The 57671-nt window shown below is 57.4% G+C and carries 53 protein-coding genes and 1 pseudogene (1 of these 54 running past the window's edge); 25 read left to right on the top strand and 29 right to left on the bottom strand.

Translation table 11 applies throughout. From position 1 onward, the window contains the following. Positions 1–438, bottom strand: partial view of a DUF1499 domain-containing protein gene (locus COL8621_RS18455; protein WP_093968903.1) — the 5' portion only. It extends 282 nt beyond the left edge of the window; the window shows 438 of its 720 coding nt (coding positions 1–438); its start codon is at positions 436–438; its stop codon lies off the left edge, out of view. Positions 439–461: 23 nt separating this feature from the next. On the opposite strand from COL8621_RS18455, the gene COL8621_RS18450 reads away from it, so the two are divergent. From COL8621_RS18450 to COL8621_RS18440, 3 genes are all read left to right on the top strand, one after another. Further along, positions 462–1103, top strand: a complete 642-nt coding sequence (locus tag COL8621_RS18450; protein WP_093968902.1) for a TetR/AcrR family transcriptional regulator — start codon at positions 462–464, stop codon at positions 1101–1103. A gap of 124 nt (positions 1104–1227) precedes the next feature. Further along, the gene (locus COL8621_RS18445) at positions 1228–2355 is read left to right on the top strand and encodes an efflux RND transporter periplasmic adaptor subunit (RefSeq protein ID WP_093968901.1); all 1128 of its coding nucleotides are present in this window, start codon (positions 1228–1230) and stop codon (positions 2353–2355) included. Beyond that, on the top strand, positions 2352–5456 hold the full coding sequence (locus COL8621_RS18440) for an efflux RND transporter permease subunit (RefSeq protein WP_093968900.1): 3105 nt from the start codon (positions 2352–2354) through the stop codon (positions 5454–5456). The genes COL8621_RS18445 and COL8621_RS18440 overlap by 4 nt, the downstream gene beginning before the upstream one ends. An 86-nt stretch (positions 5457–5542) precedes the next feature. Here COL8621_RS18440 and COL8621_RS18435 read toward each other — a convergent pair. From COL8621_RS18435 to COL8621_RS18415, 5 genes and pseudogenes are all read right to left on the bottom strand, one after another. Further along, positions 5543–5800 (bottom strand): annotated as a pseudogene (locus COL8621_RS18435) (transposase); the annotation flags it as partial. 183 nt (positions 5801–5983) lie between these two features. Next, on the bottom strand, positions 5984–8473 hold the full coding sequence (locus COL8621_RS18430) for a TRAP transporter permease (protein ID WP_093968899.1): 2490 nt from the start codon (positions 8471–8473) through the stop codon (positions 5984–5986). 139 nt (positions 8474–8612) lie between these two features. Then, positions 8613–9590, bottom strand: coding sequence for a TAXI family TRAP transporter solute-binding subunit (locus tag COL8621_RS18425; RefSeq protein ID WP_093968898.1), 978 nt, complete (start codon positions 9588–9590; stop codon positions 8613–8615). Positions 9591–9793: 203 nt separating this feature from the next. Next, positions 9794–11107, bottom strand: coding sequence for a sigma-54-dependent transcriptional regulator (locus tag COL8621_RS18420; RefSeq protein WP_306345732.1), 1314 nt, complete (start codon positions 11105–11107; stop codon positions 9794–9796). A gap of 20 nt (positions 11108–11127) precedes the next feature. Then, the gene (locus tag COL8621_RS18415; protein ID WP_141137921.1) at positions 11128–13005 is read right to left on the bottom strand and encodes a sensor histidine kinase; all 1878 of its coding nucleotides are present in this window, start codon (positions 13003–13005) and stop codon (positions 11128–11130) included. A gap of 720 nt (positions 13006–13725) precedes the next feature. Between COL8621_RS18415 and asnB the strand changes: the two genes are divergently transcribed. The 6 genes from asnB to COL8621_RS18385 are packed head-to-tail and all read left to right on the top strand — an operon-like array spanning position 13726 to position 19974. Beyond that, a complete protein-coding gene (gene asnB / locus COL8621_RS18410) occupies positions 13726–15525 on the top strand; it encodes an asparagine synthase (glutamine-hydrolyzing) (protein WP_093968895.1) in 1800 nt (599 codons plus the stop codon). Next, positions 15494–16213: a dienelactone hydrolase family protein gene (locus tag COL8621_RS18405; protein WP_176438541.1), complete on the top strand. Its 720-nt coding sequence runs from the start codon at positions 15494–15496 to the stop codon at positions 16211–16213. The genes asnB and COL8621_RS18405 overlap by 32 nt, the downstream gene beginning before the upstream one ends. A 14-nt stretch (positions 16214–16227) precedes the next feature. Then, a complete protein-coding gene (locus tag COL8621_RS18400) occupies positions 16228–17154 on the top strand; it encodes a sulfotransferase family protein (protein WP_093968893.1) in 927 nt (308 codons plus the stop codon). Further along, positions 17147–18364 (top strand): MFS transporter, encoded by a 1218-nt coding sequence (locus tag COL8621_RS18395; protein ID WP_093968892.1) that lies wholly within the window; start codon positions 17147–17149, stop codon positions 18362–18364. Before COL8621_RS18400 ends, COL8621_RS18395 begins: the two co-directional genes overlap by 8 nt. Before the next feature lie 59 nt (positions 18365–18423). After that, positions 18424–18771 carry a Dabb family protein gene (locus tag COL8621_RS18390; RefSeq protein ID WP_093968891.1) on the top strand — a complete coding sequence of 116 codons (348 nt, stop codon included), beginning with the start codon at positions 18424–18426 and terminating at the stop codon, positions 18769–18771. 24 nt (positions 18772–18795) lie between these two features. Beyond that, positions 18796–19974, top strand: a complete 1179-nt coding sequence (locus tag COL8621_RS18385; RefSeq protein WP_093968890.1) for a 4-hydroxybenzoate 3-monooxygenase — start codon at positions 18796–18798, stop codon at positions 19972–19974. 7 nt (positions 19975–19981) lie between these two features. Here COL8621_RS18385 and COL8621_RS18380 read toward each other — a convergent pair whose 3' ends face one another. Both COL8621_RS18380 and COL8621_RS18375 read right to left on the bottom strand, forming a co-directional pair. After that, a complete protein-coding gene (locus COL8621_RS18380) occupies positions 19982–20926 on the bottom strand; it encodes a VOC family protein (protein WP_093968889.1) in 945 nt (314 codons plus the stop codon). A 30-nt stretch (positions 20927–20956) separates the two neighbouring features. Continuing rightward, the gene (locus COL8621_RS18375; protein WP_093968888.1) at positions 20957–21442 is read right to left on the bottom strand and encodes an ureidoglycolate lyase; all 486 of its coding nucleotides are present in this window, start codon (positions 21440–21442) and stop codon (positions 20957–20959) included. Positions 21443–22359: 917 nt separating this feature from the next. On the opposite strand from COL8621_RS18375, the gene COL8621_RS18360 reads away from it, so the two are divergent. Continuing rightward, a complete protein-coding gene (locus COL8621_RS18360) occupies positions 22360–23016 on the top strand; it encodes a GMC oxidoreductase (protein ID WP_093968886.1) in 657 nt (218 codons plus the stop codon). On the opposite strand, the gene COL8621_RS18355 is transcribed toward COL8621_RS18360, so the two are convergent. The 11 genes from COL8621_RS18355 to COL8621_RS18300 all read right to left on the bottom strand — a co-directional run bounded on the left by COL8621_RS18355 (position 22929) and on the right by COL8621_RS18300 (position 32094). After that, on the bottom strand, positions 22929–23138 hold the full coding sequence (locus tag COL8621_RS18355; protein WP_235823948.1) for a helix-turn-helix domain-containing protein: 210 nt from the start codon (positions 23136–23138) through the stop codon (positions 22929–22931). The two genes, COL8621_RS18360 and COL8621_RS18355, sit on opposite strands and share 88 nt — an antisense overlap. A gap of 393 nt (positions 23139–23531) precedes the next feature. Next, complete coding sequence (gene kce, locus COL8621_RS18345) at positions 23532–24464, bottom strand: 3,5-dioxohexanoate:acetyl-CoA acetone transferase (protein WP_093968883.1); 933 nt, start codon at positions 24462–24464, stop codon at positions 23532–23534. 3 nt (positions 24465–24467) lie between these two features. Beyond that, on the bottom strand, positions 24468–25487 hold the full coding sequence (locus COL8621_RS18340; protein ID WP_093968882.1) for a branched-chain amino acid ABC transporter permease: 1020 nt from the start codon (positions 25485–25487) through the stop codon (positions 24468–24470). Beyond that, positions 25487–26347 carry a branched-chain amino acid ABC transporter permease gene (locus tag COL8621_RS18335; RefSeq protein ID WP_093968881.1) on the bottom strand — a complete coding sequence of 287 codons (861 nt, stop codon included), beginning with the start codon at positions 26345–26347 and terminating at the stop codon, positions 25487–25489. Before COL8621_RS18335 ends, COL8621_RS18340 begins: the two co-directional genes overlap by 1 nt. A gap of 3 nt (positions 26348–26350) precedes the next feature. After that, entirely contained in the window at positions 26351–27055 is a 705-nt protein-coding gene (locus COL8621_RS18330) for an ABC transporter ATP-binding protein (protein ID WP_093968880.1), read from the bottom strand. Then, positions 27048–27776, bottom strand: coding sequence for an ABC transporter ATP-binding protein (locus COL8621_RS18325; RefSeq protein WP_093968879.1), 729 nt, complete (start codon positions 27774–27776; stop codon positions 27048–27050). Before COL8621_RS18325 ends, COL8621_RS18330 begins: the two co-directional genes overlap by 8 nt. Before the next feature lie 30 nt (positions 27777–27806). After that, a complete protein-coding gene (locus tag COL8621_RS18320) occupies positions 27807–29078 on the bottom strand; it encodes an ABC transporter substrate-binding protein (RefSeq protein ID WP_235823947.1) in 1272 nt (423 codons plus the stop codon). A 45-nt stretch (positions 29079–29123) separates the two neighbouring features. Beyond that, on the bottom strand, positions 29124–30050 hold the full coding sequence (locus COL8621_RS18315) for a 3-hydroxyacyl-CoA dehydrogenase family protein (protein ID WP_093968966.1): 927 nt from the start codon (positions 30048–30050) through the stop codon (positions 29124–29126). Between the two features lie 3 nt (positions 30051–30053). Continuing rightward, entirely contained in the window at positions 30054–30848 is a 795-nt protein-coding gene (locus COL8621_RS18310) for an SDR family NAD(P)-dependent oxidoreductase (RefSeq protein WP_093968877.1), read from the bottom strand. Beyond that, complete coding sequence (locus tag COL8621_RS18305) at positions 30848–31195, bottom strand: cupin domain-containing protein (RefSeq protein WP_093968876.1); 348 nt, start codon at positions 31193–31195, stop codon at positions 30848–30850. Before COL8621_RS18305 ends, COL8621_RS18310 begins: the two co-directional genes overlap by 1 nt. A 62-nt stretch (positions 31196–31257) precedes the next feature. Next, positions 31258–32094, bottom strand: a complete 837-nt coding sequence (locus COL8621_RS18300) for a cyclase family protein (RefSeq protein WP_207652102.1) — start codon at positions 32092–32094, stop codon at positions 31258–31260. A 227-nt stretch (positions 32095–32321) separates the two neighbouring features. Here COL8621_RS18300 and COL8621_RS18295 point away from each other — a divergent pair, with 227 nt between their 5' ends. Continuing rightward, positions 32322–33095: an IclR family transcriptional regulator gene (locus tag COL8621_RS18295; protein WP_093968875.1), complete on the top strand. Its 774-nt coding sequence runs from the start codon at positions 32322–32324 to the stop codon at positions 33093–33095. A gap of 5 nt (positions 33096–33100) precedes the next feature. Here the strand turns inward: COL8621_RS18295 and COL8621_RS18290 are convergent, their stop codons facing one another. From COL8621_RS18290 to hmgA, 5 genes are all read right to left on the bottom strand, one after another. Beyond that, positions 33101–33310, bottom strand: a complete 210-nt coding sequence (locus COL8621_RS18290; RefSeq protein ID WP_093968874.1) for a DUF2783 domain-containing protein — start codon at positions 33308–33310, stop codon at positions 33101–33103. Positions 33311–33314: 4 nt separating this feature from the next. Further along, complete coding sequence (locus COL8621_RS18285; protein WP_093968873.1) at positions 33315–34940, bottom strand: FAD-dependent oxidoreductase; 1626 nt, start codon at positions 34938–34940, stop codon at positions 33315–33317. A gap of 24 nt (positions 34941–34964) precedes the next feature. After that, complete coding sequence (locus tag COL8621_RS18280) at positions 34965–35915, bottom strand: MBL fold metallo-hydrolase (protein WP_093968872.1); 951 nt, start codon at positions 35913–35915, stop codon at positions 34965–34967. Between the two features lie 15 nt (positions 35916–35930). Continuing rightward, positions 35931–37169: a fumarylacetoacetase gene (gene fahA, locus COL8621_RS18275; protein WP_093968871.1), complete on the bottom strand. Its 1239-nt coding sequence runs from the start codon at positions 37167–37169 to the stop codon at positions 35931–35933. Positions 37170–37258: 89 nt separating this feature from the next. Further along, positions 37259–38614 (bottom strand): homogentisate 1,2-dioxygenase, encoded by a 1356-nt coding sequence (hmgA, locus tag COL8621_RS18270; protein WP_093968870.1) that lies wholly within the window; start codon positions 38612–38614, stop codon positions 37259–37261. Between the two features lie 152 nt (positions 38615–38766). Here hmgA and COL8621_RS18265 point away from each other — a divergent pair, with 152 nt between their 5' ends. From COL8621_RS18265 to tcuB, 4 genes are all read left to right on the top strand, one after another. Continuing rightward, the gene (locus tag COL8621_RS18265) at positions 38767–39207 is read left to right on the top strand and encodes a MarR family winged helix-turn-helix transcriptional regulator (RefSeq protein WP_093968869.1); all 441 of its coding nucleotides are present in this window, start codon (positions 38767–38769) and stop codon (positions 39205–39207) included. Next, the gene (maiA, locus tag COL8621_RS18260; RefSeq protein WP_093968868.1) at positions 39204–39830 is read left to right on the top strand and encodes a maleylacetoacetate isomerase; all 627 of its coding nucleotides are present in this window, start codon (positions 39204–39206) and stop codon (positions 39828–39830) included. The genes COL8621_RS18265 and maiA overlap by 4 nt, the downstream gene beginning before the upstream one ends. Positions 39831–40202: 372 nt before the next feature. Continuing rightward, positions 40203–41597 (top strand): FAD-dependent tricarballylate dehydrogenase TcuA, encoded by a 1395-nt coding sequence (tcuA, locus tag COL8621_RS18250; RefSeq protein WP_176438540.1) that lies wholly within the window; start codon positions 40203–40205, stop codon positions 41595–41597. Next, the gene (gene tcuB / locus COL8621_RS18245; RefSeq protein ID WP_093968866.1) at positions 41587–42651 is read left to right on the top strand and encodes a tricarballylate utilization 4Fe-4S protein TcuB; all 1065 of its coding nucleotides are present in this window, start codon (positions 41587–41589) and stop codon (positions 42649–42651) included. Before tcuA ends, tcuB begins: the two co-directional genes overlap by 11 nt. Before the next feature lie 28 nt (positions 42652–42679). Here tcuB and COL8621_RS18240 read toward each other — a convergent pair whose 3' ends face one another. Together COL8621_RS18240 and COL8621_RS18235 are read right to left on the bottom strand one after the other, a co-directional pair. After that, positions 42680–43750: a ParB/RepB/Spo0J family partition protein gene (locus COL8621_RS18240; protein ID WP_093968865.1), complete on the bottom strand. Its 1071-nt coding sequence runs from the start codon at positions 43748–43750 to the stop codon at positions 42680–42682. Next, positions 43747–45051, bottom strand: coding sequence for an AAA family ATPase (locus COL8621_RS18235; RefSeq protein ID WP_093968864.1), 1305 nt, complete (start codon positions 45049–45051; stop codon positions 43747–43749). Before COL8621_RS18235 ends, COL8621_RS18240 begins: the two co-directional genes overlap by 4 nt. A gap of 502 nt (positions 45052–45553) precedes the next feature. Here COL8621_RS18235 and COL8621_RS18230 point away from each other — a divergent pair. Both COL8621_RS18230 and COL8621_RS18225 read left to right on the top strand, forming a co-directional pair. Continuing rightward, on the top strand, positions 45554–46231 hold the full coding sequence (locus COL8621_RS18230; RefSeq protein WP_093968863.1) for a helix-turn-helix domain-containing protein: 678 nt from the start codon (positions 45554–45556) through the stop codon (positions 46229–46231). A gap of 68 nt (positions 46232–46299) precedes the next feature. Beyond that, a complete protein-coding gene (locus tag COL8621_RS18225; RefSeq protein WP_093968862.1) occupies positions 46300–47412 on the top strand; it encodes a Fic family protein in 1113 nt (370 codons plus the stop codon). Here the strand turns inward: COL8621_RS18225 and COL8621_RS18220 are convergent. After that, the gene (locus COL8621_RS18220) at positions 47397–48944 is read right to left on the bottom strand and encodes a XylR N-terminal domain-containing protein (RefSeq protein ID WP_093968861.1); all 1548 of its coding nucleotides are present in this window, start codon (positions 48942–48944) and stop codon (positions 47397–47399) included. The two genes, COL8621_RS18225 and COL8621_RS18220, sit on opposite strands and share 16 nt — an antisense overlap. A 237-nt stretch (positions 48945–49181) precedes the next feature. Here COL8621_RS18220 and COL8621_RS18215 point away from each other — a divergent pair, with 237 nt between their 5' ends. The 8 genes from COL8621_RS18215 (at position 49182) to COL8621_RS18180 (ending at position 56281) form a co-directional block, all read left to right on the top strand. After that, positions 49182–49697 (top strand): 2,4'-dihydroxyacetophenone dioxygenase family protein, encoded by a 516-nt coding sequence (locus COL8621_RS18215; protein ID WP_093968963.1) that lies wholly within the window; start codon positions 49182–49184, stop codon positions 49695–49697. Between the two features lie 35 nt (positions 49698–49732). Then, on the top strand, positions 49733–50560 hold the full coding sequence (locus COL8621_RS18210; RefSeq protein WP_093968860.1) for an SDR family NAD(P)-dependent oxidoreductase: 828 nt from the start codon (positions 49733–49735) through the stop codon (positions 50558–50560). Between the two features lie 87 nt (positions 50561–50647). After that, on the top strand, positions 50648–51940 hold the full coding sequence (locus COL8621_RS18205; RefSeq protein ID WP_093968859.1) for an ABC transporter substrate-binding protein: 1293 nt from the start codon (positions 50648–50650) through the stop codon (positions 51938–51940). A 9-nt stretch (positions 51941–51949) separates the two neighbouring features. Continuing rightward, positions 51950–52678 carry an ABC transporter ATP-binding protein gene (locus tag COL8621_RS18200; RefSeq protein ID WP_093968858.1) on the top strand — a complete coding sequence of 243 codons (729 nt, stop codon included), beginning with the start codon at positions 51950–51952 and terminating at the stop codon, positions 52676–52678. Next, entirely contained in the window at positions 52675–53406 is a 732-nt protein-coding gene (locus COL8621_RS18195; RefSeq protein WP_093968857.1) for an ABC transporter ATP-binding protein, read from the top strand. Before COL8621_RS18200 ends, COL8621_RS18195 begins: the two co-directional genes overlap by 4 nt. After that, positions 53393–54250, top strand: coding sequence for a branched-chain amino acid ABC transporter permease (locus COL8621_RS18190; RefSeq protein ID WP_093968856.1), 858 nt, complete (start codon positions 53393–53395; stop codon positions 54248–54250). Before COL8621_RS18195 ends, COL8621_RS18190 begins: the two co-directional genes overlap by 14 nt. Before the next feature lie 13 nt (positions 54251–54263). Then, the gene (locus COL8621_RS18185) at positions 54264–55274 is read left to right on the top strand and encodes a branched-chain amino acid ABC transporter permease (protein ID WP_093968855.1); all 1011 of its coding nucleotides are present in this window, start codon (positions 54264–54266) and stop codon (positions 55272–55274) included. After that, complete coding sequence (locus COL8621_RS18180) at positions 55271–56281, top strand: zinc-dependent alcohol dehydrogenase (RefSeq protein WP_093968854.1); 1011 nt, start codon at positions 55271–55273, stop codon at positions 56279–56281. Before COL8621_RS18185 ends, COL8621_RS18180 begins: the two co-directional genes overlap by 4 nt. Before the next feature lie 26 nt (positions 56282–56307). Here the strand turns inward: COL8621_RS18180 and COL8621_RS18175 are convergent, their stop codons facing one another. Both COL8621_RS18175 and COL8621_RS18170 read right to left on the bottom strand, forming a co-directional pair. Further along, complete coding sequence (locus tag COL8621_RS18175) at positions 56308–56631, bottom strand: 2Fe-2S iron-sulfur cluster-binding protein (protein ID WP_093968853.1); 324 nt, start codon at positions 56629–56631, stop codon at positions 56308–56310. A gap of 9 nt (positions 56632–56640) precedes the next feature. Beyond that, on the bottom strand, positions 56641–57671 hold a 1031-nt coding region (locus COL8621_RS18170), incomplete at its 5' end, for a cytochrome P450 (RefSeq protein ID WP_141137919.1).

Below are 57671 nucleotides of genomic sequence, written 5' to 3'. Positions count from 1 at the left end.
ATCGGGATAGGCGGCAGCTTGGGCCTCGGCAACCTTTGCACCCGCATAGACGAGCGAGGTGCGCGCGCCTGGCCGCGTGTCATCCAGAACCAGAAAGGCCGGCGGGTTGGCTGTGTCGGTTGTGATGTCGTTGATCGGCGCCGCCCGAACCGGCGGGTTGAGCGTTGAAGAGATCATCGGCACGAGCAGGGCGACGCCAACGAGGGCCGCAAGGCCGCCCAACACGGCTGCCGCCTTTTCCTTACGGATAAGATGGAGAACCAGCGCAAAAAGCCCCAGACCCGCGACAATCATCGCCAGCGGATTGAAATAGGAACGATAAAGCCCAAAGCCTGTTATCGGCTCCCAAAGCCCCAAACGTGCCCCGAAAATCATCAGCGCCGCGCCCCCGGCCCCGATCACGGCGACCAACAGGGCGATCTTTCCCAAATGTTTCATTTTCTCTCCAATCCTTGACTTGAATGCGCCTTTCCTGCTCGCTATGCAAAACTTGCAGACTGTGCAAGGTTTTTGAAATGACACTTCCGTTACGAGAAAGAAGGCGCCAAGAAACGGCGCTTCTAATCCAGAGGGCAACTTTGGAGCTGGCCATGCAGAACGGCCTTGAAAGCCTCACAACAGATGAGATCGCCGCAGCATCGGGCGTCAGCACGCGGACCTTCTTTAACTACTACCCAAACAAGGAGGCCGCCGCGATCGGGCATCCGCCAGAGTTCAGCGAAAGTGACAAAGAGGCGCTGCGCACTGGGACAGCGCCCCTGGCCGCGGACATTAAGCGGCTTCTGGGTCGGCACATCGAAACGCTGGCGAAGGATGAAGCCATCCTGCGGATGGTGGGGAAGATCCTAAGATGCAACGAGAAGGCGCGTGGCATCCTTGATGGGTTTCTCTCTGCGCAACGCGAAGACCTGACAGAGGTTTTTTGCAGCCGCATAGGCAACCGCCAAACCGCCGCCGCGCTTGCCCATAGCGCAACCAATGCAATCGGCGGAGCGATTTTCCTTTGGGAACATGAAGACGGCATCACCCTTAGCCAAGCTCTCGATCGTGTCTGGGAGGGGTTGATGGACGCCTCACGGCTACTCTCGTCAACTGGCGAATAGCCACATTGCCCCACTCGTCAAAGAAATAACGACGGAGCAGACCCCGTGCTGCGTATCACCCACCGCACGTCCGTCTAGGGGCGCGCGCCACCACCGTGCCAGAGGCTCGACGAAAGGCTCAAACATGAAAAAGCTACTCTATGTCATCGCGTCAATCGGCATCATTGCGGGCGCCTACGTCTGGTCGTTTGGGCTGCCCGGTGGGGCGCCAACGGGCGCTGACGGGCAAGCCCCTGTCACGCAGGGCCCGGGTGGGCCGGGTGGCAGACCGGGCGGCGGCGCGACGACCGTCGTGTTGACACCATTGGACATGCAGCCGTTCGAAGACACCTTCCGCGCCATCGGCAATTCGCAGGCCGTCAGCAGCGCGACAGTGACCTCGGATGTGTCCGGCCGAATTATCGAGCTTAACCTGACCCCGAACGCGCGGGTCTCGCAGGGGGATGTGTTGGTTCAGCTTGATGCCCGCGCCGCCACGCTGTCCCTTGAAACCGCCCAGAGTGAGCTGGAACAGGCCGACGCAACCGTGGCCCGCTACGAACGCCTGCAGCAATCGGGGAACCTGACGGTTACGGATGTAACACTCTCCGAGGCGCGGCTGGCGCAGCGCCTTGCTCAAGCCAATGTCGCACAGGCCGAGCTTGCCCTCGAAGACCTCACGATCCGCGCACCGATTTCCGGCAAAATCGGGTTGAGCGACGTGAACGTCGGCGATTTCCTCACCGCCAATACCCCGATCGTTACGATCGACAATGCCAGCGCCTTGCTGGTGGAATTCGAACTCCCCGAACGCTCTGTCGGCTTCCTCGCGATCGGGCGCGAAGTCACCCTCGAAACCCCTTCCCTGACGGGTCGCAATCTCCACGGCGAGATTGCGTCGTTTGACAGCCGGATCGACGATGTCACCCGCAGCGTTACGGTCAAGGCGCGGGTCGAGAACCCTGATGAAATCCTCTGGCCGGGAATGACGTTCACCGCGCGGCTCAGTGATTTGAGCGACCCTTTGCTGGTGGTGCCGACAACGGCCATCACATGGTCGCGCGACGGGGCGAGTATCTGGTTCGAGCAAGACGGCAAGGCGCAGAGCATCCCAGTCACGATCCTGCATCGCCGCGACGAAAATGTCTGGCTGGATGTCGACCTGCCTGCTGGCACCATGATTATCACCGAAGGTGCGCACAAGCTGCGGGGCGGCTCCCAAATCACCGATGCGAATGCCGCACCCCAACTGACTGATCGGGAACCGACATGAGCACGCCCACCATCCAGCGCGCGGCCTCTGGCTTGGCCGATCTCTTCGTCGCACGGCCCATCTTCGGCTTTGTCGTCAACCTCTTGATTCTGATTGCCGGTCTCGCCGCGCTCACTTCTGTTGATGTGCGCGAGATGCCCGATGTGGACCAGCCGGTGCTCTCGATCCGCACCCAATACGACGGCGCGACGCCCGCAACGGTCGATCAGGAAATCACCCAAGTGTTGGAAGATGCGCTAAGCGCGCTCGAAGGTCTGTCCTACATCGAGTCCAGTTCCTCCACAGGTACAAGCAGCATCACAATTGACCTGTCAGACGGCACAGATATCGACGTGGCCGCGAACGAGGCCCGCGAGATTGTGTCGGCCACCGTGCGCCAGCTTCCCGGTGATCTTGAGAATGATCCGACCGTTTCTAAATCTGACAGCAACGCAAGCGCGATCATTCGTTTGGCGGTGCTGGGGGATGTGCCACTGGACGAACTGACCGCCCTCGCCGAAGGCCCGATCTACAGCAGGCTGTCCCTCATTGATGGCATTGCCGAGGTCACAACCCGCGGGGACCGTTCAAACGAGTTCCGCGTCAGCCTTGATGACCGTCTTTTGCTCAGCCGCGGCTTGACTGTGTTCGACGTGACGACAGCCCTTGCGGACCTGCGCGACGATACTCCTCTGGGCGAGTTGGAAACGGATGCGCAAACCATTGCCCTGCAGGTCGGAAACGCCGGCGTGACCGTAGAGAGCATCGGCAATATCCTCATCGGCTCGAACACGCGGATTTCGGATGTGGCGCTGGTTCAGCTTCTGCCCGAAGACACCCAAGTCACCACCCGCGTGAACGGGCAAACCGCCATCGGGCTTGATATCACCCGCCAGTCAGAAGGCAACACGCTGGAAATATCGCTCGCCGTGCAGGAGGCCGTTGAAGAGCTGCGCAACGCGCTACCTGAGGGCGTCGAACTCATCATCTCGACCGATGACGGTATCTTCATCGAAGGGGCCTTGACCGAGGTCATCAAGTCCATTGGTTTGGCCACGGTGATTGTGATCCTTGTGATCTTCGCGTTCCTGCGGTCCTTGCGGGCAACGCTGATCCCCGCAATCACGATCCCGATCGCGCTGGTCGGCACTGTCGCCGCGATTTGGCTGACGGGGTTTTCGATCAATACAATCAGCCTCTTGGCCTTGGTTCTGGCCACAGGGATGGTGGTGGATGACGCCATCGTGGTGGTCGAAAACATCGTGCGCAAACGTAAAGAAGGCATGGGCGCATTTGCTGCCGCCGCCGCTGGCGCGAACGAGGTCTTCTTTGCCGTCATTTCAACCACCGCGACGCTTGCCGCCGTGTTCATCCCCATCTCGTTCCTGCCCGGTCAGGCGGGGGGCGTGTTCAGCGAATTCGGCTTTGTGCTGGCCTTTGCTGTCACACTGTCCTCCATCGCGGCGCTGACGCTGGGTCCGGTGTTGGCGGCGCTTCTGGATCCCGGCAAGCACAACGAAAAATCGCAACACGCCCCAACTGCGCCAAGCCGCCTGTCGCGCGGGTTTGACTGGGTGACGGATCGCGCCATCCGCGCCCCCCTAATGGTTCTGGCCATTGCGTTCGGCTTTGCCCTCATTGCGGCGGGTGCGGCAAGCACGCTCACATCAACAATCACGCCGACAGAGGATCGTGGGTTCTTTCTGGTTCAGGCCCGCGGCGCGTCCGACACGACGGCCGAGTATCTGGATACGCAAATCACCCAGATCGAAGCGATCCTCGCGCCGTTTCAGGAAAGCGGTCAGATCACATCGGTTCAAAGCATCATCGGGATCGGTGGCGGCACCACTGCCTTCGTTGTTGCACGTTTGCCTGATTGGGCAGATCGGGACTGGTCGCAGCAAGAGCTGATGGGGCCGATCAACGGCATGCTCTCGACCGTGCCCGGTGTGCAGGTCTTCGCGATTTCGCCGAACAGCCTTAACATTCGTGGTGGCGGGAACGGGCTGACCTTTGCTGTCAGCGGCACCAATGTTGACGAGATGACAGAGGCCGCCGACGCGCTTGTGGCCGTCATGGCCCAGGACGCCGCATTCTCTAACCCGCAGGTCTCAGGCGACAGCGTGCAGGCGCAATTCGAGATTACCGTCGATCAGGAAATGGCAGGAGTTTTCGGCCTGAGCGAAGCCGAGATCACCAGAACGATCAGTGCGCTGACCCAAGGCACCGTCGCGGTCAGCGTCTTTCTGGATGATACCGAAACCGACGTGCGCGTTGTGCCCGGTGGACCGCCCATCAACGACCCGAATGATCTTGAGGCCATCCAACTCCGCCTGCCAAGCGGCGAATATGTGCCCCTCTCCTCGACGGCGACACTGACCCCGGTGGTCAGCCAATCCTCTATCGAACGTCAGGGCGGCACTTTGGCTGTCTCGGTTCAGGCTAACCTTCCTGACGGTGTTGATCTGGGCACTGCCATGGCCCGCGTAGAGGAGCTTGCCGCCGAGAGCCTGCCCGATGGCATGGGCATCGTTTACACAGGCGAGGCTGCGTCGCTGGGCGATAGCCAGGCGGGCATGTATATGGTGTTTGGCGTGGCCGCGATTGTGGTGTTCCTTGTGCTGGCCGCACAATTTGAAAGCATCGCAAGTGCTGTCGTCATCATGCTGACTGTGCCCTTCGGCCTTGCCGCCGCGCTCTTTGCCATTTCGATCACGGGCGGATCGCTGAACTATTACAGCCAGATCGGGCTGGTCCTGTTGATCGGGGTCATGGCGAAAAACGGCATTCTGATTGTCGAATTTGCCAACCAGTTGCGTGAAGCAGGGCAAGACATCGACAGCGCCATTCGCGACGCCCTGCGCCTGCGCATCCGGCCTGTGATGATGACGATGGTGTCCACCGTCTTTGGCGGGCTGCCGCTTGTCCTGTCATCGGGCGCCGGTGCCGAGGCACGTATTGCGGTCGGTTGGGTCATCGTCGGAGGGCTGGGCTTTGCCACCGTCTTCACCCTCTTTCTGACGCCGGTGTTCTACCGCTGGATCACCGTCTGGGGCGCAGAGCCCGGCGTGTCCGCCCGCCGTTTGCAGCAGGAGCGAGCCATGTTGTCGGCTGCAGAGTAGGTTTGAAAGCCAATTTGCGCGGCAACAGGAAGGCCGCAGTCGCACCATGAAAGCCCGAGATCGGCCCATAGCCGACCATTCGCGCCGTCGCGGGTCGCCGCTCGTGCTGTGTCACCAGCCAAGCGCTTCTTCCCGGCCTCAAGGAAATCCTTGGACCAGCTGTAATGCAGGCTCTGGGAAATCCCCTTTCGGCAGCACAGCTCTGCAATGCGGTCTTCGCCTTTCAGACAGTCCAGCACGATCCTGATCTTCTCTTCTGCGGAATACTGCTTTCGCGTGGCCCGGCGGATGTCCTTGACGACTTTCTCGTCGTGGCTCTTACGCGTTCCGGGTTTCTGTCTCAGCTCCACTCCTTAGTGGTTACGATCTGTCAGAAACCCTCCCTTATCAAATCGCCCTAGACTGTCCCATCGGTGCTGACGTCAGACATCAACTGTCGCGGCATGGGAACTGTGCTGGAGTGGTCCTAGTTTTGCTGGGGCGTCCAGGCATTAGCCGAACGCCCCAGTCCAAAGTTTCCCGCCTCTTTAGTCAGCGCCGCGAACCGGAATTGCGCCATCGCCAGAGGGTTTCACTGTTTTTTGCACAAGATAAACCCCCACTGCGATACCGATGCCCAATGCGTCTGACAACAAACCGCCTTCGATCATCATGAGGGCCGCAAGGATCAAAGCTGCCCGCATGTACCAGACAGATCGGCTGCCCATGAACCAGCCCTGCACGCCAGCTGAAAGTAGGAATACCCCGATCACCGCTGTGATGCCTGCTCGGACTACTTCGAACAACGTCCCGTCCATCAAGATGGCGGAGTTGTAGAAGAACATGAAAGGCACGATGAAAGCAGCGATGCCCACTTTGAATGAAGCAACTGAGGTCTGCATTGGGTTGGCTCCCGAGATGCCAGCCGCCGCATAGCTGGCCAGCGCAACAGGAGGCGTAATCGCCGAAACAACCGCGAAGTAGAACACAAAGAAGTGCGCCGTGAGGGGTGGAATGCCAAGCTGCACCAGGCCCGGTGCAACAACCGAAGCCGCTACGGCGTAGGCCGCTGTTGTCGGCATGCCCATGCCAAGCAAGATCGCGATGCACATCGCAAAGAACAGGGCCAGCAATTGCGATGCCGCCGCCAGATCAAGCAGCACTGAAGAGAAACGTGCGCCAACGCCAGTCAACGAAATCACACCAACAATGATGCCAGCACAGGCGCAGACCGCGATGATCTGGATGGACATTACTCCGGCCAGTTCAAATCCTTTCAGGAAGCCGCGCATGCCAAGCCCTTGGTTTGCGTCTGTGATCTCTTGGAAGGTGACCCAAGCCAATGTGGTCAAAATCGCCAAAACCAGGACAGTAGACAGGACAGTCATAGCGAACGAGGTTTGGGTAAGGCCATTTTCGTCAACAGGGGCTGTAAAGTACAGGCCGGCCAAAACCACCGATAGTACCGTTGTGGCGACCATCAATATCCGCTGCAGACCCCACTTGCCGCCGCGCGCAAAATGTTCGGGCAAAGTCCAGCTGACAACGACGGCTGCAACCGTGGCCAAAGTGCCTGCCCGGATGACCGAGTAGCCCGCAAAGAGCGCCCAAATGAGGATCATGATCGGAACGAACAGATAGACCTGACGCAGCATCTTTTTCAGCTTTGGCAGCTCATCCTCGCGCATGCCGCGCATGCCCAGTTTGGCCGCTTCGAAATCCACCATAAAGTAGATAGATGCGAAGTAGAGGATCGCTGGAATGATCGCAGCAATCGCGATGTCTTGGTATGGAATACCCGTGATCTCTGCCATGATGAAAGCGCCTGCGCCCATGATCGGCGGCATGATTTGGCCACCTGTCGACGCTGCGGCCTCGATCGCACCAGAGGTCTTCTTGTCGTAGCCAACGCGTTTCATCAGCGGAATGGTGAGCGAGCCGGTCGCTACAACATTGCCCGCAGAAGTTCCGTTGATCATGCCCATCAAACCAGAGGCGAAGATCGCCACCTTTGCGGGGCCACCGCGCGCGCGACCTGCGGCTGCGAAAGCGAAGTTGACAAAATAGTCGCCCACTTTGGATGCCTGCAGAAATGCGGCAAAGATGATGAACAGGATGATGTAAGTAGAGGACACCGCTGTGGTTGGCCCAAGGATACCTGCGTCTGAGTAGACATGGCCAAAGAACCGCTGCCAGCTATAGGGGTTTTGAACCGCAAGTATGCCGGGCAGCAAATGCGCGGTGAATGTGTAAACAAGGAAAATACCCGTGATGACCACGAGGGCCAAACCCGCTACGCGGCGCGTGAGTTCGAGGATCATTGCCGCCCCGGCTGTCGCGGCGAATGCAACGCCGATGGGGACAAAAGGAGTACCAACGGCGTTGCGGGCAGCAGTGCCGTAGATCGACACGAGGTAAATCGCCACGACAATGCCGGACAGCGCAAGAATGATGTCAGAAGCAGCCACTTGGTGTTGCGCTCGGCGTTCAAACCACCCGATGATCATGGCCCCAAATGTGGCTATCAGGAGCGGGATGCCGAACCAATACACTTCTGAGGCAAAGGTCTCTGTCCCTGGGAAAGATGCCCATGTGGTCAGCCCGCCCATTTCGGGCAGTGTGCCAGATGCGATGGTGCTGGCAAAGCCAATGGCCGTTGCGCCAGAGATCAGAACAGGGACGATCAAGACCGCCGCAATCATAGTCAGGAGCTTGCTGCTGGAGGGGCGCTCTGTTTCGGTGAACGTATGAGACGAAAACATCAAGAAACCGACCGCTAGCGCACCGGCGATGTGGACGATCCGGAAATTCCAAGTTTCAATCGGGAGCGCAGGCAAGAAAGGAATTTCAACACCGGTTAACCCGGATATTGACACGCCGTTGAGCGCGATCATGTGAAAGGCTGCGTATAGTGTCGCAATCAGAGCGATTGTGATTTGCATTTTACCTGAAAACAGGCGCCGATTTGACTCTATCGGCTCTTCGTCTACGCCCTCGGCAACTACCTGATCGGACTGGTTCTCATGCGCGGTTGTCATGGCTCTCTCATATGTCTTGGATTTAGGGTAGCTCCGTGCCCTGTCGGAAAGTGCACCCTACCGTGGATCGGGGGTGCCGAAGGACGAGGCATCTGCCGAACCGTTGTTCGGCAGATGCCCATTGCGCTGGAGGAAACGCTTAGTTGCTGAAGATCTTATCAGCAGGGATGTCGGCGCCAGCGTTTTCGGTGAACCATTTCGCCGCGCCAGGATGCCACATCAGAACATTGTTCTTGTCCCAGTTTTCAGGCAGGGTTGAACGCGCTGCTTTGTGAATGCCCTTCATGCGCTCATTGTCAGACATGACAACATCAACAACGGCCTCAACGAAGCTTGTTGGTAGATCGCAATTCGCGATTGCAAAGTTCCACATGGAAACCGACTGAGCATCTTCTGTCATGGTTTCATATGTGTCAGCTGGGATCGTGAAAGGCGCAACTGGGAAAGACTCAAGGATCTTCGCCTGCTCTTCTTCAGAGAAAGTGATGAAGTTCACTTCTGTCTGAACTTCAAGTTGGCTCACAGCTGGTGTTGGAACACCTGCGGCAAACGCGATCACATCCAAAAGGCCGTCTTGCAACTGTGTACCCAGATCGTTCCAGCCACCGTTGCGGCGCTCAAACTCGATGCCAAGTGTCTCGATCATGCGTGGGAAATATGTGTCGGATGTGGAGCCCGCTGGGCCAAAGCCGATTTTCGCGCCGGCAGGAATGTCAGCGATGGATGCGATGCCAGAAGACTTGAGCGTCGTGATCGCGAATGGCGTTTGGTACATTGGGAACATCGCACAGGCGTTGGTCATTTGCAGACCAGGTGCGATCGGGTTCGTGCCGTTCAGAGATTCAGCTGCTGGCCCCATAGTGGTCATGCCAAACTGTGCGTCACCTGTGTGAACAAGCGCCATGTTTTGCATTGGGCCGCCTGTGACTTCGCCGCCGCCGGTGATGCCAAGTTCATCAGCAACAAGGTTCGCCCAGCCTGAGCCATAGGCAAAATAGGTGCCGCCCTGCGATGCAGTGCCAACGGTAAAGCTCTCAGGCCAGCCTGCGCGGTCTTCAGCAAAAGCAGGCACAGCGATAGCAGCCGCGACAACCGCGGCGATTGAAATGTTCTTCATGGTTTCCTCCCAGTCGGGTGGTGGCCGTTGGGGCCACCGTCATTAAGTCTGCGCCTTCTCCTCAGGCACGGAAGAAAAGCTCAACTGAAACCGTCGCAACAAAAAGCTGCTTTGCTGATAAACGAGGCGTTTAGTGAAGGCTTATTTTCTATCTGTGCGGATTTCGTGAAGGCGACGCATCACAATGTGTGGAATTCTGCGCATTAAGTATCTTCGACAAAGTCGGCCCGGCTTAGCCCGTGCTTTTGCATCTTATCATAAAGCGTTCGTCTCGACAGCCCCAGCGAATCGCAAGTCGCAGTGATCTGCCCATCGTTAGCAGCAATGGACGCCGCAATGATGGATTTTTCATACGCGCTGACTTGATCCGCAAGGATAGGCGAAGAACGAGGCGAAGCATCCTCTGTTTCAGATAGCCCTAGGACATATCGTTCCGCTGCGTTGCGCAGCTCGCGTACATTGCCGGGCCAAGATTTCCCGGCAAGCATGTTTAAAACGTCGACAGGGACCGTTTTAGCGGGCAAGCCATTCTGCTCGGCTGTTTGAGAGGCAAAAAGGGTGAAAAGACCAGGAATGTCTTCGCGTCGCTCATCAAGGTCGGGCATGTACAGCGAGGCCACATTCAGACGGTACAAAAGATCGGATCGAAATTTACCTGCCTCAACCGCGTCGCCCAAGTTTGATTTGGATAATGCAATCACCCGAAAATCTAGTGCGACGGCATCGTTAGAACCTAACCGAGTAACAGTTTTGTTGTGCAAAACGTCGAGCAGTTTGGCCTGCAAAGTCGGACGAAGCAAATCAATCTCATCAAGACACAAAACCCCACCCCGTGCGTGCTCTAGCTTGCCGAACCGAGCCCGCATTGCGCCGGGGAACGCACCGGCCTCATGGCCAAAAAGCTCGTTTTCGATCAACGCCTCAGGCAAGGCTGCGCAATTGATATGCACGAACGGGCCATCTCGGCGGCTGCTTTTGCGGTGCAAAAGACGTGCCGCGACTTCTTTGCCGGTTCCCGTGCTTCCTGAAATAAGGACATTTACATCCGTTTTTGCGATGGCCAGCAATGATTTGCGCAAGTGGCCCATTGCCGCGCTTCGTCCGTATAGATCGCGTTTCAAACCTTGATGAGACTTCACCTCAGTCCGAAGAGACCGGTTTTCAAGAACCAGACTTCGCCGTTCATATGCGCGCAAAACCGTTGCAATCAACCGTTCTGGCTCCCACGGTTTTTCGATGAAGTCATAGGCCCCTTTCTTAATGCACTCGACGGCCAAATCCACATCACCATGCCCGGTCACCAGAACGACAGGAATTTCCGGATCAATTTGCAAAGTCTTTTGCAACAAAGCCACGCCATCGATACCTGGCATCCGAATATCGGTAACCAAAACACCTGAAAAATCTGGCGTGATATGTTTGAGAGCCTCCGCCGCACTTTCGAAACACGTCACCGGAATGTCCGCCAATTCAAAAGTCTGCCGACCTACAATGCGCAGATGCTCTTCGTCATCCACAAACAACACAGAGAAGTCGGTCATGAATTTACGCCTTCTGACAGACGTTCATCATGCCGGTGCAGAGTGACTGTAAAAACGGCTCCTCCATTTGGGTGGTTTTCCACGCCCAATGAACCTCCAAAATCAGTTACGATATTCTGCGAGATGGACATGCCCAACCCCATGCCTGATCCGGCTTCCTTTGTTGTGTAAAACGCGTCAAAAACTTGCTCCAAATCTTCTTTCGGTACCCCCGGGCCGTGATCCCGAACCATAATCTTGACCACATCTTGTTCTAGCGCCAAATCACATTCTACCACTATATCGCTTTGCCCTAGCATCGCTTCCAGAGCATTGGTCATGATGTTTACCAGCACTTGTTGCAACCGCAACTTGCCGCCAAGTGCCCAAACAGGACCCTCGCGCGGCTCAAAGGTAATGCGCGCGTTTTGCGCGCGGAATTCTGGCCCGACCAACCCAATCGTCTCTTCGATGACATCAATAATGTTAACGGGTTTGACAGAGTCGCCAGGCTGGCGCGCGAAATTTCGCAAATGCCGCGAGATTTCGGTCATTCGGTCGCTCATCTTTGAAATGTTGTCGACGTTGAACTTGGCGTCTTCGAAGCGGGACCGGGCCAAAAAAGTAGATGCATTCACCGCATAACTTTTGATTGCGGTGAGCGGTTGGTTTATCTCGTGCGAAATCGCGGCTGACATTTTGCCAAGAGCCGCAAGTTTACCCGCTTGGATCAACTCTTTTTGGCTTTTCCTGAGTTGCTCCTCCGCATGGCGCCGCTCAGCCACCTCATCCCTCAGGCTGGCATTGGCCGCATCCAAATCTGCGGTGCGCTCGACGACGCGGGCTTCAAGCAAAGCGCGCTGTTCCTGTTCGAACCGGAACGTTCGAATGATGTTCGCGCGTCTTTGAAGGATGAGCATTGCAGCAAGACAGGTGGCTAATAGGGCAAGGAAAGCAACGGCCACCGTCCATGCTGCTTGGGTTCGTACTGGCCTTAATGGCGTAAAAGCAATGGCGTGCCATCCTGAAAGTTCGAGCGGCAAATTACTAGCAAGATACCGTTCCGAGCTGAGATCCTTCGACATCATGATCTCCACGGGTTCATTGCTGATAATGTCAGCAGAAAGCCCCATCGAAACAACACGCTTCATTGGGTATTGTTGAGTTTCAACGATTTCTTTGCGTGCTGAGGCCAAAAGGGGCGCAACGGTCCGAAAGGTAAAATCCTCTCGGCTTGAAAGGAAAACGACACGGTTCTGATCGGTCAGCAATATTTCATGATCCGTCCCGCGCCAGTCTTTTTCGATGTGGTCCACCGTGATTTTGACCGCAAGGACACCGATAATATCAATGCCATCTACGACAGGGGATGCAAAAAAGAACCCGCGCTCACCAGAGGTCGTGCCTAAGGCATGGAAGGAGGTATTCAGACCAGTGACTGCCTTTTTGAAGTAGGGGCGAAATGCGAAATTGCGTCCAAGGAAACTGTCATCATCCCTGTAGTTGCTTGCGGCGACGGTCAAACCTGTTGTGTCCATGACGTAGACCTCAGACGCATCTATCGAAATCGCAATCTGTCTTAGCTTCTCATTGACAAAGGGTTCGTAACCGCTCTCGGCTTCTCCTCTCAGAACTTGACGCAAGTTTTGATCGCGCGCGACCAGCTCAGGAATCGGAGCATATCGCCCAACCGCTTGATCAACGGACTCCGCAATCAAGTTCAGGGTCGACCGCGCAGAGACCTGTACCTTTTCAAGAAAGTAAGCGTTGGCCCAAGAATACAGCTGAACCAGCCCGATTAGAGCGAACAAAAATACCGTGGCCCACACAAAGCTAAATCTGCGATTCATCATTAAATCTGTGCCGTTTTGGTGAAGACTTTCAAGGGCTTTCAAGTTCCGCTGCGGGCCCAAAGAACAAACCGTCGCTCGGCAAAACCTTTTTCATGTCAACGCGAGTTATCCGAGGCCGTTTCGAATTCCACACATGGCATTAAGAGAGGCACAGGTCGATAGCAGTTCTGAACCAACCTTACAGAAACCAAAATATGCTGTCGCCCTTTCCGGACATCCACCTGTAATCGCGCCATCCCGCCTTAGCACTTGCGCAAACCATGAAACATCTAATGTGTTACACCGTTCTTGCGCAGCAAACATAGTCTTGGTCTCGCAAAGCCGCGAACAAAACGGTCTAATTCGCTGTTCCAATCTATGAAGCAGCGGTGCCAAATTGACTTTAGGGAAGACATAGCTGCAAACACGTCGCGAAGTTTCGGGCCGAAAGAGTCATTTTGGGCAGACATTGACACACAAACTTGGCCATCAGTCACCAAAGGCGCACATTCTGCTTCGTTTTTTCCAGAACTCTCAATGAAATTGATTTGTCCGGCTTGTCCTGTATTTGCCCTCTAATACGCTCCTCGCAGTGTACGGGAGAACACGTTGGGAGGGTGCGGTAGCGCCGCAATATGAGGGGGAAATCCGTTTAACAACGATTTGCCACGCGATTGTTTCGCGGTGCAATCCGGTGTGGGCCTTCATTTTGGGCCTGCACAACTTTGATCGGATTCCCTTTATTTTGCCGCGTTTGCCGAACCTGCGGAGGAGCAGAAAGCTATGTGCCGAATTTTTGGCGGCGTCAGTAAAGAAAGACTACCACGTTCCGATTTAAATCAAGCGGGACAAGCTATGTTCGAAGGCGGTCCTGATGAACAATGGATCGCTGCTGAAGCAAACTGGGCAGCAGGTACCAACCGACTGGCGATTCAGGGCGTTTCTGGTGGCAAACAACCGTTTCGGTTCAAGAATTTGGTCTGTGTTTTTAATGGCGAAATTTACAATCATAACGCGTTGAGACAGCACCTTGTTGCAAAGGGGCATAGTTTTGCCGACACCTGCGACGGCAATGTGCTTTTGCCTTTGTTCGACAGATACGGCAAAGACATGCTGCCCATGCTTGAGGGCATGTTTACCTTTGCGATCTTCACCTTAGATGAAGAAAAACGATGCGTATCTGTGTTTTTGGCCTGCGATCACGCGGCCATGAAGACAGTTTTTTACCGCGTTGACGAGACAGGGTTTTACTTTGCGTCGTCGCTGAAATCTTTGCGCCATTTGGTTCGGCACGATTTGGATCTGCGCGATGGGTTTGCGTTCGAATATGTGGCGCGAAAATCTGTATGGGGACCAAACACCGTTTATGATGGCGTCAACGTTCTGGGCGCGGGTGAGACGCTTACGTTTTCTTCCCAAGATGGCGCCTGCAAGAAAAACACGTATACGCATTCTTTTGATACGGTTGCGCCTAACTCTCTGAACGAAGCCGCCGAGCAGTTTGATCTCTTGATAGATCAAGAGATTGAGAAAATGGCTTCGATGGATGTGGACTTCTGTTCGATCCTCAGCGGTGGTCTGGATTCAAGCCTTGTCACCAGCTTGCTGCGGAAAAAAAACGGCCGGCTGGATGCATTTCACATTGGATACGATGGGCGATGGCCCGGGGATGAGTCACACTATGCGCAGATGGTTGCTGACGCTCAGGACATCAACTTACATAAGATCTCAGTTGATGTTCGAAACCTGCCACAGCTTGTAAAGTCCTACATCGCGCATTTGGATCAACCCAATTATGCCCCGCATTGCCTAAGTACCTACTATTTGTTCAAAGAGGTGCATGACAGAGGCTACAAAGTTACCTTTAGCGGGGAAGGTGCGGATGAGCTTTTTTGCGGCTACAGCCGCCTGATTGCGGCCGCCTCAAGCAAGCGCGACGATTGGTTCGAGACATTCTTTGCGGTTTACGGAATTTCAGCGTTCCAAGGGCGGAATTTGTTTCGGCAAGACTATCTGGACAGCTTAGACCAAGACAGCTTTGCGCCTACTTTTGACGGAACAGTCTATCCTAACCGGGCGCAGAACATTCTGCATTACGACAGCAAAAAGCGGTTTCCCTATTACATACTGCGAAGGGTCGATAGCCTCAGCATGGCCAGTTCAGTAGAAGTGCGCATGCCGTTTTTGCAGCCGCGGATAATTGATTTTGCGCGCAAGCTGCCAAGCGCGTTTTTGTACGCAAATGGGGTGGGCAAGCAGGCTGTTCTGAAAGCAGGCGCAAAGCACCTTCCCTCTGCCATCATTCACCGCAAAAAACAGCCCTTCACGTTCCCTATCGGAACGATGATTGCCGAGCTTAAGCCCATCCAAGACTACGTCTTTGACACGGTCTTCTCGCAAAACGCGATACTGTGGGACTACTTCGATCACGCGCAGATTCAGGCGCTTAAATCGACGCAAATAGACACGTCTGCAGCCTCGGTGCTGTGGGCGCTATTGGTGCTGCAAGAGTGGCACGATGCAAATGTTCAAGACAGAAAAGGAGCGACCAATGACCGTGTCAAAGAATCTGGTCTATTTTGACGGAGAGACCGAGTTAGAAGGGCTTGTGGTTACACCTGAAAATGCGGGCCAAGGCCCCTTACCGTTGGTGATCATTTCGCATCCTTGGCTTGGAATTGATGATTTCGTGCGTGATTTGGGCGATAAAATTGCGCAGATGGGATACATCGTTTTTGCCATCGACATCTACGGCAAAGGGGTGCGCGGCAAACAGCATTCGGACGGACACCGCCTTAAAGAGCCCTTTAAAAAAGACCCGTCGCTTCTGCTAAGGCGGCTTCAACTTGGCTACGACCAAGCCATGGCGACCCCGGGCATCGATCCAGACAAAGTTTTGGCAATTGGGCATTGTTTTGGCGGCATGTGCGTTTTGGAAATGGCCAAACTTGTCGGAAAGATTGAAGCGATCATCAGCGTCCATGGCGTTGTCAAAGAAGCGGTGAACGCGCCTGGGCCGTATAACTGCAAAAAAGCCTTCATTCTAAACGGCGCCGTCGACCCGCTGGTTGATCCTGGTGATTTGGCCGTCCTGCAAGACGAGTTGTCGAAAGACAATGTCGATTGGACGGTCATCAACTTTGGGCGTGGCGGGCATGGATTTACCAACCCGCATGCCAATGGCTCGGTCCCCGGAATTGAATTTGACACCGTATTAAACGCCCGCACTTGGGCCTTTATCACCAGCTGTCTTGAAGAAACTCTAGGTTGATAGGAACGCATTCCATGCAAGAAAAGAACGTCATTTTCCTGATCTGCAACCATCGTTCAGGCTCAACCATGCTCCAACAAATTTTGGGGTCACATTCGCAAATCGGTTTGCTCGCCTCGCCTTGGTTCTTGTTTTCCCTATCCTATGGCCTGCGCGACCTGGACCTTGATGATCTGGGCATCAGCGCCGAGTACAACACAGTTGTCGCAAACAAAAACCTGCACGCCTTTTTGGAAAACTTCGATGAGGGTGAAGAGCTTTACTTCGAAGCCGCCAACAAGTTTGCGATGCACCTTTATCAAAAGGCGATGGCCAAAACGGGGCGGGACCACTTCTTGGACAAGAACATCCGCTATCACATGATTTACGACCAAATGGTGCGCATTTTGCCAGAAGCGAAATACCTTTTGCTCGTGCGCAACCCGGCCGCGCAATTTGCTGGCATGCTCAAATGGTTTGGTGAAGATACGTCCGTACTAAAAGGGCGCCGGGCTGATCTTTTTGACGCTTATACCAATATTAAAAACCTCTATGCGGCGGATGACTTCAAAGGGTTGCGTATTCGTTATGAAGACTTTGTCGCCAGCCCCGAGACCAGCTTGAAAACCCTATACGACTATCTCGAACTGGATTTTGAAAACACGCTGACCTACGGCGACGCGATCAAGGAGAAGTCCGACACAGAAATTTCAGGGTTTGGCGATGTGACCTCGTTGCGTCAAAACAACAAGCCCAACACCGACTATATCTCAAAATGGGTCAAATATCTGGACACCGACAAGAAGAAATTCCTGATGCAGAAATGGCTCCGTTGGGCCGGGCCGGAATTGTTTGAACCGCTGGGCTATGACTACGAACAAACGCTAGCAGCGGCTCCGACAGATTTTGAGACACTCCCCGAGTTTGAAACGCAATGGCAGGAGCTGACCGGTAATGTCTGATCCCAACACCGCCCCCGCTCCTAATCGGATGATACCGCTGGTCCTGTTCAGCGCGTTTATGGTGATGCAGGCCAATTTCTTGGTGCTGCCATCCCTTGCTATCTTTATCTCGGATGATTTGGCGCTCTCGAATGCGCAGATTTCTAGCTTTCTTGCGACCTTTTCGATTGTGGTCTTGCTGTCAAACTTAGGTTGGAGCCGTGTCTTAGACCGCTTCAATCGCAAGAGCGTTCTTTTTACAGGAAGCGTATTGGTAGCCGCGATTTTCTTTTTGACAGCCTTTATGTCCAATTATGAAGGTCTTTTATTTGCACGGGTATTGATGGGCTTGGTGATGCCGATGATCGGCGCATCTGTTTTGCCTTTCATAGCCGATATCTATGCACCTCAAGAGCGTCCAAAGATCATGGGCTATGTGATGTCGGCCAGCTATATGGTCAGCCTTGCGGTCATTCCTTTGGTCATCATGGCGTCCGAACTCACGTCTTGGCGCTTTGCCGCCATTGGTATCGCAGCCTTTACGGCAGGGGTCGCCGCGTTCGCGTATTTCATATTGCCCCGGCCAGAGGGAGCCAAACCTAAAGCGGCCAAAGCCGGGCCAGGCTTCAACGCCTTTGCGCCTGAGAACCGAGACACCCTCTCGCGGCTGATCGGAAAATTTTTGCAGACAGCTGGGATTTTTACACTGTTTGCGGTCTATCCAACGTGGCTCGCCTCTGACGCCAGCGGCGGCAGTTTTTCAAGCGCGACGATGGCGCTGATCTTCTTTGTCGCGGGAGGCTGCGGCTTCCTTGGTTCGATTGCCTCGGGGCGCGCAAACGCGCAGGTTCAAAAAATCACCGATCGATTGGATCCTTTAATGATCCTTTCAGTGATCTGCGCCTTATTTTGCCTGCTGGTACCCATTTTCGGAAAAAGCGCAGTCGTGCTTCAGCATCTAAGCTATGCGCCAATGATCTTTTTCCAGTCGATTGCTGTGGTTTTGCTGATGAACACCTTGATCTCACCCGTGCCAGCAACGGCGCGTGGATACATCAACGCCATGAGCAACATTGTCTTTCAGGCAGGGATCGCCTTTGGCAGCTTTGTAGGATTCTTGCTGCACGATCACGTCTCGATGCTGGCCGTTGGGCTTGTGGCTGGCGTGCTGATCGCGGCCTCTGCATTGTCGTTTTTTTCCTCGGGTCGCGCTCGGGAAGAGACAGCCTGAGAGCGTCAGGCCTTGGGTCGTTCCCCGCTCAGCCGAACAGTTTATAAAGGACACTTTCTATGACCAATTTGGCATCTTCGCAGGACTTTATCCGCCATATCGTGTTTTTCAGCAGCAAAGACCCGGCGGACATCTCGCGTGTTTCCAATGGGCTTTCAATGTTGGCCAACATACCATCTGTGCGGCATTTTGAGGTGGGAACGAACCTCAACAAGGATAACTATGGGAATGAGGTGGACGTCATCGTGTACGCCGAATTCGAAGATGAAGCGGCTATGCAGGCCTACCGCAACCACCCCATCTATGAAGAATGCGTTCGGCTCGTGCGGCCATTGCGTGAGATGCGTTTCGCGGCGGACTTTAAATCGGCCCCTATAGAAGACCCTGCGTCGGTCACCCCAGCATAGCATGCGCAAAGCGGGTCTGATGACATGACGCTAACAGTAAAAACGGATGTGACCATTATTGGTGGCGGCCCCGCTGGCATGCTGCTGGCGCACATGCTGGATCAATCGGGCATTCGTTCCGTCGTGATCGAGCGTAAGACCCGAGAGTATGTCTTGGGGCGCATAAGGGCGGGCATGCTAGAGGCTGGCACGGTCGATATTTTTCGTCAGTTTGGTTTGGCTGAACGGCTGGACCGCGAGTGCATGATCCAAGAAAAAGTCCACTATGGATATGAAGGCAAGGATACGCTTGTCTTGGATCTTAAGGCGCATACGGGCAGATGGTTGACGGCCTATGGTCAAACGGCACTGACGGAAGAGCTTTATAAAGAACACGAACGGGCAGGCCGCCCGTTGTTCGATGCCGTTCAGGACGCACAGCCCGAGGGTTTCAAATCTTCGCCCGTCACCACCTTTACCAAAGAGGGGCAATCGTATCGGGTGGAAAGCCAGTATATCGTTGGCTGTGATGGCTCACATGGTGTGAGCCGGAACGCAATTCCCAAAGATATTCGCAAAGAATGGACCAGAGAGTATCCGTTTGGTTGGCTGGGGGTATTGGCCGAGGTTCCACCAATGCCCCAGCTGTTCTATGCACGCCACTCAGATGGGTTTGTGCTCGCCTCGAAGCGTACGCCAACGCTCAGCAGGTATTATGTTCAAGTCCCAACACTGGATACCACAAGGGATTGGTCGGACGATCGGTTTTGGGACGCGATCTACACGCGGCTGCCAGAATCTCACCACGGGCATGTGACACCCGGCCCCAGCATCGAAAAATCCATCGCGCCCCTGCGCAGTTTTGTCTCCGAGCCCATGCAATACGGCCGGTTGTTCCTTGCGGGCGACGCCGCCCATATTGTGCCGCCAACTGGCGCCAAAGGACTCAATCTTGCCGTGTCTGACGTGTACTATCTGCACCGCGCGTTGGACGCTGCTTTCAACCAAAACAATCAGCATATGCTGGAGAATTATGGCCAAACCGCACTGCGCCGTGTTTGGGCGGCCATCAATCTAAGCTGGCGATTAACCAAGCTAATGCATGTGTTCCCTGGCGAGGCGTCTTTTGAAGCAAAATTGCGCGACAGTGAATTTGATCTTTTGCTGCATAACCCTTGCATGCAGGCGGCTATTGCCCACGAAAAGGTGGGGCTAAAGATCTAAGAGACAATCATTTGGCAGGCGGGGTGCCATGCGTGTGGAAGCTTTCGATGGTTTTTAGCCCCCAAGCTTGTCCCTTTTTGCGCTCTTCCTCGGTCCAGACAACCGGCTCCCAATCTGGCGCCAGGATAAGCCGCGCGCCCGCGTTCGCCAGTTCAACCCGGTTGCCAGCGGGCTCCCAGACGTACAAGAAAAACGTGCCTTGGATCGCATGTTTATGAGGTCCGGTTTCAATATGAACGCCGGCCTCTAAGAACAGATCAGCAGCGCGCAAAATATCTTCGCGCTGGTCGGTCGCATAGGTAAGATGGTGCAGCCGACCTTGTCCTTTTCCGTGTTCTTCGGTGCAGGCCAGATCATAGCTTTTGTTGTTAACCGTGAACCAACAGCCCCCAAGTCGACCGTTATTTAACTTGATCATTTCGGTAACCCGAGAGCCCAAACAAATTTCCATAAAGCGCCGAAACTCGGCAACATCCGAGGACAAAAGGTTCACATGATCAATGCGCCGCGGCGGCACCCCGGTAAAACGACTGGCGGTGTTCTTTAACGCAGATGGGTCGTCTGAAGGCGCGCGATTAGTGTCCCAGTACAGCTCAAAAAGGTGGCCAAAAGGGCTTTCGAACCGAAAGGCAGACCCGTGGCTTTCATCTCCGTCATGCCATCCATGAACCTTGTAGCCCGCTGCATTTATGGCGGCGACCCTGCGATCCAAGGCCGCTTTTGATGCCACGCGATACCCAATGTGGCCCACACCCGTTTGGGGGGAAGATGTCAATTTGAGCGTGCAAAACTCATAGTCATCCCACGCCCGAAGATAGGCGCTGCTCCCATCCAAAGCGGATAATTTAAGCCCATAGACTTGCGTGAAAAAAGCAAGGCTTGCTTCAAACTGGTCCGTCAGAAGTTCAACATGCCCTAAATGCGCAACATCATTGCCAAGTTCGACAGTCATGTGCCCCTCATCGTTGGAGAGTTTAGGTAGCTATCCAATGACGACCGGTTGGTCCAAGGAAACTTCCACCACATTGGCCTCGACACCCTTGCGATCAACAATCAAAAAGTCGGTTTCGGTGTCGATGGGCGTCAACATGCTGTGCCAAGTGTTTCGGTGATAATTCACTCCTTGCCCAGGCTCTGTCATGAAGGCTTTTGGATTGGCGGGGGCACCATCTTTGTCTTCAGCGACCACAACAAGAAAAGGATCTTTTGACAGCGGAATAAAGGCCTGCGAGCCATAGGGGTGGCGTTCCATTACGGTCAGTGTCAATGGCAATGTATAGGGGCGCGCGCGCATCAGGCTGATGACGGATCTGGCGTCTGTTCCGATGGCCTCGGGCGTGGCAAGCGCATTATAGCGATCACAATTGCCTTTGTTGATTTGATAGTCATAAGCGCGATCAAAATCAATGAGATCTCCGAAGGGCGCAAAGTCTTTTTCGCTCATGGGTATAATTTTTAACGTATTCATAATTTGGCTACCTCCTCAGTGCCAAACCTTCGTGCCGCCTTTATGCGCGTCAAGGTATAGGCCGCTCGAAAGTGTCTAAAGCTGCAGCCCCGATTCAACAAATGATCGCTAACTTTTTTGCTCGGACCCAGAATTTTCTCCGGCTTTGTAAGTGAACCCACCCAAAAGAAGCATTTTTTGTCACCAATATCACCCATTGGATAAGCTGGCCAAAGGGGTATTGGGCGGACAAAGCTCAGCTTGAGGCTCGACTTCGTTCCAATGTTCGTTTGGTGAAAGTGACTGCGCTCGCTGAGAGGCTTGATCATAACAAACAGGTTTTAAGTCCCAAAGATCTACACCGACATTCACTGAGTTTCGGGAACCTAGCTAGTTGTTGTGCACGTGTCCAAAAAACTGAAGTGCGCCGCGGCGCGCATGATTCCACGTGATCATAGGATAGTGACATAGCGTGTTGAGCTGTTTTTGCGGACCGTCGCGCAACTTGAAAAGTGGCTCGTCGAGTCTCACGGAAGATCAAGCGTCGGCTGGTGATCATGATTGCCAACAACCAGATGCCGTTCAGCTCCCGGCAACTGACGACGATATTATCAAGGTAAGCGCTGTCTTTCGCTTTGCGGCCAAAAGCGAAATCTCCAAAGATCCACAATTGATCCTCAGTCCCAACAACTTTCCACACGTTTTCAAGCAGAACAGCATCCATTTGGGATACGGGCTCGAATGGTCTGCTGCACTGTCTGACGTTAGCACCGATGGGACAGTTTAGGGCGATTTTATAAGGGAGGGTTTCTGGCACATCGCAACCACTAAGGAGTGGAGCTGAGACAGAAACCCGGAACGCGTAAGAGCCACGACGAGAAAGTCGTCAAGGACATCCGCCGCCCGGCAATCCGGGTCAGACTCCGCTGCATGCAGATATGTTTGCAAAAACCGATCCGGCGCTGCCGGGGGCGGACATGCAGCCTCTTTTCGTGCACGAACCCTATTACGCCGAAACTCAGGAACCAGTCACGCCCAATGCGTTTACTTTTCTAGCGGCTGGTGTGCACCCAACATCGCGCGGACAGATCACTCTTAACAGCGCTGATCCCGAGGATGAGATGAACATCGATCCGAACCTTTTGGCGGAACAATACGATGTGGGCACATTGGTGGCGTCAATAAAACAGATGCACGACATTGCCAGCCAGTCTGCACTAAATCACATCCGAGACCGTGAAATCTATCGTGGCCCCCAAGTGCAAAGCGACGAAGATCTGGCGTCTTATGTTCGTTCGGCTGTTCTATCCTATCACCACCAGAACGATACTTGTAAAATGGGCGTGGACGCCTCGGTCTTTCCTTTTGTGATGGGCGGCAACACCAACGCCCCGGCGATCATGGTCGCAGAAAAGGCGGCCGCAGCGCAAAAACACTGTAACCAATTAGGAGGAATTTTCGGTGATCGCAAACTAGTCAACTTCGGAAAAGTTTTACATAAGATAGATTATAAGCTTTTGATTTCAGCCACGAATTCCGTCATCGCCCCCCCCAACCCAACGCAACTCTTCTTGAGTGTAGCCAGGCTTGGTTGATGCTTTCGGCTCTCTAATAACGAAATATACCGGATGCTTTTACCCGCCCGGTGAGCTAGCTCCTCTTGTGACAGCCCCGCTTCAGTTCGGAATTTTCGAAGCGTTCTGCTGAACTCGCCCAATAGAAGTGCATCTTCATGTTTTCCAAGGTCAGCAAGCCATTGCGTGTGACCATGACGTATTTAAAGAATTTCCGAGACGTTCTATTCCAATCATCACACTCCACGGAGCCAAGGCGGCACGGTCGCACAACCGCGGCAAAGGCCATCGCGCTCGACATGGTGCTCCGCTACGCGCCACCGGATGAACACCACGTGATCATCTTCGACACATGGCCCCGGATTTCAGCCATACGGACTAACACCTTTGAACTCGCCGACGTCGTTCCAGAAACCCTCCCATATCAAATCGCCCTAAACTGTCCCATCGGTGCTGACGTCAGACACAATAATACCACGGCGGTAAATGTTCCTAGTTTCATGTGATCCTCCATGGCTTCTATGGTTTTTGGAACCTTAGAAATTCACGCGATCCCCACCCTTCAGACCAAGGATTTCGCGTGCTTCATCGGGGGTGGCCACCTCGGCGCCCAACTCCTCGACGATGTGACGGATTTTCGCCACTTGCTGGGCGTTGTTCTCCGCCAGTTTGCCTCGCTGAATGAACAGGCTGTCTTCCAGACCGACGCGCACGTTGCCGCCCATTTGGCTGGCCGTCGCGGCCAAAGGCATCTGCGCGCCCCCTGCCCCCAGAACCGACCAGCGATAATCATCGCCAAACAGCCGGTCAGCGGTGCGTTTCATGAACACAAGGTTGTCCACCTCGGGGCCGATACCGCCCAGAATTCCGAAAATGAACTGAATGAATACCGGAGCCTTAAACAGACCCAAATCCATGCAAAATTTCAGGTTATAAAGATGCCCGACATCGTAACATTCGTGTTCAAACTTAATGTCATGCGGGGCCAGCGTTTCGGCCGCCTCGCGGATATCGCGGAACGTGTTGCGAAAGATGTTCCCTTCCGAGCTTTCGACATAGTCCTTTTCCCAGTCGAACTTCCATTCCTTGAACCGCCCGGCCAACGGGTGAAACGCAAAATTCATCGACCCCATGTTCATCGAACACATTTCCGGGCTGAAGGTTTTCGCCGGTTTGATCCGATCCTGAATCGAAAGGGTCAGTGACCCCCCCGTCGAAATATTCACAACCGCATCCGTGGCCTGTTTGACCCGCGGCAAGAACGCCTGAAAATCTTCGGTATCAACCGATGGGCTGCCGTCTTTGGGGTTGCGCGCATGCAGGTGCAGGATGGATGCGCCCGCCTCGGCTGCGGCGACGGCTTGGGTGGCGATATCATCATAGGTATAGGGCAGCGCGTCAGACATTGTCGGCGTATGGATCGCGCCGGTCACCGCGCAGGTGATGATGGTTTTGTTCTTCTTCGCCATTGGTCAGGTATCCTTGTTGGTGGTGGCGCGCACACGGCGGCTGAGCGGGAACAGTTCGATCCCGCGTGTTCCGCGGATCAGCCCCCAAAGGCCGCGCGGCGCTTTAAGCATGATAAGAATGGCAACCGCGCCCAGTGCGATCAGATAGACAGAGCCCAAATCGGCCAGCGTTTCACGCAGTGCGAAATAGACCAGCGTGCCGATAATCGGCCCCTCAACCGTGCCTATTCCGCCGATAACGACGATAAAGATCACGAAGGCCGTCCAGTCGTTCGTGGAAAACGCGGCGTCGGGCGAAATGCGCAGCTTTTGCATAAAGATCAGCGCCCCGACCAAGGTCGTTAGCGCGCCCGTTACAACGTAAACCACGAATTTGCTGCGCCAGATGTCGATGCCAAGCGATTTCGCCGCCAGTTCGTTATCGCGCAGCGCCATCAGCGCGACGCCTTGGCGCGACCGCAGGAACAGGTAAACCGTGCCAAGCACCAGAACCGCCACCCCAAGCGCCAGCCAATAGGCCAACGCCTCGCGGGCGGAGCGGCCATCGGCCATGGATTTCACGATAGACGCGGGCAACGATGTGCCAGACCCGCCGCCCATCACCGTGATCTGCGCAGCGGACAGGCGAAAGACCTCGGCCATGACCCATGTGCCGATGGCGAAATAGGCCCCGCGCAACCGGAACAACAGCGCCGCAACCGGCACCGCGATCAACCCGCCCAGCACCATAACAATCGGCAAAGCCGCCAAGGGGCTGATCCCGGCCAACATGGTCAGCGCGAACAAAACATACCCGCCGAACCCCACATAGGCCTGCTGCCCAACCGACACCAACCCGGCGTAACCGGCCAACAGGTTCCACAGCGATGCCAGCGACAGGTAAAGAAAGATCTCTCCGAACAGGCGCAAATCGGCGCGGCCTGCCCACCACGGCGCGGCGGCCATGACGATCAGAATACCGGCCAGCACGATCATCGCCGCAGTGCTTAGACGTGTGGTGCGCGAAACTTCGTGGTTGTTCATCAGTCCATCCTTGGGAAAAGGCCGCGCGGACGCACAGCAAGGATCAGAAGGAAGACGATGTGACCCGCCAAGACCTGAAAACCGGGGTTCAATTTCGCGCCCAGCGTTTGCGCCACGCCCAAGATCACGCCGCCAGCCAATGTGCCCCAGATGTTGCCTAAGCCGCCGATAATCACCGCCTCGAACCCGAAGATCAGGCGCGATCCGCCCGCCGCCGGATCAAACGAGGTGCGAATGCCCAGAAACACCCCCGCCAAGGCCGTTACCGCCAATGAAAGCCCCATCGCCAAGCCAAAGACATGGGCGCGGTTCAGCCCCATCAGCTGCGCAATATCCTGAAGGTCAGACGTGGCGCGGAATGCGCGGCCAAGGGCAGTTTTGTAAAACATCCACTGCAACGCTCCGATCACGACAATCGCGGCGATAAACACCAGCAACGGCAATACGCCAACGGTTATCGGGCCGATGGACAGACTTGCCGTTTCAATCGCGCCCGCCTTCAACTTTTGCGGATCGGCGGTGTACCCGATCTGAAGCGCGTTCTGAATGATCACGGAAAAGCCGAAGGTTACCAAAAGCGGCGGCAACAAATCGTCGCCCATGGTCCGGTTCAAGACCGTCCGCTGCAAGGCGTATCCCAACACCGCCATCGCAGGGACTACAAACACCAGCGCCAGAAACGGATGCACACCAATCGCCATTGTCACCGTCAGCGCAAGATAGGCCGACAGAACGATCAGATCGCCATGCGCGATGTTAACCAGCCGCATGATCCCGAAAATCAGGCTCAAACCTGCCGCGAAAAGGGCATACAGCCCGCCCAGCAACGTGCCCTGAATGGTCGCGTTGATCCAATCCATTCCCTAAACTCCAAAATAGGCGCGGCTGATCGCCTCGCGCGAGATGTCGTGCGAAGCGCCCGTCAGCGAAACGCGGCCCTCTTGCAGGCAATAAACCCGCGAACTAACCGAAAGCGCCTTTGCAATGTCTTGTTCCACCACGATCGCGGCCAAGCCTTCGCCAACGATGCCGGGCAGCGCGTCATAGATTGATTTGATGATGACCGGGGCCAGACCAAGGCTGATTTCATCCATCAACAACAGGTCCGGGTTCGACATCAGCGCGCGGCCGATGGCGACCATCTGTTGCTGCCCCCCTGATAACGACGTTGCCGGTACATCGCGCCGCTCTTCCAGAATTGGGAACAGGTCGTAAATTCGGCGCAGGTTCCACGGGCCCTTTCGGCCCAGTTGCCCACCGATGATCAGGTTTTCTTCGACGCTGAGCGATTTGAACAACTGCCGCCCTTCGGGCACCAGCGCGATACCCTTGGCCGCGATCTGATCGGCCCGCAACGCGCCGATCCCTTGGTTTTGCCAAACCACGGTTTCCGGCGCCGTCTTGATCAGGCCCGAAACCGAACGCATCAACGTGGTCTTGCCCGCGCCATTCGCGCCGATAACGGCCACCACTTCGCCCGCGTTGACGGACAGATCGACGCGGTACAAGGCCTGAAAATCGCCATAGCCCGCATCAAGCCCGGAAATGGAAAGGATCGTTTCAGACATCCGCTTCGATCCCCAGATAAATTTCGCGCACTTCGGGGCTTTGCATGATGGCTTCTGGCTCTCCCTCGGCGATCTTTTTGCCGAAATCGATGACCAACAGCCGGTCAACAACGGCCAAAAGCGCATGCACCACATGTTCGATCCACACGATGGAAACCCCGGTTTCCCGCAGCCCCATGATCGTTTCGATCAGCGATTTGCATTCATGTTCCGTCAGCCCACCGGCGATTTCGTCCAACAGGATGACGCTGGGCTGGGCGCACATTGCGCGGGCCAGTTCCAACCTTTTGCGTTCAAGCAAGGTCAGCCCCCCCGCCAAAACGTTGGCTTTGGGCAGCAGGCTGGTGCGGTTTAGTACGTCAAGGCACAGATCCTCGGCCGCGGAACCGGAAAGGCGCGCGCCTTGGGTCGCCGCGACAAAGGTGTTTTCAAAGATCGTCATGCCGCCAAACGGCTGAGGCACCTGAAAGCTGCGCGCAATACCGGCACGGCACCGGCGCGCGGCGGGCCAAGGCATGATGTCCCGACCGTTCAGCAATATCTGCCCCCCGTCAGCTGGCAACGTCCCCGTCACCAGATTGAACATCGATGTCTTGCCCGCCCCGTTTGGCCCCAAAACGCCAAGCGCTTCGCCGGGCGCAAGCGCCCAGCTTTGGCTATCGGCAACGGTGACCGCCCCGAAGGCCTTTTGCAGGCCCCTAAGTTCAAGAATTGGCGTCATAGTATTTCCATCCAACGGGGCCTTCGCACCCTAACTCAACAGCATCAATTCACCCGTCAGCGGGATGTCCGGCGCGGTTTCGTTCGTCACGATTTTCAGGTCGATACCATCGCCCTGCTTTTGCCACTGACCCGCAACAAGCGGTGTTTTAGTGACGTTTTTCACCGGACCGTTTGCCCAATTGATCGGCCCCACGATGGACTGAATATTGGTGCCCGCGATGGCCGCGATGTTTGCGGCCGGGTCTTCCAGATCTTCGGATCGGGCGACCACGTCGGCGACCACTTCGAACAGCGCGTGTTTGAACCCAATCGGCTGTGTCCACGCGCGGCCCGTTTCAGCGGTGTAACCATTCGCCAGATCCGCCGCCGAGGTGCCCGTCAACGACGATGCAAACGGATGCGCGGGCGACCACCAGACCTCTGAACTTAGGCCGATGCCGCGGTCACCCAGACCTTCGATCACACTGGGGAACAACAGCGCCTTGCCGATGGTCACGATCTTGGGGTTAAACCCTTGCTGCGCGGCCTGCGCCCAGAAGGTGCCGAAATCTGGCGGGATCATATTGCCGGTGACGATTTCGCAACCCGCATCCTTAAACGCCGCGATCTGGTTGGTGAAATCATCCGACATCGGCTGATACCGGCCCGGATCGGTCAGGCTATAGCCCGCCGCCGCCAACGGTTTTGGCAGGCCAAGCTCTGCGTCGCCCCATGCGTTGCCGTCCGCATCGTTGGGGAACAGGCCGCCAACGTTTTTGCCCACGCCTGCGCTGCCCCACATCGCAAGGAACACGCCGATCACATCTTCCAGACCCCAAAAGAAATGGTACGTGCTTTCGAAGCCTTCGCCGGGGTTGCCGCCGCGGCCAAAGAAATACGGCTGCCACGGGCAATCGGTGGTGATGCAGGGAACCTCGTTGATTTCGGCCTGATCGGCGACGGGGTTCACCGTATCCGGGGTCGAGGCGGCGACGATGATGTCCACCTCGTCCGACAGGATCAGTTCGCTTGCAACTTCGGCGGCGCGGTTGGGGTTGGACTGACTGTCCTTGGAAATAACTTCGATGTTCCAGGCCTTGCCGTTGTTTTCCACCCCGGCCCCGAATTTCTGTGTGATGGCCTTTAGGATGTAATCATCGGCCTCGGCGAAGCCGGCAAGCGGGCCGGTGCGCGGGCTGACATGGCCAACCTTGAAGGTGGGCGTCGCGGCATAAGCGCGGGTGGCGCTAAGCAGCGCGGGCGCGGCCAAAACGGCGGCCCCGGTCCTGATGAATTGACGGCGAGTGCTAAGTCTTTTCACGATCTTTCCTCCCATTTTCAGCCCTCCCAAGCTGGTAAAACGTCTCTATTCTGGCAGAATACTGTCCAGTTTCTTAAGATGGGTCGTAACACGGTTACGCACCTCTGCCGCCTGTTCCGGCGTCCAACTGCGAAACCCCTGCCCCGTCTTCATGCCCAGTTTCCCGTCAGCGACCAGCGCCTCTAACAAGGGCGAAGGGCCTTGGCGTGCCTCTAGATCGGCAAGGACCTGACTGTGAATATCCAGCGTCAGATCGGTGCCAACCAGATCGGCATTTTCCAACGGGCCCAGCACCGACAAGCGCCGCCCAAAGCAGGATTTGACCACCGTATCCACGGACTCGGCATCGCAAATTCCGCGTTCGACAAGGCTTATCGCCTCGCGCCACAGGGCGTGTTGCAGGCGGTTGCCGATAAAACCGGGAACGTCTTTTGCCACCAAAACCGGCGTCTTCTTCGCATCGGCCAAAAGTGCCATCATGAAATCAACCGCGCTGTCGTCAGTGTGTTCTGTCCGAATAACTTCGACCAGCGGGATCATGTGCGGCGGGTTCCACCAGTGAGTGCCAAGCGCGCGGCCCTTGTGGGCAAGCCCCGCCATGATCTGGGTGATCGGCATGACCGACGTGTTCGATGCAAGGATGCAGGACTGCGGGGCGTGGGCCTCTACCTCTGCGAAAATGCGGCGTTTCAGGTCCAGCTTTTCGGGCGCGGCTTCGAACACGGCCACGGCGTTTTGAACGGCTGTCGCGATGCTGTCGGTGATTTCGATCTTTTTAAGGATCTTCGCGATGTTTTCGGGCGGCTCGCCCATCAGGGACAGGCTTTCGCTGATCCGCGCGCTGACGGTTTTACGCGCCTCTTCCACCGGATCGGTGATGATGACGTATTGACCCGCCCGCGCCAGCGTCAAAGCAATGCCGTGGCCCATCAGCCCCGCACCAATCACCGCAAACTGTTGGTTCTTTTTCATCAATCAGCCCGCCGTATAGCCGCCATCGGCGTACAGAATGTGCCCGGTGTAAAAATCCGACGCCTTCGACGCCAAGAACAACAGCGGCCCGGCAAGGTCTTCGGGTTCGCCCAACCGCCCCTTTGGAACGCGCGTCAAGAAACCATCGCGAACGGTTTTGGCGTCGGGGGTGTCTTCGAACATCCACGCGGTCAGGGGGCTGCGGAACACAGTTGGCGCGATTGCGTTTACGGTGATGCCGGTGGGGCCAAGCTCGCACCCAAGGGCCTTGGTAATCCCGTCAACGGCCGCTTTAGAGGCGCAATAGGCAGTGTATCCCGCCGGATGACCCAACAAACCGCGCGCCGATGACACAAGAACAATCTTACCGCCGCTGCCCTGCGCCTTCATCTGGCGGGTTGCGGCGCGGGCCAACAACCAGCTTTGCGTCACATTGGCATCCATCACACTGGTGAATGTTTCTGGCGCCATCTCTTCGATCTTGGCGACCTTGTTCATGCCCGAGGCAACGACCAGAATATCAAGCGCACCAAACGCAGCCGCCGCCTGGGCGACCATATCTTCACACGCGGCCTCATCAGACGGGCGCGCGTTAATTTCCGCAACTTCGGCCCCTGCCGCGCGGCATTCTTCGGCAATTTCGGACAACGCGTCAGGGTTCCCCGCGGCCAGCACAATTTTGCTCCCTGCCCCGGCCAAAACCCGCGCGGCGACCATACCAAACGCACCAGACGCACCGGTAATCAGCGCAACCTTGCCCTTTACGTCAAACATAGAAAGTGGATCGGAAAGGGACATTATTTGGCCTCCGGCGGGTATGGGATAACGACAAGCATCGTGCATACGAGGTTCGAACGGTTTTCGAGGTGGCGGATTTCGTTCGGGGGGATGGTCGCGCTGTCGAATTTGCGCAAAACAGTCTCTGTTCCATCAATTGTGACGGTCATTTCGCCGTCCAGAACCACATAGACCTTTTCAAACGGCGTGCTGTCCGGCCCGGCGCCGCCGCCGGGAAGGAACTGACTTAGCCCAACCCATTGGTTGGTCGGCCCGCCCTCTTCGAAGCCCTGCAACCGCAATCCGGTTACGCCCCAATGGTTCGGAGCGTCGTATGGCTGTGCGTCATCAAAACGTTTTACGTGCATGTCCCACCCTCGCATTCGTTTGGGTGCCGCCGGTTGGGAACGCAGCGGCACCGCAGGATGGATCAGAAGCTTTCGCCAGCTTCGATACGATAGTTCTGTTCCTTGTCGATCATCGCAACAAGGCGGATGATGCAGCCATCGCCACGGTCCCAGTTCCATGGGAAAAACGCAAAGGTGCAGCGTTTGCCGGTGACCGCGTCCAGATCGCCGCCAACGTTTTCAATGCCCAGAATACCGTTCTTGAACAGGATCTGGTGAACGGGCTCCCAATCTGGGAAATCGTCTTTCCAGTCGTTGCCGCCGGACCATTCTTTGTATTCTTCTTCCAGATGCGGCAGCAGCGGGCCGTTCCGCTGAGGCCCGATCGCCGTGGCCAGCGGGTGGTCGTTTGCCTGCGTATCGTGGCCCACAACCTTAACGCCCTTTTCAACCATCCATTCACCAGCCGAGGCCACAAAACCCGGACAATAGGCGAAATAGTCTCCGTCTTCGTAATCGTGGTGCCATCCGGTGTTGATGATCAGAACGTCACCCTTGCGGATCACATGGCCGCAGGCTTTTTCCAGATCTTCGCCTGTGATCGGCTCCCATTTCTTTTTGGGCAGGGACACGACGATGCCGGTGCCAAAGAAATGCGGCAGCGGAACTTCGTCGATGAACGGGGTGCCCTGAACGACGTGGGCTGGTGCGTCAATATGGGTCGTCGCGTGCATCGTGGTGGTGATGCGTTGGCTTAGCACGCCGGACTTGGCCATATAATGGATACGCTCGATCTTGGTGTCTTGGAAATAGGGCCAGTTGGGGTTCTGAAACCCGAAACGGTGGCTTAGGTTATAAAACTCCAACCCCATAGAGTTGTTGGTGTTTTCCTCAAATTCGATCCCTCTGACCGTGATCATGACACAATCCCTCTCTGTTTGCAGGAAGGCCGTTTTTGCCCCTGCACTATGCGATTAAATTGTCTGGATGTTCCTCCCATCCGTCTCGCATAGTGATGCACATGCATCGCATTGCGGTCAATGTTTTTCTTACAATCGATGCAAGTGTACCACATTGCGGGATAAGATGGCTGGAATTATTGGGACAGCCGTGCAAGAGAAGATCATCGATCAAGGGACAAGGCGTAATGGTGCAGGAAAACGAAAGCGGCAAAAGCCAAGCACGCAACGGGATTCAGGTCATTGGACGCGCGGCATCGGTGCTTCGCGCGTTGCGGGATGACCCCACCGGCCTGTCGTTGGGGCAAATTTCCGAACGCGTGGGGCTTGCCCGATCCACGGTTCAGCGAATCGTTGCCGCCCTTCAAGAAGAACGGTTGATCATCACCATGGGCAACGGCGGTTTTCGCCTTGGGCCTGAAATCACCGCGCTTGCGTCGGCGGCGCAGTTCAACATCGTCGAAACATGCCGTCTGGCAATTTCCGAACTGTCCCAAAAGCTGGGCGAAACGGTTGACCTGTCGGTTCTGCGCGGGTCTGGCATGATCTTTCTGGATCAGGTTCCCGGCACGCACCGCCTGCGCGCGATTTCATCGGTGGGCGAGGTGTTCCCCCTGACCAACACCGCAAACGGGCGGGCCGCGTTGGCCAAACTGCCGATTGATCGCGCCGAAACCTTGGTGCGCGAAGAATGGAAACGGCGCGGCGAAACCCACGACTGGGGCGCGTATTCCGCAATGTTAGACACTGTTCGCGCGACAAACATCGCCGCAGATGACAACGAACACACCGATGGGATCTCCGCCATCGGCGCCGCGTTTCTGGATTACGCGGGCGAGGTGCACGCCCTTTCCGTGCCCATCCCCACATCAAGGTTCGAAGGCAAACGGGACGGCGTTACCAAAGCATTGTCCGACACCATCGCCACAATCGAAGCCATGATCGCGCGCGAGTCGTCCTGACGTCCCTATCCTTCTGTCTTTAGGTTGGTCTTTGCCGCCTCTTCCAACGCTTCGGCGATCACTTCCGCGTCGCCGATATGGTTGGTCAGCAACAGGATCAAACGGGCGCTAAACGCGCTGACCGCTTCGTCGTCCATCCCGTCATAGGCCTTGATCAGATCGGCGTAAAAGCCGTCTGGGTCAGGCAAGTTCGGCGTTACGATAAGCTTTGCCATGGCATCAATCCTTTGCGCAGGCCGTGCGCATGGCTGCGCGGATGGCGGTTTCGTCATAGCTGTCCCAACGTGCGGCGACATGCTGATCGGGCCGGATTAGGTAGACGGCGCAAGCGGCATCCCCAAGGTAACGCGCCGCAAGGGCCCCGCTTGGATCATCATCCGTCGAAACCGCAACATGCCTTGCGGTTACGCCGTCTTCCATAACCTCAGGCGGGGCGTCGGCGTTAATCGTTAGAATAACGAAATCATTGCCCAGATGCGGCAGCAGGAAACCGTCGGCCAGTAAGGCATCCGGGCAGACACTTCCGGGCCGGGTTCGCGCAGGCCCACCGGTTAGGTCATCAGGGCCGTTCAATGACAACCCGTCATAGGTACAAGGCACCGAAAGCCGCCCCGAGTTTACCAGCGGCCGCGCAAATGGGTTGCGTTCGGCCAGATCCAGCACGGCGTTGCGAAACACATGGCTGATCTTTGTTTTGGGCGTGATGAAATCGGTCGAACGCGTCGAGTTGAGGATGTTTTCATCCGCACCATAGACCCGTTCTTCATCGTATGAATCCAGCAACGCCTGTGGCGCCTGCCCTTTGATGACCATCCCCAGTTTCCAGCCAAGGTTGTCAACATCCTGCATCCCAGAATTCGCACCGCGCGCGCCAAACGGGCTGACCTGATGCGCCGCGTCGCCCGCAAAGATCACCCGGCCATGGCGAAACCGTTCCATCCGCTTGCATTGGAAGGTGTAGATTGACGACCAGACCATCTCGTACTCGACATCGGGGCCAAGCATGGCATCCAGACGGCGGCGGATGTTTTCTTCTTTCATTTCCTCTTTGCGGTCCACATCCCAACCGATCTGGAAATCGACCCGCCAAACACCGTCGGGCTGTTTGTGTAACAACGTCGAGGCACCGGATTTGAAATAGGGTTCGAACCAGAACCAGCGTTCCGTCGGAAAGCTGTCGTTCAGCATTTTGATGTCGGCAATCAGGAAACTGTCCTGAAAAACACGGCCCGAAAAATCCAGATCCAGCATGCCGCGCAGCGGGCTAGAGGCGCCATCACATCCGATCAGCCAATCCGCCGTGATCGTATAAGGCCCTTCGGGCGTCACGATGTTCAGCAGCACGTGATCGTCTTTAACCTCGACCCCCTCAACCCGGTTCTTGCCGCGCAGTTCAATCGGCGCACCGGCGGCCTGCGCCTCGCGGACGCGGTCAACGATGAACTTTTCGAAATGGGGCTGCTGCAGGTTGATAAAGGCGGGGTATTGGTGGCCTTCTTCGGGCAGCAGGTTGAATTCAAACACCTTGCGGTCATCGTGAAACACCTTGCCCAGGTTCCACACGACGCCCTTGTCATGCATGGGCTTGCCGCATCCGTACCGGTCGGCAATTTCAAGGGTCCGCTTGGCAAAACAGATCGCCCGACTGCCCACGCCGATCCCTTCGTGATCGTCCAGAACGATGACGGGGATGCCCTGCAACCCAAGGTCCAGCGCGGTGGCGACACCAATTGGCCCGCCACCCATCACCACAACCGGGTGGCGGGCCGGTGTTGCACTGTCTTGATCAGCGTTGCGTTCGTATGGGTACAGCTTGAACGCCAGCAAATAGCGATCTTGTAACATCTAAGGTCTCCTCCCTGTCGCGCGTCAGGCTTGCAGCTGGTTCCACATGTCCTTGTCCCGATCTGCGGTCCAGATGCGCGGCGTATCGATGCCGCGGGCTTCGTCATAGGCACGGGCGACGTTGAACGGCAGACAGTGTTCATAGATGGCATAATCTTTGAACTTGGGGTCGCATTCAGCGCGCACCGCGTCCCATGCTTCTTTCAGGGTGCCCCCGCGCGCGACCACCTTGGCCACCGGTTTGTAGGTAGAGCTGACAAAATCAGCCGTTGCGGCAATGGCCTTTTCCACCATGTCTTCGCCAATCAGCGCGTCGCCTCGGCCCGGCGCGATGGCCTTGGGCGCATAGGCCGCGATGTTCATCAGCGTGTCTTCCCAATCGCCGAAATGACCGTCGCCGCAGTAACAGGCCGAATGGTATTCGACGATGTCACCGGTGAACATCACCTCTTGGTCCGGCACCCAGATCACGGCATCGCCCGCCGTGTGAGCGCGGCCCAGTTTCATGATGTCTACGCGCCGCTTGCCCAGATAAACCGTCATGCTTTCGCTGAACGTGGTGGTCGGGCGGGTCAGGCCGGGGATTTCTTCGTGCCCCTGAAACAGACGCGGGAAACGATCAAATTCGCTATCCCAATCCTCTTGGCCGCGCTCTTCGACCATGGCTGCGGCCGTGTCTGACATGATGATTTCGCGCGCGCCATAGGCGCTGGCCCCAAGAACGCGCACCGCATGATAATGGGTCAGAACGACGTGGCTGATGGGCTTGTCGGTGACAGATCGCACACAGTCTATCACCTTGCGGGCCAGACGAGGGGTTGCCTGCGCTTCGACGATCATGACGCTGTCATCGCCGATGATCACGCCGGTGTTGGGGTCACCTTCGGCGGTGAAGGCATAAAGCCCCTCTCCGACTTGGGTGAAGCTTACTTTCTTTTCTTCCATGTCGCCTGCGGATGCGAATGCTTTCGCCATGCGTAACTCTCCTGCTTACTTTGCCCAGTCCGGGATCGGACCTGCCGGCAGAATCGTGCCCGTGCAGTCGCCAAACCCGATGCGATAGCCATCACCCGTCGCGTGGCCGCGCAGTGTCAGTGTGTCGCCATCTTCAAGGAAGCTGCGCGTTTCGCCCGTGCCCAACGTCAAAGGCTCTTTGCCGCCCCAGCTTAGTTCCAACAACGAACCGCGGCTGTCGGGTTCGGGGCCCGAAATGGTACCCGATCCCAAAAGATCGCCCACCCGCATCGCACAGCCCGAAGTCGTGTGATGGCACAGCTGTTGCGCCGCCGAATAATACATGTGGCTGTAATTCGACTGCGCGATCACGGTTTCATCCTTGCCTTCGGGGGCTAGGGCCACCTCTAGCGCGATGTCGTAAATCATCGGGCCGGGTTCCTGCAGATAGGGCAACAGGGGCCTCTCTCGTTCGGGGGTTGAGGTGCGGAAAGGTTCCAACGCGGCCTTGGTCACGATCCATGGGGAAATCGTGGTGGCCGTTGCCTTGGCTTGGAACGGGCCAAGGGGTTGATACTCCCACGCTTGAATATCGCGCGCCGACCAGTCGTTCAGCAGGACATACCCAAAGATCATGTCGTCCGCCTGTTCGACAGACACCATCCCATCCGAGGGCGACCCGACGATCGCGCCGAACTCCAGCTCTAAATCAAACCGTTTAGAGGGGCCAAATTCTGGCAGTTCCGCGTCGGGCGCTTTCAACTGACCCAACGGGCGTTTCACCGGTGTGCCAGACACAACAACCGACGACGCGCGCCCGTTATACCCAATCGGGATCGAAAGCCAGTTCGGCGGCAGTGCGTTTTCCGCCCCCCGAAACATCGTTCCCACGTTCACGGCGTGGTGCTTGCCCGCGTAAAAATCTGTGTATTCGCTAACGCGAAACGGCATCAACAGCCGCGCATCCGACTGCGCAACAAGATGTGGTTCGACGGCGCCGCGGTATGCCTGATCCGACAAAAGCAGGGTCAGACGTTCGCGCAAGGCACCCCACACCTTGGGGCCAGCCGCCATCACCGCATTCCATTCCGGCGCGGCGAAAAGGTCGGGCGAAAGGCCGTGATCAACCTTGGCCACATCCAGAACGAAGTCACCAATGGCGACACCCATGCGCGCGCCCTGACCATCGTCAAAAACCCCATAAGGCAGGTTGTTCAGCGGAAAATCGGTATCAGCAGAATTGGCGCTGTCGACCCAGCTTGTCTTTAAAGGCATTGCTTCCCCTTAAGCGCCGCTTCGCGGTTGGCGCTGCTTTGTGGTTCCAGATATGGCAAGGGTGCCGACCGCCGCCGGCACCGTCGCGCTTATTTCTTGCCCGGCTTACCGTCGAACTTCTTCTCAAGGCTGTCCCAGCAATCGATATAATTGTCCTGAAGCGGGGCCTCTTTGCCGGCAAATTCCGTAAGCTGCTGGGGAAAGCGGGTCTCGAACATGAACGACATGGTGTTTTCAAGCTTCTCTGGCCCAAGGTTCGAATTCGACGCGCCCTCGAACGCATTGCGGTCAGGACCATGCGGCAGCATCATATTGTGCAGCGACACCCCACCCGGAACAAAGCCCTGCGGCTTGGCGTCGTATTGGCCGTAAATGTTGCCCATCAGCTCGGACATGATGTTCTTGTGATACCACGGCGGGCGGAAGGTATCTTCGGCCACCAGCCAACGTTCGCGGAACAAAACAAAGTCGATGTTGGCCGTGCCCGGAACGCCGGACGGGGCGGTTAGCACGGTAAAGATCGACGGGTCCGGGTGATCAAAAAGGATCGCGCCAACCGGGCAATAGGTGCGCAGATCGTATTTGTACGGCGTGTAATTGCCGTGCCATGCGACCACATCCAGCGGGCTTTGACCGATCTTGGTCTGGTGAAACTGACCGCACCATTTGACGGTCACGGTTGAAGGCACTTCGCGGTCTTCAAAGGCGGCAACCGGGGCTTTGAAATCCCGCGGGTTGGCAAGACAGTTCGCGCCAATCGGGCCACGGCCGGGCAGTTCGAACTTTTGGCCATAGTTTTCACAGACAAACCCGCGGCACGGGCCTTCCAGCACCTCGACCCGATAAACCAGCCCGCGTGGAATGATGGCGATTTCCTTAGGCTCAACGTCGATGATCCCAAGTTCGGTCGCAAAGCGCAGGCGCCCCTCCTGTGGAACAACCAAAAGTTCGCTATCGGCTGAAAAGAAATATTCGTCTTCCATGGACTGGTTGACCAGATACACATGCGCGGCCATCCCGATCTGCGTATGCACATCCCCCGCCGTGGTCATCGTGCGCATACCTGTCAGCCAATTCAGCGGCACATCGGTATGGGGCACCGGATCCCACCGGTACTGGCCCAAGCTGGTGACATCAGGCAGCACATTCGGCGCCGAAACCCACAGCGGCAGGTCAATACGTTCGTACCGCGCCGAATGTTTGACGCTGGGCCGGATGCGATAGGTCCATGTCCGTTCGGGTGGGTTTGCCGTGAACGCCGTTCCTGAAAGCTGTTCGCCATAAAGCCCGTATTCACATTTCTGAGGAGAGTTCATGCCCTGCGGCAGCGCGCCGGGCAACGCTTCGGTTTCGAAGTCATTTGCCCAACCGGGCATATACCCCGCGTGGGTTCCCGTGGTGCTGGTGGCGCTGATCATTCCTTTCGGCAGGTCGTGACGCGTCATGATGTTCCTCCTTGCCATATCGTGAAGACGGATTCCGTTTGCCGCGACTATTTGTTGCACTTGCAACGATGTCAAGATATTCGTTGCAGATGAAATGAACACCTAAAACATTGCTTGCCCACGATCTGACCCCAGCAAGGAAAGGCTTTTTGATGGTAACGGAAACGACCGACTTCGAACTGGCGCGTTTTTTGCCCTATCGAATGACCGTCGCCGCCGAGAGGCTGAGCGCAGGCATGGCAAAGCGTTACAGCGACGAATTTGGAATTTCTGTCGCGGAATGGCGCATCCTTGTTCATGTCGCGGATTCCGACGCGGTTTCGATCCGTGAAATCCATCAGCGCGTTCACCTTGAAAAATCAAAGGCCAGCCGCGCCGCCTCTCGGCTGGAGGCCGCCGGATACCTTTCCAAACAGGTCAACGATCAGGATCGGCGCCTCATTTCCTTAACGCTGACTGAAAAAGGCCGGGAATTGATGGATAGGCTGCTGCCGGTCGCGCGGGATTTTCAGGCACGGCTTGATGCGCTGCTTGCGCCTTACAATGACGCGCTCGACAGCGCGCTGGAAATTATGATGGAGGGTGATCTTTGATCCGCCTCTTTGACTACTGGCGCTCTACGGCCAGCTACCGGGTTCGGATCGCTTTGGGGCTGGCCGGGCTTGAATGGGAAACCGTGTCTGTCGACCTTATCGAAGGGGACCACATTACAGACGCCCACCTTGCCCGCAATCCGCAGGGCCTTGTTCCGGTCCTTGAAATCGACAATCAGCGGTTCACCCAATCCCTTGCCATCGTGGAATACCTGAACGACAGCCGCGCCCTTGGCCTGCTTCCCGATGACTTGGGCGAACGCGCCAAGGTTCGCGCGCTGGCGCATTCTATCGCGATGGACATTCACCCGGTCTGCAACCTGCGCGTCGCAAAACACGCCGTCGAAAATTCGGGCGGAGGCATCACGATGCAAAGCTGGATGCAGACCTTCATCACCTCTGGCCTTCGCGCGCACGAGGCGATGCTGGCCGAGGGCGAATTCAGCCACCAATCCGGTTTGTCCCTGGCCGACATCTGCCTTGTCCCCCAACTTTACAACGCACGCCGCTGGAACATCGACCTAAGCGACATGCCCAAGGCCCTTAGGATCGAAAACCATTTGGCAACGCTTCCAGCATTCGCAGCCGCCCACCCTGACGCCACCCTGCGCACCCGCCCTTAGACGGTCTTGGTTGGCGGTTCAGCGCCGCGCCCGACAAAAACGCAACATCTTCAGGGGTTTCAACGCGCGCGGAGGTGACCCAGAACGGCGTCCGGGCTAATGTATCGTCGTCGTCGATACGGCTGTGCCGGGCATAAGTCCTGCCAGCAGCACATCCCATCGCGGCGCTTTTCATCGAAAAATAGCCAATAACCGCCGCAAATTTCATCACACCAATACGTCCGATAATCTTTCATTATCGGAAGCAAGGATGCTGGCCGCCCCCTTACCTTCCCAGCGCCCGCCACGAACCGGCGCAACCTAATGGCATTCCGCACAGATATTGCATCCACGTGGATACACGCGTATGCAATGGGGTGAAGGGGATAGCCTATGGATGACTTGCTGGAACAAACTTGGGATGTGGTGATCGTCGGCGGTGGCAACGCCGCGCTGTGCGCCGCCATAGAGGCCGCAGAGGCAGGACGAAGCGTTCTGATGCTGGAATGCGCGCCCAAACCCTATCGTGGGGGCAACTCGCGCCACACACGCAACTTTCGCTGCATGCATTCCGGGCCCCTGTCCGTGCTGACCGACACATATGGCGAAGACGAATACTTTGATGACCTGATGCGCGTCACCGCCGGTAAGACCGACGAAGGGCTGGCGCGGATGGCCATCCGGCATTCGGAATCCTGCTTGCCATGGATGGAACAGCACGGCGTGCGGTTTCAGCCCTCGCTTTCCGGCACGCTGTCGCTTAGCCGCACCAACGCGTTCTTCCTTGGTGGGGGCAAGGCGTTGGTGAATGCCTATTACAACACCGCCGCCGATCTGGGGGTTCAGGTGATCTATGAGGCGCATGTCACCCACATCGCGATTGAGGGGCACCAGTGCACCGGGCTGGACGTCACTATTACGGGCCAAAGCCACCGGATTTCGGCCCGGACGGTCATTTTGGCCTCGGGCGGATTTCAGGGCGATGTCGATTGGCTGGCCCGCGCGTGGGGCCCTGCGGCGCGCAACTTCCTTATTCGAGGCACGCCCTATAACCGCGGCGTCGTTCTGGCCGATATGCTGGATCAGGGCGCGCAAAGTGTGGGTGACCCAACCCAATGCCACGCCGTTGCCATCGACGGGCGCGCACCCAAGTTTGACGGCGGCATCGTAACCCGGCTGGATTGCGTCCCGTTTTCCGTCGTCGTGAACCGCGATGCCCAACGTTTCTATGACGAAGGAGAGGACGTTTGGCCCAAACGTTACGCCATCTGGGGCCGGCTTGTCGCCGCGCAGCCCGATCAGGTGGCCTATTCCATCATCGATGCCAAAAGCCTGAAACTGTTCATGCCCTCGGTCTTTCCGCCCGAACAGGCTGACACGATCGAAGAGCTGGGCGAAAAGATGGGCCTGAACGGTGACGCTTTGCGCGAAACCGTGGATCAGTTCAACGCCGCCTGCCGTGATGGCGATTTTCACCCCACCGAACTGGACGGCGTGGCCACCGAGGGGATCGAACCGCCCAAAACCAACTGGGCTCGCCCCATCGATACCCCGCCCTTCTATGGCTATTCGCTGCGCCCCGGCGTGACCTTCACCTATCTGGGGCTAAAGGTTGATGCAGGGGCCCGTGTGCAAACCCCCGATGGCCCCCTAGACAACGTCTGGGCCGCCGGAGAGATCATGGCAGGTTCGATCCTTGGGCAAGGTTATCTTGCCGGGTTCGGCATGACCATCGGAACCGTTTTCGGACGCATCGCAGGACAAGAGGCCGCATCACATGCCCAATGACATGACCCACCTTCAGGCCGAAGCCACCCGTCAGGCCGAAATCTGTAACGCCTGCCGGTATTGCGAGGGGTTCTGTTCCGTCTTCCCGTCGATGTTTGCCGAACGCAGCTTTGCCGCCGGTGACATCACGCAGCTGGCCAACCTGTGTCACAACTGCCGGGGATGCTATTATTCCTGCCAATACACTGAACCGCACGAATTCGCGCTGAACCTTCCCGCCGCCCTGGCCGAGGTGCGCACCGAAAGCTGGGAAACCTTCGCCTGGCCCGCGGCCCCTGCCCGGCTGTTTCAGCGCCATGGCGTTGCCTTGGTTGCCGCCTTGATCGTTGGCGTGGCGGCGTTGTTCTGGGCGGCCTTTGCGCTGGCGCCTGCGTCTGGGCGCGGGTTTTATGCGGCGCTGTCCCACGGGGTCATGCTGTCGATCTTTATCCCGGCGTTCCTGTTTCCCGTCGCCGCACTTAGCATTTCGGCCCGCCGGTATTGGGCTGCGGTGGGCGGGCGCCGTTTGCGGATCGCCGACATCAAACAAGCCGCGCGCGACGTGGCGACCATGCGCAACCTGTCGGGCGGCCAAGGCCAAGGCTGCAACTTCGAAAAAGAAGACCGCTACTCCTCTGCCCGCCGCCACAGCCATCAGGCGGTCTTTTGGGGGTTCATGCTTTGCTTTGCCTCGACCGCCTCTGGGACGCTGCTGCATTACGGTCTGGGGCTAGAGGCCCCCTATCGGCTGTTCAGCCTGCCAAAGCTGCTGGGCGTCCCTGGCGGCATCCTACTGACGCTTGGCGCGGGCGGCATGGCATGGCTGAAGACCCGCGCGGCCAAAGGGCTGGGCGATACCCGCGTTTGGGGTGGCGAAATGGCGTTTGTCTTGTTGTTGGGTTTTGTGGGGGCCAGTGGTCTGGCGCTTTATGCAGCAACCGGAACGGGGGCCGTTCCGGCGCTGTTGGCATTGCATCTGGGGGCGGTGTTGGCGCTGTTTGTGACGACGCCCTATTCCAAAATGGCCCACGGGGTTTACCGAACAGCCGCCCTGCTGCGCGATGCGCAAAGATAACCCGGCGGACAGGCCGCCGGGTGTTAAGTCATTGATCTAAAACGCTAAAGAAGGCTTCGACCGCCTTTTCCAGCTTTTTACGGTCGGCATCTGTAAAATCACGGTCTGCACGCAGTTCCAACCGGCCATCATGGGCGGCGCAGCGCACTGTCCCCGCGGGGACGGTGCAGCGGAAGGTGGTTTTCGCCGTCGCCTTTTCCACAGCGCCCTGCCCTGCCCCGGCCTTTTGGGTTGGCGTGGTTGCGGCGCGCAGAACCTCCAACTCTTTGTCTGGGGTCGTTGGCATCGCCGCCGTCAGCGCGTTGCGAATTTTCGCCGCTGCGCCCTGTTCCGACGACAGCCGCTTTTCCAACTGAAGCCCAAGCGCGCGCGGGATCGTATCGGCGAATTTCAGATGGCTGCCGACTGCATCCAGCACCGTTGCGAAATGCCGGATGTAGCTGCGTTTCTGACGCCCGGCGGAACTGTACAACACCGATACGGCCTCTTCTACGGATGAACATTCCGTGCCGGGATCGGCGGCGTATGACCGGGCCAGTTCAGCCATTTCCGCGAAAGAGATATCGCGCCGCACAAGGTTTTCATCCACCATCCGGCGGTACAAACCTTCCAACGCCTCGCCCTTGGCAACCAGCCCCGCGGGGATCGTGGCATAGGCAGGATCGCCGGTTTCCTGAAACAGCTCGCGGAACGCGCTTAGCCGGCGGAACCCCTGAACCAGTTCATAGCCGTCTTCGCCCTCTTCCACACGGATGGGGTTCGACAGGCCGATGTCGCGGATCGAGGCCTTCAGCTCATCCAGATCAGGGTCGCGATTTGCCGCCCTGTCGCGCGTCAGCTTTGAGGCATGGATTTTGTCGATGGGCAGCAGGTCAACGATCAGCCCCTGCTTTTTCAGCCGCACATGTTCGTGGGCCAGCTTGTCATTTTCCGCACGGATCGCGGCCTCGGCCGATTGGCGTTCGCGCAGTGCGTCGGCGTTTTCGACGATAGCCGAGGCCATCGGCCCGCGCCGGGTTTCACCTTCGGGGGTCGATGTCCCCGCGGGGACAGGCGTGTCATCGGGGAAGTCGATATCAAATACGCGGCGCTTGCTCATGCCTTATCCTCCAGTTTGTCCCACGCGGTGGTTAGGTTGTCTTTGAATTCCTCATAGGCACGATCAAATGAAACGCGGGCGCGACGCCATGTTTCGCGCGTCATCTCGCGGTAATCCATTTCATAGATCGAACTTAGGAACCGGCCAGATTGTTCAACCGCGCGGGTCATTTCGATTGGGTGTTCGGCCATTCTGTCTTTGAACACCTTTTGAAATGCTGACTGCATCGCACGGTGCAATTCGTTGCCTTGTTCGTAGCGGGTTAACAAAAAGCGGACGTCCTGAAATACCTTCGGCAACCCCAGTGTCCCCGCGGGGACAACGCCGTTGAACTGCGACAGATCCTCTAACGCTTCGGCAAGCTGACCGATGAAAGACGTGGTCGAGTCATACTCCCAATACCCCGGACCGGATGGGATATAGAGAACATCTGCCGCGAAGACCGCGTTCATGGATTGATACCCAATCGCGGGCGGGCAATCGAACAGGATCAGGTCATACGCATCATCCGGCAGGGAATCGAGGTACCGGCTGACCGCAGCAAAGAACGACCATTCGGGGTTCAGGTGGCGGTATTGCGCGCTGGCGAATTCCACGAAGGCGGCGTTGGCACAGCTGGGCACGATATCGATCGTCGGCCAGCAGGTCGGGCGAATGAAATCATTCACGCGCAGATCGGACAGCCCCATGTCAGTCACCGAACTTGGCAGGCGGCGCTGGGGCAGGGCGGTGCCACTTTCGGCGCCCATGGCGGTTGCGTTCATCCGTTCGGTTTCCCGGATCAGGTCACGCGCCATGACCCCCCAGACGGTGTATTCCTCGGCGACGTCAGACAGGCCCATGGAATGGGACAACGTCGCCTGAGGGTCAAAGTCCACGCACAGCACCCGGTACCCGTCCAGCGCAGCGGCGTGTGCGAAATGAAGCGCGACAGTGGACTTGCCCGCGCCGCCCTTAAAGTTGGCAATCGCCGCACGGATGGCGCGCTTACCTGCGGGGCGGTAGGGCATCAAGGATTTGCGGTTCACCTTAAGACGGCGGCGGATCTCGTTTATCTCTTCCAGCGAATACCACCGCTGGCGGCCGTCCTCTTCTACGTGCCCTTGGGGCAGGGAAGGGTCGGCGGCCATACGCCCGCGCAGGGTGGATTGATTGACCTTAAAGATCAGCTCTCCAACCTCCCAGCTGGAAAACCGGCGCAGCTTCTTTTCCATCTCGGGGGAAAAGGTTTGCTGGCGGATCCACCCCTGCATCTTTAGCGACTGAGCCTGCATCTGCGCCAGGTCTTCGTGCGTGAACATACTGCCTCCTGTCCCCGTGGGGACGCTAATTCCTTTTGATTATGGATTTACGCTGAATTTCAAAAATTTGCAAAACCGAAATCGCCCGATTACCATAAAAACATAGATTACGGTTTTGTGGCTGTTTTCATTGGCTTTGCCAGAATCACAGGCCCGAATCGGCAGACGCAGAGTTCGACCCTAACCCCGCGCATATTGGGGGACAGTTTTAGGCTCTCTGCCAGATATAGGGGGACATTTTCACCCCAATAGGGGACAGTCTGTATGTCCCCCAATACCAATACATACCATTTTTATTTCAATAAATTGAAAGTCAGAAGGGGCTGAACCTCAGCGGACTTGACAGAAGCCGGAAATAAGACGCAAATCAGGACAACGGTGGAAAGAACGCTGAGTTAAGGCGCTCTTTACGATAATAACCGAAACCAGACCGATAAAGAGTTTGGATTATCTGAGGCGTGCATCACAGCGGATTCGTCGTGATGCGGACATGAGGGCAGTCATGCTGGCCAAGAAACCCGTCGGGCGAAGTGCGTCCGTCATTAAATACGACTTGCTCACGGCGATGGGCACGTTTGCGTTGTCCGAACCCAAAGGGCCGCAGCGCCTGATCTTTCGCCTGCTGACGCTGATCACCGCGCGCTATAACTGGAACCGGGATGAGCTGGCCGTCGGCCAACGCGAAATCGCGCGGATGTGGGGCGTGGATGAACGCACCGTAAAACGTGAGATGGCAAAGCTGCGGGCGATGGGGTGGCTGGTTGTCAAACGTCAGGGCAGCCGTGGGCGCGTGACCGAATACGGGATCGACATCCAGCGCATCTTTGAAACGACGCGCCCGGCGTGGGCAGCTGTTGGCCCCGACTTCGCCGCCCGGATGGAAGGCGAACCCGAAGATAAGGTTGTGCCGCTTCCGGTGAAGGGCAACGTGACGCCGCCCGAAATCGCAGACGGAACCGAATGGGATCTGGCGCGCGCCGTCATCTATGCCGAAGACCCGGGGCTTTACGCCGCTTGGGTGCAGGGGCTAAAGCGCAGCGATAGGGCAGGGGGCCGTCTGGTTCTGACCGCGCCCAGCAAATTCCACGCCACCTATGTTTCGACCCATATGGCAGGGCGGTTGTTAAAGGCCTGCCAATCTGTCGATGGGGATGTTGCGGAACTTATCGTTCAAGCGTGAGCGATAATTGCTTAGAATATCGATCAAAAATTTTGCTATTCTGAGCGATAAATGGTTTAATATCAATCATGACGTGGAATTGGCAAACACCCGATTGGCCCAAGTGGCAGTATGACCCGCAGGCATTGGCGGCGCAGGAACGGCAATTTCTGTTAAACGCCGGGCAGTTGATTGGCGCGTGGTCGCATCTGGCCGGGCCGGAACAACAAGCCACCAAAGTAGAGATGTTGACCCAAGAGGCGATGCAAACCTCGGCGATAGAGGGAGAGATGCTGGACCGTGCCTCTGTTCAATCGTCGATGCGGCGTCAGTTTGGGTTAAGCGCGGATCGCCGTGCGGGGGCCGCGGAAAGTGGTATCGCCGAATTGCTGGCCGATGGGTTTCGAAATTGGAACACGCCGCTGGATGCGGGGATGCTGTTTGATTGGCACCGCATGGTTTGCCGGGGCAGGGGGGATTTGGCCGATATCGGCGCGTGGCGCAGTGGCGGCGACCCGATGCAGGTTGTTTCCGGCCCCTATCAACGCCCCGTCGTCCATTTTGAGGCCCCGCCCGCAGATGAAATGCCCGGGCAGATGGCTCAGTTCATCACATGGTTCAATGACGCGGGCGCGGATGGGGCCAATCACATCCCGGCGCTGACGCGCGCGGGGCTGGCGCATCTCTATTTCGTTTCCGTGCACCCGTTCGAAGACGGCAATGGCCGGATCGCGCGAGCCTTATCGGAAAAGGCGCTGGCGCAGGCGGTTGGGCAACCCAGCCTGACGGCGCTTTCGGTTCAGATCGAACGCACAAGGCGCGCCTATTACGATGTGTTAGAGACGAATAACAAACAGATGGACGTCACGCCGTGGCTGATCTGGTTCGGTGAAACGGTGCTGGCGGCGCAGGGGCTTTCGCAGCGGATGATTGACCACCTGATCTTTAAGGCGCACCTGATGGAGGCGCTGCGCGATCAGCTGAACCCGCGTCAGACAAAGGCGTTGCTGCGCATGTTCGACGCTGGCCCCGATGGGTTCACCGGCGGGATGAGTGCCGCGAATTACATCACCATCACAGATGCCAGCCCGGCCACCGCACGGCGCGATTTGGCAGAGTTAGTGACGCTTGGCGCGCTAACCCGTACCGGTGAAAAGAAGGGCACGCGGTATTGGTTGGTAACTCATTACCGCAACCGATAGGCCAGCTGCGCCCGGCTGAGCCCCAGCAAACGCGCGGCTTTAGACATGTTGCCATCGCTTTCCTTCAGGGCGCGGGCGTAAAGCCCGGCGGTCAGGGCTTCGATCGTGGTTTCGCCGGATTGCAGCGCGGGGTGCAGCAGATCCCACAATTCATCTGCCGGATCGGCCGTCGCAGGGCTCCACATGCTATCGGAAAGCTGCGCGGCGGTGATTGGTCCGTCGCTGGACAATGATGCACGGTGAAGCGTCGCGGTCAGTTCGGGCAGGTTTCCGGGCCAGGGCTGGGTGCCAAGGGCGGCGGCGGCCTCAGGCGTAAGGGGCGGGCTGTTCAACCCAGACAGAACCGCGGCCGCCAACGCTGGCAGGTCATCCGCGCGGGCGTTCAGCGGCGGCAAGTTGATCGGTAAAACGCCAAGCGCGTGCATCAAATCGGGGCGCAGCTTTGCGGCCACGGCCTGAACGGAAAGGTCGCTTAGGCCGATCACACGAAACTGCGCGCGGGGCGGGGCGGCGTTTATCAGGCGGAATAGAGCCTGTTGTTGATCCGCAGGCAGCGCATCAATGCCTTCGATCACAAGGGTTTCGTGCTGGGTTTGACGCTGGCGCAGGGCGGTGGCCAGCCGCTCTAACGTTTCGGACAGTTTGGCGGCGCCGACGGCAAGGCAGGTGAAGGTGCCGTGCCCGTCGGCAGATTCCTGATGCAGCCAATTGGCCGCGCGCATCCGCCCGCTTCCGACGGGGCCGCAAATCAGCGCGTGCAAACGGTGGCGCGCAATTGTGGTTAGGTCATTGTGGACGGGGGCCAGCATCAGCGCGTCAATTCCGTCATTCCGGCCCGAGGGCGCGTAATGCGGTTTGCCACGCCCAAACCGGGGCATTTCGGCGCGTGTGGGCAGCACCTCTTTCAAAAACATCTGAACGAAGGGGTCATCTTCGCCCCAACTGTCGATGGTTTTTCCAACGACGCGGCAGGATTTGTGGCCCATCGCGGCGCAATGCTCTTCCTTGAAAATCACGAGTTTGCGGAAAAACTGGCTGGCATAGCCCGAGGCATACCCCGTTTGCCCCCAGCAAACCGGAGCCAACGCGCGGCCATATTGGCGGTGATATTCGGAGGCTTCGACAGAGCCGTGCCACAAAAACTCGCTTGAGAATTTGTCGGATCGGAAATCGAAATCGTTGAATATGGTTTCGACGCGCACGGTGCCGGTGACCATATGCAGGCGGGTTCCGGCGGTGAACGCATCGCCGATATCAAGGTTGGGCCACGCCTGTTGAACGAACAGCGCATCCTCGCGCCCGGCGCGGTATCCAAGCCGCAGCAAAAGCACCTGCGCCTCGTGTTCGCCATACCAGCGGGTCAGCTGGTTCTGCACATCCGCCACGAACGAGGCCCGTTGCAGCAACATGCGCGCGCCATTCAATTGGATAGAACCATCGGCGGGGCGGAATTCTAACTTTTCAAGCAGATCACCAAGGGTGGGGCGCCCGCCACGATCAAGCAGGTCTTTTTGATCGGCATGAGTCTTCATCGCGGCCCTTCGATTTTATCAAATAAGAAAGCAGTTTTATCAAATGAGAAAGCCGCGCTGCGGCAAGTGCAGGCAGCATAAAAGCCGAATGGGACGCCTGTAAAACGATTTAAAATGAAAACTCGGCGTTTTTGGCGCTTCTGCGGTGCAGCGTTGAATTTTTACTTTGACGCGATTCCCCCGAACCCGGTTTGCTGGTCGCCATTCCTGAAAACAGGGGCGTCGGAGGAGCAAGACATGAGCAAGCCAGACCTGATAACCAAACTGCCCGCAGAACCGCATGAAGAGATGATCAAACGCTTTGGTTGCGAAGGCGCATTCATCCCCGGAGATGACGAACGCAACCCCTGGGTGCCCTTCGGTGACCAAGCCGCGATCAAGCATTTGGCCTTTGATGTGCGCACCAATACGGCGGCGAATATCCTGTGGGTGAAAGGCGGCGGGCGCATCGGCACGCACAAACATTTGGGCGTTGTGTCGGCGGTCACGTTGGAAGGGTCTTGGGGCTATTACGAATATGACTGGACCGCGCGGCCCGGTGATTTTGTCTATGAACTGCCCGGCACGGCGCACACGCTTTATTCGGACGACCCGAACGGAATGAAGGCTCTGTTCTGGCTGAACGGCGCGATCGAGTTCTATGACGACGAGGCGAATTACGATTTCACCGCCGACGTGTTCTGGTTCATCGATCATTACGTCAGCTACTGCGAGGCGAACGGCCTGGAAGTTAACAAAGACATGTTCATCTGATCCGCAATCGTCGGATCAAGGGGGGAGAAGTGAACATGCCTTTGCAGGAGATGTTCGACGTTGCGGGCAAATCCGTGATTGTCACGGGCGGCGCGTTTGGGCTGGGCCGTGCCTATGCCGAAATCATGGCCGAGATGGGCGCGAAGGTCTGTGTGTTTGATCTGAACGCCGATCAGCTGGCCAAAACAGTCTCTGACATTGGGGAAAACGCGTGGGGGCAGGTGGTTGATGTAACCGACCGCGCGGCCATGACGGCGGCATTTGATGCCGTCGCGGCCAAGCACGGGCGCATCGATGTGGTGTTTGCCAATGCGGGCGTGGATGCAGGGCCGGGGTTTCTGACCCCCGAAGGCACCCGCAACCCCGAAGGGCAGATTGACGCTCTTGATGACGATCATTGGGACAAGGTGATCGCGATCAACCTGTCGTCTGTCTTTTTCACGATGAAGCTGGCCGCCAAACACATGAAGGCGCAAGGGCAGGGGGGGCGGATTATCGCGACCTCGTCCATCGCGGCGTTTTACAACGACGGGATCGTGGGCACGCCCTATATGCCCGCCAAGGCCGGGGTCAGCCATTTGGTCAAGCAATTGGCGATGGAATTGGGACGGTACGACATTCTGGTCAACGCCATCTGCCCGGGGCCGTTCATTACAAACATCGCCGGGGGGCGTTTGGCCAACCCCGCAGATCGCAAAGCGTTCACCGATTGGTCGTGCCTTGGCCGCGTTGCCACCACCGACGAGGTAAAGCCACTGGCGCTTTATCTTGCCTCGCCGGCGTCATCCTACGTGACGGGGTCGCAGATGGTGATTGATGGCGGCCTGATGCTGCGCCCCGCGTTCGAAGCAGACCGACACTGAATTGGCGGGGCCTGCGGCCCCAGCCTGACCGCGCATCGTGGCAACCCATTGCCCAAGGCGCACCCAATACGAGGAGGAGGAAACACAATGACCGACCATAAAAATGGCATCACCCTGAACCGGCGCAGCGTTCTGCGCGCCATGGGGGCCACGGCCGCCGCATCCATGACCCTTCCGGGGATGGCGCACGCCAAGAACAAGACGATCAAGATCGGCGTGATCAGCCCAATGACCGGCCCGCTGTCGCTGTTCGGGGATACGGACGAATACACCGTCGGCAAAATCACCGATCTGCTGCTGAACGGGCTAGAGGTGAACGGCGAAACCTATGACGTCGAAATCCTGCTGCGCGATGCGCAATCCAACCCCAACAAAGCCGCCGAGCTGGCCGGGGATCTTATCCTGAACGATGAAATCAACCTGATGCTTCCGGCGTCAACGACCGACATCAACAACCCAACCGCGGATCAGTGTGAATTGTATGGGGTGCCGTGCATTTCCTCGAACTCTCCTTGGCAGGCATTTGTGATGCCGCGCGGGGGTGCGGAAAAGCCGTTTGATTGGACGTATCACTTTTTCTGGGGTCTGGAGGATGCGCTTGGCACCTTTACCGGGCTTTGGAATTCGGTCGAAACCAACGGCAAGGTTGGCATGTTGTTCCCGCGCAATGCGGATGGCGAAACATGGGGCAACAACGATTACGGCCTGCCGCCCGAGGTGAAGAAAGCCGGGTTCGAGGCTTTCGCCCCGTCGATGTTCGAACCGCGCACCAACGATTTTTCCGCGCAGATCGCAGAGTTCAAAAAGAACGATTGCGAAATCGTTGGCGGGATCACCTATGTGGCTGATCTGAAAACCTTTATCACGCAATGTAACCAGCAGAACTATCACCCCAAGGTGGTGACGGTTGCGGCGGCGCTGTTGTTCCCTTCGGGGATCGAAGCGATGGGCGATCTGGGCACCGGCATGTCGTCCGAGGTTTGGTGGACACCGGCGTTCCCCTACACCTCTTCCTTAACGGGGCAGACCAGCCGTGAATTGGCGGATATCTGGGAAGAAGACACCGGCAAACAGTGGACCCAGCCCTTGGGCTATGCCCATGCCTTGTGGGAAGTTGTGCTGGATACGCTGAAACGGTCGGCCGACCCGCTGGACCGCGCGGCAAACCGCGATGCGCTGAAAGCGACCAATCTGGATACGCTGGTCGGCAACATTTCCTTCGGGGAAGGGCCGCATCCCAACGTCTGCAAAACGCCGATCTTTGGCGGGCAGTGGGTTAAGGGCGACAAGTTCCCGTTTGACCTGAAGATCGTCGATAACGCGCTGCACCCCGACGTGTTGGAGCCTGAGGCGAAGATGCAACTGATCGACCGGTCCTAAGGGGGTCATATGGCTGATCAGGTAATTCTAAGCGCGACGGGGCTGACCAAACGCTTTGGCGCGATCACGGTGGTGGATGACGTAAGTTTCGATGTTCACCACCGAGAGGTGCTGGGCGTTCTTGGCCCCAATGGTGCAGGCAAAACGACGCTGTTCAACCTGATCAGCGGTGACTTGGCCGCAAACGGGGGGGCGCTGTCGTTGGACGGCGTCCCCTTGGGGACAGAACCGCCTTACATGCGTTGTAAGCGTGGCATCGGGCGGACGTATCAGGTGCCGCAGCCATTCGGGGCGATGACGGCGTTCGAAAACCTGTTGGTCCCGGCGATGTTCGGGGCCGAACTGCCCGTCGCCGAGGCGCACGATTTCTGCGCCGAGATCTTGGAAGATTGCGGTCTGTTGCCCCGCGCCAACCTTCAGGCGGGCAGCCTGACATTGCTGGACCGAAAGCGGCTTGAAATGGCGCGCGCGTTGGCCGGGCGGCCAAAGCTGTTGTTGTTAGATGAAATCGCCGGGGGGCTAACGGATGCCGAAGGGGCCGAATTGGTTCAACTGGTCGCCCGTGTGCGCGACAGGGGTGTGACGGTGATTTGGATCGAACATGTGCTGCACGCGCTGATGGCGGTGGCAGACCGGGTAATGGTGCTGAACTTTGGCGTGAAGATCGCCGAAGACACGCCAAAGGCCGTGATGGCCAACCCCGAAGTGCAGCGCGTTTATATGGGAATTGAGGGATGAGCGAACCTATCCTGTCCACCCACGCTTTGTCGGGGGGATACGGTGATTTTCAGGCTCTGTTCGGCGTTGATATGCATATCGACCCGGGCGAGGTGATCGCGTTGATCGGCGCCAACGGTGCTGGAAAATCGACCTTTTTGAAATCGGTGTTCGGAATGCTGCCCGTCGCCAAACAGATGGTGCGGTTTGACGGCGCCGATGTGGGCGGCACGCCCGCGCATAAGATGGTGCGCCAAGGTCTGGCCATGGTGCCCGAAGGGCGGCGGCTGTTTGCGGGCATGTCGGTCGAAGACAACATGCGCGTCGCCATCGACAATGCTCGTCTGCCCGAAGATCAGGGCCAATGGACCCGCGACCGGCTGTTCGATCTGTTCCCCATCTTGGGCGAAAAGCGCCGCGAGATGGTCGAAAACCTGTCTGGCGGGCAACAGCAGATGGTGGCGATCAGCCGTGCGTTGCTGTGCCAGCCCCGCGTGTTGCTGTGCGATGAAATCAGCCTTGGACTTGCGCCCAAGGTGATCCGCGAAATCTATGCGGTGGTGCCAGAAATCAGCGCGGCGGGCACGGCGATTGTTCTGGTGGAACAGGATGTGTCGTTGGCGAAATCGGCCTCAAACAGGCTCTATTGCATGCTGGAAGGGCGCATAACCCTGTCGGGCGCATCGGGCGAAATTTCACGCGACGAAATCGCAACAGCCTATTTCGGAGGGTCCCATGCAGTGGCTTGATGCAATCATTCAAGGCGTCCTGCTGGGCGGCATGTACGCCCAATATGCGTTGGGCATGGCGTTGATGTTCGGGGTGATGCGGATCGTGAATATTGCCCATGGCGATGTGATGATCCTGTTGTCGTTGATCGCCGTTACCTTGGCGGGCGTGGTGCCGGTGGGCAATCTGGGGCTGATCCTGTTGGTGGTGCCCATCGCGGTGGCGCTGGGGTGGGTTTTGCAGAAATTCATCCTGAACAAGGTGGTCGGCGCGGACCCGCTTCCGTCATTGATCGCGACCTTTGGCCTTTCGATCGCGCTGCAAAACCTGATGCTGGAAATCTGGAGCGCCGACACCCGGTCCCTTCCCAGTTCCGGCATCGCGTCAGAGTCGTTCAACATCGGGCCGATCTATGTCGGCCTGTTGCCGGTGATCGTACTGATCTGTGCGTTTTGCATCACCGCGGGGTTGGATGGCGTGTTGCGCTTTACCCGGTTTGGTCGGGGCCTTCGGGCCGCAGCCGCCGATACCGAAGCGGCCGCCATGGCCGGGGTGAACCCAAAAAAGATCTACGCCACAGCAACGGCAATTGCGGTGGGCATCTTGGGCCTTGCGGCGGTTTTTGCCGCGTTGCGCGCCACGGTGTCACCCGCTGATGGCCCCGCCCAACTTATCTATGCGTTCGAAGCGGTGATTATCGGCGGCATGGGCAGCATCTGGGGCGCATTCGTTGGCGCGATGGTGCTGGGCGTGGCCCAGGCGGTGGGCCTGCGTATTGATCCGGGGCTGGGCATTTTGTTCGGCCACCTTGTGTTCCTTGCCGTGTTGGCGGGGCGGCCTCAGGGCCTGATGGCGCGCAAATAGGAAAGGGCAAAGCATGTCAGAAAAGACGACTTATATGCGCGTGCAGCGCCAAACGAGGTCAAGCCGGGTGGCAATGACGATCTGCGTGATGGTTCTGGTGGGGTTGGTCACGATGCCGTGGTGGGCAACATCGGGCAACATCCGCTGGGCGATTGAGCTGAGTTGCTACATCGCGGTGGCGCAAATGTGGAACCTGTTGGCCGGATACGCGGGGCTTGTGTCGGTGGGGCAGCAAGCATTCATCGGCGTTGCCGGGTACACGTTGTTTGTGTTGGCGCAGAATTTCGGGGTGAACCCGTTTCTGGCCGTACCGCTTAGCATCATCACGCCCGCGCTGTTGGCGGTGCCGACCTATCTTTTGTTGCACCGGTTGGATGGGCCTTATTTTGCCATCGGAACCTGGGTGGTGGCCGAGGCCGTTCGGCTGGCCACGTCGAACATCGATTACGTGAACGCGGGGGCGGGGCTGACCCTTAGGGTGATGACCAACTATTCCCAGCACGAACGCGAAGTGGCGTTTGTGATCCTGTGTGCGATCTTGTTGTTGGTGACGGTCGGCGGCAGCTATTGGTTGCTGCGGTCGCGCCACGGGCTGGCCCTGACGGCGATGCGGGATAACGCGGTGGCGGCGGCGTCGCAGGGGGTGAATGTGAACCGGTTGCGGTTCGTCATTTTCATCGCGGCGGCGGTAGGCACGGGCTTTGCCGGGTCGATCTATTATATGGCGCAGCTGCGGATCACTCCGGCGGCGGGGTTTGATCCGTTCTGGGCTTCGATGTGCATTTTCATCGTGATGGTCGGCGGGATCGGCGCGATCGAAGGGGCGATCATCGGCGCGCTGATCTATTTCTGTGCGGACCGTTTCTTTGGTGAATATGGGTCGGCCTATATGATCGTGCTGGGCCTGATGACGCTGATCATCGCGCTTTATGCGCGGGGCGGCGTTTGGGGGTTGTTGCAAAAGCTGGGGGACCATCCGTGGTTTCCTGTGCGCCGCAAACTGATCGTCGAGGATAAATCATGAAGGCGGCGGTGTTTGACGCGATGGGCCAGCCTTTGCGCGTGGCAGATGTGGAAATGCCGACAGCCGGGCGCGATCAGGTTTTGTTGCGCGTGTGCCGATGCGGGATCTGCGGTTCGGACCTGCACATGACCGAAGACCCCACCTTTGGCCTGCAAGGAGGCGAGGTGATCGGCCACGAATTTTCCGGCGAGGTTATCGACGTTGGTTCAGGCGTTCATCACCTGAAGGTGGGCGACCACGTCACGGCGGCCCCGTTGCGGGGCTGCGGCACCTGCGACCCCTGCCAAAACGGAGAGCCCGCATGGTGCCAGACCGACTTTAGCCTGATTGGCGGCGGTTACGCACAGTTTGCCGCGATTGATGAACGCCAGTGTCGCAAGCTGCCTTGGGCGATTTCAGCCGCCGATGGTGCCTTGGCAGAACCTTTGGCGGTGGCCTTGCACGGGGTGATGCGCGCGGGGATGAAACCGGGCGCGCGTGTGCTGATTGTCGGGGCGGGGGCGATTGGCCTTGCTGTGGCATATTGGGCGCGCAGGCTGGGCGCGGCGCGGATTGTCGTCGCCGACTTGCACGACTTTCAGCGCGCCCGCGCGATGGACCTTGGCGCGACGGGATTTGTTTTGTCGGGGCCGGATATGGCGGCGCGTGTCAACGACGCCTGCGGTGGCCCGCCCGAGATTGTGTTCGAATGCGTCGGCAAGCAGGGGCTGATTGATCATTGCGTCGATCTGGTCGGCCCGCGTGGTCAGGTGTTGGTGCTGGGGCTGTGCACGGGCACAGATCACATGGACAGTTTCAGGGCGATCTCGAAAGAGGTGCAGATCAACATGTCGGTCTTCTTTTCGATGGCCGAGTTTGAAATGGCGATCGAGGCGTTGGACAGCGGGCATTACGCGCCGCAGCACCTGATTTCAGACACGGTTGGCCTAAGCGTGATGCCTCAAGCCTTCGAGGCCCTAAGAAAACGCACCACACAATGCAAAGTGCTGGTTGATCCGTTTTCCTAGGCCGGGCCGGGTGGCCCGGCGTTAGGTCAGGCCTGCGCTTCGGGGATGCGCAGGATCAGCCCGTCCAGATCCGGGGTGATGGTGATTTGGCACGACAGGCGGCTGGTGGGCTGCATTTCGGTTGCGGCGAATTCAAGCATGTCTTCTTCGCCCTCGCTGCGGGTGCCGGTTTTGTCGGCCCATGCTTCGTCCACGAACACATGACAGGTGGCGCAGGCCATCGCCCCGCCGCAGTCGCCGACGATGCTGGTGATGCCGTTCGACACGGCCGTGTGCATCACGGAATCGCCATCGCGCGCGTCAACTTCGGTTTCGGTGCCATCGGGGGATACGAAGGTAATTTTTGTCATCAGCTTCTCTTAATTCAATGTAACGGGCAGGTTGATCGGGCCGCGAAAGCCAAAGCCGCGCCAGATAACGTCGGCGGGGTCGGTCAGGCGCATATTGGGGAAACGGTCAAACAACAGCGGCAGCATGATCTGCCCCACCGTGCGCCGCGCCACATGCGCCCCCGCACAGTGGTGCGGCCCAGAGCCGAACGACTGATGCGGGTTGTCGGCGCGGAAACTGTCGAATTTTTCGGGGTTTTCGAACAGCTCTTCGTCGTGGTTAGAGGACGCTTGGATCGTCATCACCGTATCGCCCTTCGGGATCAGGCAATCGCGGATCACCACGTCCTCTAGCACCAGTCTGGAGGACACTTGGATCGGCGCGACCCAACGCACGCCTTCTTCGAACGCGGCCGACCATGCCTCTTGGCGCTTTACCTCTTCGAACTGTTCCAGATCGTTCAGCAGCCCAAACAGGATCGTCGCCAAAGCGTCGCGCGGTTCGTTGATGCCACCGCCGATGGCGATTTTGATGTTGGCATAGATTTGGCTTTTCGGGATCGGGTTCTTGTTATTCACCATCATCGAAAAGGCCGACGGGCCGGGTTCGGCCACATGACCATCCCACAGGGCGTCAAAATGCGCGTTCATTTCGGCATTCGCCGCGTCCGAGGCGATGAAGGGTTCGGGCAGAAAGCCAAAGTTCCCCGCGCCGTCGATCAACACCTGCGACCAGCGCTGCATCTGTTCATCGGTCGCATCGGGAATGCCAAGGATATGCGCCAGAATACGCGCGGCAACGGGGCCGCACAGCGCGCTGTACAGATCAACCGTTTCACCGCGCGGCAGACGGCCCACATATTCGGCGGCGATGTCTTCGTACAGCGGTTGCCAGTGGTTCATCAGCGTTTTGGGCATATAGGCGGGCATCATCGCCATGCGTTCGCGCATGTGTTCCGGGCCGTCCTTGCGCATCAGGGTTTGAGCCTGAAATGCGGGCTGCATCGGTGTGTTAGGGTCGTTCGAGCTGAAAATCGCGGGGGTGTCTTTGACATAGCGGG

The sequence above is a fragment of the Actibacterium lipolyticum genome, from assembly GCF_900184935.1.
Classification (GTDB): Bacteria; Pseudomonadota; Alphaproteobacteria; order Rhodobacterales; family Rhodobacteraceae; genus Actibacterium_A; species Actibacterium_A lipolyticum.
Note: the sequence above shows the minus strand (reverse complement) of the source record. Positions and strands in the feature narration are given on the sequence as shown.

Bases quoted from the DNA above. Each gene is read 5' to 3' on its own strand.
- COL8621_RS18450 (WP_093968902.1), top strand. From the start codon at position 462: ATGCGCCTTTCCTGCTCGCTATGCAAAACTTGCAGACTGTGCAAGGTT.
- COL8621_RS18445 (WP_093968901.1), top strand. From the start codon at position 1,228: ATGAAAAAGCTACTCTATGTCATCGCGTCAATCGGCATCATTGCGGGC.
- COL8621_RS18440 (WP_093968900.1), top strand. From the start codon at position 2,352: ATGAGCACGCCCACCATCCAGCGCGCGGCCTCTGGCTTGGCCGATCTC.
- COL8621_RS18430 (WP_093968899.1), bottom strand. From the start codon at position 8,473: ATGACAACCGCGCATGAGAACCAGTCCGATCAGGTAGTTGCCGAGGGC.
- COL8621_RS18425 (WP_093968898.1), bottom strand. From the start codon at position 9,590: ATGAAGAACATTTCAATCGCCGCGGTTGTCGCGGCTGCTATCGCTGTG.
- asnB (WP_093968895.1), top strand. From the start codon at position 13,726: ATGTGCCGAATTTTTGGCGGCGTCAGTAAAGAAAGACTACCACGTTCC.
- COL8621_RS18405 (WP_176438541.1), top strand. From the start codon at position 15,494: ATGACCGTGTCAAAGAATCTGGTCTATTTTGACGGAGAGACCGAGTTA.
- COL8621_RS18400 (WP_093968893.1), top strand. From the start codon at position 16,228: ATGCAAGAAAAGAACGTCATTTTCCTGATCTGCAACCATCGTTCAGGC.
- COL8621_RS18395 (WP_093968892.1), top strand. From the start codon at position 17,147: ATGTCTGATCCCAACACCGCCCCCGCTCCTAATCGGATGATACCGCTG.
- COL8621_RS18390 (WP_093968891.1), top strand. From the start codon at position 18,424: ATGACCAATTTGGCATCTTCGCAGGACTTTATCCGCCATATCGTGTTT.
- COL8621_RS18385 (WP_093968890.1), top strand. From the start codon at position 18,796: ATGACGCTAACAGTAAAAACGGATGTGACCATTATTGGTGGCGGCCCC.
- COL8621_RS18380 (WP_093968889.1), bottom strand. From the start codon at position 20,926: ATGACTGTCGAACTTGGCAATGATGTTGCGCATTTAGGGCATGTTGAA.
- COL8621_RS18375 (WP_093968888.1), bottom strand. From the start codon at position 21,442: ATGAATACGTTAAAAATTATACCCATGAGCGAAAAAGACTTTGCGCCC.
- COL8621_RS18360 (WP_093968886.1), top strand. From the start codon at position 22,360: ATGTTTGCAAAAACCGATCCGGCGCTGCCGGGGGCGGACATGCAGCCT.
- kce (WP_093968883.1), bottom strand. From the start codon at position 24,464: ATGGCGAAGAAGAACAAAACCATCATCACCTGCGCGGTGACCGGCGCG.
- COL8621_RS18340 (WP_093968882.1), bottom strand. From the start codon at position 25,487: ATGAACAACCACGAAGTTTCGCGCACCACACGTCTAAGCACTGCGGCG.
- COL8621_RS18335 (WP_093968881.1), bottom strand. From the start codon at position 26,347: ATGGATTGGATCAACGCGACCATTCAGGGCACGTTGCTGGGCGGGCTG.
- COL8621_RS18330 (WP_093968880.1), bottom strand. From the start codon at position 27,055: ATGTCTGAAACGATCCTTTCCATTTCCGGGCTTGATGCGGGCTATGGC.
- COL8621_RS18325 (WP_093968879.1), bottom strand. From the start codon at position 27,776: ATGACGCCAATTCTTGAACTTAGGGGCCTGCAAAAGGCCTTCGGGGCG.
- COL8621_RS18315 (WP_093968966.1), bottom strand. From the start codon at position 30,050: ATGAAAAAGAACCAACAGTTTGCGGTGATTGGTGCGGGGCTGATGGGC.
- COL8621_RS18310 (WP_093968877.1), bottom strand. From the start codon at position 30,848: ATGTCCCTTTCCGATCCACTTTCTATGTTTGACGTAAAGGGCAAGGTT.
- COL8621_RS18305 (WP_093968876.1), bottom strand. From the start codon at position 31,195: ATGCACGTAAAACGTTTTGATGACGCACAGCCATACGACGCTCCGAAC.
- COL8621_RS18300 (WP_207652102.1), bottom strand. From the start codon at position 32,094: ATGATCACGGTCAGAGGGATCGAATTTGAGGAAAACACCAACAACTCT.
- COL8621_RS18295 (WP_093968875.1), top strand. From the start codon at position 32,322: ATGGTGCAGGAAAACGAAAGCGGCAAAAGCCAAGCACGCAACGGGATT.
- COL8621_RS18290 (WP_093968874.1), bottom strand. From the start codon at position 33,310: ATGGCAAAGCTTATCGTAACGCCGAACTTGCCTGACCCAGACGGCTTT.
- COL8621_RS18285 (WP_093968873.1), bottom strand. From the start codon at position 34,940: ATGTTACAAGATCGCTATTTGCTGGCGTTCAAGCTGTACCCATACGAA.
- COL8621_RS18280 (WP_093968872.1), bottom strand. From the start codon at position 35,915: ATGGCGAAAGCATTCGCATCCGCAGGCGACATGGAAGAAAAGAAAGTA.
- fahA (WP_093968871.1), bottom strand. From the start codon at position 37,169: ATGCCTTTAAAGACAAGCTGGGTCGACAGCGCCAATTCTGCTGATACC.
- hmgA (WP_093968870.1), bottom strand. From the start codon at position 38,614: ATGACGCGTCACGACCTGCCGAAAGGAATGATCAGCGCCACCAGCACC.
- COL8621_RS18265 (WP_093968869.1), top strand. From the start codon at position 38,767: ATGGTAACGGAAACGACCGACTTCGAACTGGCGCGTTTTTTGCCCTAT.
- tcuA (WP_176438540.1), top strand. From the start codon at position 40,203: ATGGATGACTTGCTGGAACAAACTTGGGATGTGGTGATCGTCGGCGGT.
- tcuB (WP_093968866.1), top strand. From the start codon at position 41,587: ATGCCCAATGACATGACCCACCTTCAGGCCGAAGCCACCCGTCAGGCC.
- COL8621_RS18240 (WP_093968865.1), bottom strand. From the start codon at position 43,750: ATGAGCAAGCGCCGCGTATTTGATATCGACTTCCCCGATGACACGCCT.
- COL8621_RS18235 (WP_093968864.1), bottom strand. From the start codon at position 45,051: ATGTTCACGCACGAAGACCTGGCGCAGATGCAGGCTCAGTCGCTAAAG.
- COL8621_RS18230 (WP_093968863.1), top strand. From the start codon at position 45,554: ATGCTGGCCAAGAAACCCGTCGGGCGAAGTGCGTCCGTCATTAAATAC.
- COL8621_RS18225 (WP_093968862.1), top strand. From the start codon at position 46,300: ATGACGTGGAATTGGCAAACACCCGATTGGCCCAAGTGGCAGTATGAC.
- COL8621_RS18220 (WP_093968861.1), bottom strand. From the start codon at position 48,944: ATGAAGACTCATGCCGATCAAAAAGACCTGCTTGATCGTGGCGGGCGC.
- COL8621_RS18215 (WP_093968963.1), top strand. From the start codon at position 49,182: ATGAGCAAGCCAGACCTGATAACCAAACTGCCCGCAGAACCGCATGAA.
- COL8621_RS18210 (WP_093968860.1), top strand. From the start codon at position 49,733: ATGCCTTTGCAGGAGATGTTCGACGTTGCGGGCAAATCCGTGATTGTC.
- COL8621_RS18205 (WP_093968859.1), top strand. From the start codon at position 50,648: ATGACCGACCATAAAAATGGCATCACCCTGAACCGGCGCAGCGTTCTG.
- COL8621_RS18200 (WP_093968858.1), top strand. From the start codon at position 51,950: ATGGCTGATCAGGTAATTCTAAGCGCGACGGGGCTGACCAAACGCTTT.
- COL8621_RS18195 (WP_093968857.1), top strand. From the start codon at position 52,675: ATGAGCGAACCTATCCTGTCCACCCACGCTTTGTCGGGGGGATACGGT.
- COL8621_RS18190 (WP_093968856.1), top strand. From the start codon at position 53,393: ATGCAGTGGCTTGATGCAATCATTCAAGGCGTCCTGCTGGGCGGCATG.
- COL8621_RS18185 (WP_093968855.1), top strand. From the start codon at position 54,264: ATGTCAGAAAAGACGACTTATATGCGCGTGCAGCGCCAAACGAGGTCA.
- COL8621_RS18180 (WP_093968854.1), top strand. From the start codon at position 55,271: ATGAAGGCGGCGGTGTTTGACGCGATGGGCCAGCCTTTGCGCGTGGCA.
- COL8621_RS18175 (WP_093968853.1), bottom strand. From the start codon at position 56,631: ATGACAAAAATTACCTTCGTATCCCCCGATGGCACCGAAACCGAAGTT.